The 57,671-nt window shown below is 39.2% G+C and carries 39 protein-coding genes, 1 rRNA gene and 1 other RNA gene (1 of these 41 running past the window's edge); 22 read left to right on the top strand and 19 right to left on the bottom strand.

Annotated features, from left to right (window positions below):
* Window positions 1-1,400: the 5' portion of a mechanosensitive ion channel family protein gene (locus H6G75_RS13800; RefSeq protein ID WP_190980623.1), read on the bottom strand. The gene continues 223 nt to the left of window position 1, outside the view; the window shows 1,400 of its 1,623 coding nt (coding positions 1-1,400); the start codon lies at window positions 1,398-1,400; its stop codon lies beyond the left edge, outside the window.
* Between the two features lie 766 nt (window positions 1,401-2,166).
* On the opposite strand from H6G75_RS13800, the gene H6G75_RS13795 reads away from it, so the two are divergent.
* From H6G75_RS13795 to H6G75_RS13780, 4 genes are all read left to right on the top strand, one after another.
* Window positions 2,167-3,234: a sulfate ABC transporter substrate-binding protein gene (locus tag H6G75_RS13795; protein ID WP_190980622.1), complete on the top strand. Its 1,068-nt coding sequence runs from the start codon at window positions 2,167-2,169 to the stop codon at window positions 3,232-3,234.
* 5 nt (window positions 3,235-3,239) lie between these two features.
* Window positions 3,240-4,112, top strand: a complete 873-nt coding sequence (cysT, locus tag H6G75_RS13790; protein ID WP_190980621.1) for a sulfate ABC transporter permease subunit CysT — start codon at window positions 3,240-3,242, stop codon at window positions 4,110-4,112.
* The gene (gene cysW / locus H6G75_RS13785; RefSeq protein WP_190980620.1) at window positions 4,102-4,956 is read left to right on the top strand and encodes a sulfate ABC transporter permease subunit CysW; all 855 of its coding nucleotides are present in this window, start codon (window positions 4,102-4,104) and stop codon (window positions 4,954-4,956) included. Before cysT ends, cysW begins: the two co-directional genes overlap by 11 nt.
* Before the next feature lie 123 nt (window positions 4,957-5,079).
* A complete protein-coding gene (locus H6G75_RS13780; protein WP_190980619.1) occupies window positions 5,080-7,422 on the top strand; it encodes a hypothetical protein in 2,343 nt (780 codons plus the stop codon).
* A gap of 321 nt (window positions 7,423-7,743) precedes the next feature.
* Here H6G75_RS13780 and H6G75_RS13775 read toward each other — a convergent pair whose 3' ends face one another.
* Window positions 7,744-8,205, bottom strand: coding sequence for a cupin domain-containing protein (locus tag H6G75_RS13775; protein WP_190980618.1), 462 nt, complete (start codon window positions 8,203-8,205; stop codon window positions 7,744-7,746).
* Window positions 8,206-8,682: 477 nt separating this feature from the next.
* On the opposite strand from H6G75_RS13775, the gene H6G75_RS13770 reads away from it, so the two are divergent.
* Complete coding sequence (locus tag H6G75_RS13770) at window positions 8,683-9,225, top strand: dual specificity protein phosphatase family protein (protein ID WP_190980698.1); 543 nt, start codon at window positions 8,683-8,685, stop codon at window positions 9,223-9,225.
* Window positions 9,226-9,699: 474 nt separating this feature from the next.
* Here the strand turns inward: H6G75_RS13770 and H6G75_RS13765 are convergent, their stop codons facing one another.
* Together H6G75_RS13765 and H6G75_RS13760 are read right to left on the bottom strand one after the other, a co-directional pair.
* On the bottom strand, window positions 9,700-9,957 hold the full coding sequence (locus tag H6G75_RS13765) for a beta/gamma crystallin-related protein (protein WP_190980617.1): 258 nt from the start codon (window positions 9,955-9,957) through the stop codon (window positions 9,700-9,702).
* Window positions 9,958-10,152: 195 nt separating this feature from the next.
* Window positions 10,153-10,539, bottom strand: a complete 387-nt coding sequence (locus H6G75_RS13760) for a CAP domain-containing protein (protein ID WP_190980616.1) — start codon at window positions 10,537-10,539, stop codon at window positions 10,153-10,155.
* Between the two features lie 1,076 nt (window positions 10,540-11,615).
* Here H6G75_RS13760 and H6G75_RS33770 point away from each other — a divergent pair.
* The 4 genes from H6G75_RS33770 to H6G75_RS13740 all read left to right on the top strand — a co-directional run bounded on the left by H6G75_RS33770 (window position 11,616) and on the right by H6G75_RS13740 (window position 23,771).
* On the top strand, window positions 11,616-14,837 hold the full coding sequence (locus tag H6G75_RS33770; RefSeq protein WP_313934842.1) for an AAA-like domain-containing protein: 3,222 nt from the start codon (window positions 11,616-11,618) through the stop codon (window positions 14,835-14,837).
* Between the two features lie 134 nt (window positions 14,838-14,971).
* Entirely contained in the window at window positions 14,972-18,466 is a 3,495-nt protein-coding gene (locus H6G75_RS13750) for an AAA-like domain-containing protein (RefSeq protein WP_190980615.1), read from the top strand.
* A gap of 64 nt (window positions 18,467-18,530) precedes the next feature.
* Window positions 18,531-21,164, top strand: a complete 2,634-nt coding sequence (locus tag H6G75_RS32685; protein WP_199337869.1) for a C1 family peptidase — start codon at window positions 18,531-18,533, stop codon at window positions 21,162-21,164.
* Between the two features lie 225 nt (window positions 21,165-21,389).
* On the top strand, window positions 21,390-23,771 hold the full coding sequence (locus tag H6G75_RS13740; RefSeq protein WP_190980614.1) for a tetratricopeptide repeat protein: 2,382 nt from the start codon (window positions 21,390-21,392) through the stop codon (window positions 23,769-23,771).
* A 131-nt stretch (window positions 23,772-23,902) separates the two neighbouring features.
* Here H6G75_RS13740 and acsF read toward each other — a convergent pair whose 3' ends face one another.
* The 6 genes from acsF to ssrA form a co-directional block, all read right to left on the bottom strand.
* The gene (acsF, locus tag H6G75_RS13735) at window positions 23,903-24,979 is read right to left on the bottom strand and encodes a magnesium-protoporphyrin IX monomethyl ester (oxidative) cyclase (protein WP_190980613.1); all 1,077 of its coding nucleotides are present in this window, start codon (window positions 24,977-24,979) and stop codon (window positions 23,903-23,905) included.
* 248 nt (window positions 24,980-25,227) lie between these two features.
* Entirely contained in the window at window positions 25,228-28,005 is a 2,778-nt protein-coding gene (locus tag H6G75_RS13730) for a filamentous hemagglutinin N-terminal domain-containing protein (RefSeq protein WP_190980612.1), read from the bottom strand.
* Window positions 28,006-28,353: 348 nt separating this feature from the next.
* A complete protein-coding gene (locus H6G75_RS13725; RefSeq protein ID WP_190980611.1) occupies window positions 28,354-28,821 on the bottom strand; it encodes a hypothetical protein in 468 nt (155 codons plus the stop codon).
* Between the two features lie 394 nt (window positions 28,822-29,215).
* Window positions 29,216-29,836: a DUF2996 domain-containing protein gene (locus H6G75_RS13720; RefSeq protein ID WP_190980610.1), complete on the bottom strand. Its 621-nt coding sequence runs from the start codon at window positions 29,834-29,836 to the stop codon at window positions 29,216-29,218.
* A gap of 266 nt (window positions 29,837-30,102) precedes the next feature.
* Complete coding sequence (locus H6G75_RS13715) at window positions 30,103-31,140, bottom strand: low specificity L-threonine aldolase (protein WP_190980609.1); 1,038 nt, start codon at window positions 31,138-31,140, stop codon at window positions 30,103-30,105.
* 195 nt (window positions 31,141-31,335) lie between these two features.
* Window positions 31,336-31,723, bottom strand: a transfer-messenger RNA (tmRNA) gene (gene ssrA, locus H6G75_RS13710).
* A 131-nt stretch (window positions 31,724-31,854) separates the two neighbouring features.
* Here ssrA and H6G75_RS13705 point away from each other — a divergent pair.
* Window positions 31,855-32,448 (top strand): MarC family protein, encoded by a 594-nt coding sequence (locus H6G75_RS13705; RefSeq protein WP_190980608.1) that lies wholly within the window; start codon window positions 31,855-31,857, stop codon window positions 32,446-32,448.
* Between the two features lie 33 nt (window positions 32,449-32,481).
* Here the strand turns inward: H6G75_RS13705 and H6G75_RS13700 are convergent, their stop codons facing one another.
* The gene (locus tag H6G75_RS13700; RefSeq protein WP_190980607.1) at window positions 32,482-33,612 is read right to left on the bottom strand and encodes an aldo/keto reductase; all 1,131 of its coding nucleotides are present in this window, start codon (window positions 33,610-33,612) and stop codon (window positions 32,482-32,484) included.
* A gap of 202 nt (window positions 33,613-33,814) precedes the next feature.
* Window positions 33,815-34,312, bottom strand: coding sequence for a bifunctional nuclease family protein (locus tag H6G75_RS13695; RefSeq protein ID WP_190980606.1), 498 nt, complete (start codon window positions 34,310-34,312; stop codon window positions 33,815-33,817).
* Between the two features lie 337 nt (window positions 34,313-34,649).
* On the opposite strand from H6G75_RS13695, the gene H6G75_RS13690 reads away from it, so the two are divergent.
* Window positions 34,650-35,330: a riboflavin synthase gene (locus tag H6G75_RS13690; RefSeq protein ID WP_190980605.1), complete on the top strand. Its 681-nt coding sequence runs from the start codon at window positions 34,650-34,652 to the stop codon at window positions 35,328-35,330.
* A 61-nt stretch (window positions 35,331-35,391) separates the two neighbouring features.
* Here the strand turns inward: H6G75_RS13690 and H6G75_RS13685 are convergent, their stop codons facing one another.
* Window positions 35,392-37,002 (bottom strand): M23 family metallopeptidase, encoded by a 1,611-nt coding sequence (locus H6G75_RS13685; RefSeq protein ID WP_190980604.1) that lies wholly within the window; start codon window positions 37,000-37,002, stop codon window positions 35,392-35,394.
* Window positions 37,003-37,085: 83 nt separating this feature from the next.
* Window positions 37,086-37,910, bottom strand: coding sequence for a biotin--[acetyl-CoA-carboxylase] ligase (locus H6G75_RS13680; protein ID WP_190980603.1), 825 nt, complete (start codon window positions 37,908-37,910; stop codon window positions 37,086-37,088).
* Window positions 37,911-38,196: 286 nt separating this feature from the next.
* On the opposite strand from H6G75_RS13680, the gene pgeF reads away from it, so the two are divergent.
* The gene (pgeF, locus tag H6G75_RS13675; protein ID WP_190980602.1) at window positions 38,197-38,988 is read left to right on the top strand and encodes a peptidoglycan editing factor PgeF; all 792 of its coding nucleotides are present in this window, start codon (window positions 38,197-38,199) and stop codon (window positions 38,986-38,988) included.
* A gap of 110 nt (window positions 38,989-39,098) precedes the next feature.
* Here pgeF and H6G75_RS13670 read toward each other — a convergent pair whose 3' ends face one another.
* Window positions 39,099-40,013: a helix-turn-helix domain-containing protein gene (locus H6G75_RS13670; RefSeq protein ID WP_397332011.1), complete on the bottom strand. Its 915-nt coding sequence runs from the start codon at window positions 40,011-40,013 to the stop codon at window positions 39,099-39,101.
* A 73-nt stretch (window positions 40,014-40,086) separates the two neighbouring features.
* On the opposite strand from H6G75_RS13670, the gene H6G75_RS13665 reads away from it, so the two are divergent.
* A complete protein-coding gene (locus H6G75_RS13665; RefSeq protein WP_190980601.1) occupies window positions 40,087-40,500 on the top strand; it encodes a thiol-disulfide oxidoreductase DCC family protein in 414 nt (137 codons plus the stop codon).
* A 40-nt stretch (window positions 40,501-40,540) separates the two neighbouring features.
* A complete protein-coding gene (locus H6G75_RS13660) occupies window positions 40,541-41,335 on the top strand; it encodes a Uma2 family endonuclease (RefSeq protein ID WP_190980600.1) in 795 nt (264 codons plus the stop codon).
* A gap of 46 nt (window positions 41,336-41,381) precedes the next feature.
* On the opposite strand, the gene H6G75_RS13655 is transcribed toward H6G75_RS13660, so the two are convergent.
* On the bottom strand, window positions 41,382-41,813 hold the full coding sequence (locus H6G75_RS13655; RefSeq protein WP_190980599.1) for a hypothetical protein: 432 nt from the start codon (window positions 41,811-41,813) through the stop codon (window positions 41,382-41,384).
* Between the two features lie 340 nt (window positions 41,814-42,153).
* Here H6G75_RS13655 and psbQ point away from each other — a divergent pair, with 340 nt between their 5' ends.
* The 5 genes from psbQ to H6G75_RS13630 all read left to right on the top strand — a co-directional run bounded on the left by psbQ (window position 42,154) and on the right by H6G75_RS13630 (window position 46,070).
* Window positions 42,154-42,618, top strand: coding sequence for a photosystem II protein PsbQ (psbQ, locus tag H6G75_RS13650; protein WP_190980598.1), 465 nt, complete (start codon window positions 42,154-42,156; stop codon window positions 42,616-42,618).
* A 149-nt stretch (window positions 42,619-42,767) separates the two neighbouring features.
* The gene (locus H6G75_RS13645) at window positions 42,768-43,832 is read left to right on the top strand and encodes an FAD-binding oxidoreductase (RefSeq protein ID WP_190980597.1); all 1,065 of its coding nucleotides are present in this window, start codon (window positions 42,768-42,770) and stop codon (window positions 43,830-43,832) included.
* Window positions 43,833-43,892: 60 nt separating this feature from the next.
* Window positions 43,893-44,741, top strand: coding sequence for an alpha/beta fold hydrolase (locus H6G75_RS13640; RefSeq protein WP_190980596.1), 849 nt, complete (start codon window positions 43,893-43,895; stop codon window positions 44,739-44,741).
* 191 nt (window positions 44,742-44,932) lie between these two features.
* On the top strand, window positions 44,933-45,517 hold the full coding sequence (gene hemJ / locus H6G75_RS13635) for a protoporphyrinogen oxidase HemJ (protein ID WP_190980595.1): 585 nt from the start codon (window positions 44,933-44,935) through the stop codon (window positions 45,515-45,517).
* A 70-nt stretch (window positions 45,518-45,587) separates the two neighbouring features.
* Window positions 45,588-46,070: a hypothetical protein gene (locus H6G75_RS13630; RefSeq protein ID WP_190980594.1), complete on the top strand. Its 483-nt coding sequence runs from the start codon at window positions 45,588-45,590 to the stop codon at window positions 46,068-46,070.
* Between the two features lie 145 nt (window positions 46,071-46,215).
* Here the strand turns inward: H6G75_RS13630 and H6G75_RS13625 are convergent, their stop codons facing one another.
* On the bottom strand, window positions 46,216-51,645 hold the full coding sequence (locus H6G75_RS13625) for an ATP-binding sensor histidine kinase (protein WP_190980593.1): 5,430 nt from the start codon (window positions 51,643-51,645) through the stop codon (window positions 46,216-46,218).
* A 546-nt stretch (window positions 51,646-52,191) separates the two neighbouring features.
* On the opposite strand from H6G75_RS13625, the gene purB reads away from it, so the two are divergent.
* On the top strand, window positions 52,192-53,487 hold the full coding sequence (gene purB, locus H6G75_RS13620) for an adenylosuccinate lyase (RefSeq protein WP_190980592.1): 1,296 nt from the start codon (window positions 52,192-52,194) through the stop codon (window positions 53,485-53,487).
* Between the two features lie 244 nt (window positions 53,488-53,731).
* Window positions 53,732-54,280 (top strand): DUF4126 domain-containing protein, encoded by a 549-nt coding sequence (locus tag H6G75_RS13615; RefSeq protein ID WP_190980591.1) that lies wholly within the window; start codon window positions 53,732-53,734, stop codon window positions 54,278-54,280.
* 197 nt (window positions 54,281-54,477) lie between these two features.
* Here the strand turns inward: H6G75_RS13615 and H6G75_RS13610 are convergent, their stop codons facing one another.
* Window positions 54,478-54,945 carry a DUF2808 domain-containing protein gene (locus tag H6G75_RS13610; protein WP_190980590.1) on the bottom strand — a complete coding sequence of 156 codons (468 nt, stop codon included), beginning with the start codon at window positions 54,943-54,945 and terminating at the stop codon, window positions 54,478-54,480.
* A gap of 891 nt (window positions 54,946-55,836) precedes the next feature.
* Between H6G75_RS13610 and H6G75_RS13605 the strand changes: the two genes are divergently transcribed.
* Window positions 55,837-57,420, top strand: a complete 1,584-nt coding sequence (locus tag H6G75_RS13605) for a mechanosensitive ion channel family protein (protein WP_190980589.1) — start codon at window positions 55,837-55,839, stop codon at window positions 57,418-57,420.
* Window positions 57,421-57,546: 126 nt separating this feature from the next.
* Here the strand turns inward: H6G75_RS13605 and rrf are convergent.
* Window positions 57,547-57,663: ribosomal RNA gene (rrf, locus tag H6G75_RS13600) — 5S ribosomal RNA — on the bottom strand.
* Window positions 57,664-57,671: the final 8 nt, after the last annotated feature.

Raw genomic sequence — 57,671 nt, 5'->3', positions numbered from 1 at the left:
TGCGGAGTTTCGATAATTTGATGTTTCCATTGCAGGTCTTGATCCATTTCTAAGGCGACTTTTTTAATCAAGTTCAAAGCATGGTCAATATCAGCTTCATAGGCGATGGGAACAGTTAAATCGGCGCGTGACCAACGGCTAGAAAGGTTAGCGACAATTTTAATTTCACTATTGGGAATGGTGATTAAGCGTCCTTCCGAATCACGCAGTTGTGTCATCCGCAAGTTGAGATTTTCCACTAAGCCGCCTACATTGCCCACATTAATCACATCGCCCAACGCATACTGGTCTTCCAGGATAATCAAGAAGCCGTTAATTGCATCTTTAATCAGGTTTTGGGAAGCCAAAGATACAGCCACACCAACTAAACCTGCACCTGCAAGTAAAGGAACAATATCTACCCCCAAAGAAACAAGGGCGAATAAAATCCCAACTCCTACCCAGATAATAGTGACAATACTTTTAGTCACGCCTGAAAAGGTAGAGACTCGTAAACGCAGACGTTCAGAAGTATCGGAGGTTAATAAAACCCCACTACTGATGAGTGTCGTTGTGAAGCGATCGATTAAAGCATAGCTGAAACGGGTAGCGACATAAGTCCCCAAGGCCACAACAGCAAGTTTTAAAGGAATTTGAACCGCCGAAAGTATGGCTACTTGCAACGGTCGAGTGTAGGGAAATAACCCCAAAATCAGAAAATTACCCCCTCCCCAAATTCCGGCTTGGGTTAACTGAAACAAACGCTTCTTTACTTCTTGAACATGACGATGTTGCTGTTGATTGAGTTGAGTCGTAATTGGTTGCGCTGTTGAAGAAATTGATGGAACTGGCTGTGCTGTTTCTTTGCGAGAGCGACGCTGCCAATAATATACACCCCAACTTGTGACCACCATCACCAGCCCAATGCCAGCAGCAATTTTACCTTGATTGAGCAGATATTGAGTTTGTCGTTCTTGCTTTGCCCGTTGTAAATCTTCTTGTAAAGCATCAGCAATTTGATTTGCCGAGATTAGCTGATCTTCTTGTCTGAGTTCTGCATCCTCATAGGTGACAGTCATCAGATATTCACCATTTACCTGAATGACTGGTATTTCGTTAACTTTCCGCACCTCTACTTTGATTTCTGTTGCTGAGGATTGAAAGTAATTCTGGCTAATTTGATTCAAGTTTCGCTGAATGTTCTGTAAACGCTCTGGCAAATTAGTTTTAGTGGCGCTGATTTGAAATAAACGACGACCATCTAGATAAATCCAGCCAGAAACATTTCTATTCTCAGAGTCATTACTCAGACTGCTGGGAGTTTGCAACAGTGGTAACAAGGGAATCTGCGCGTTTACTGGTGTTACAGCAATAGCCGAAACCGTTATTGAACCAAAAAATGCCAAAAAATGCCAACGCACTCCAACACCTCCTTGAAGAAAATCTATTTTTGATTACTTACTTAGCCATACTCCAAAATTGACTTTAGTAATTGTACCTATCTAAAGTTGAGTTTTCTGGTTAAAGATTGCAAATTATGACATTTACGGATGTTTAACTCTTTAGATAGATGACAAATAGATTCATCAACTTTTAGGGATAACTAAGCAGAATCTGTGATTATACTCTCACAAAAAATAAATTAAACCAAAATCCAAATAGCTCGGTATTGTTGGGTTCGGTTTCGTTTCACTTACTACATCTCAACTAATACAAGCAGATAAAGCAGCTGTAGTTAATGCCCAAGCAAAACCGTTATTGAGCAATATTTATGCTTTAAAAATCAGAGCTTTAGTTTAAAATATTTAACTTAAAGGGCTAATAGTACTTCATGCGTCGAGATTCAACATTTTACAAACTTACCGTTCGCGCAATCGAGTATGAGTTTGGTGAAGTAGATGAAATAAGGGAGAGTATCTAAGCAAGCGATCGTTTTTGGCATCCAATGTTTTGAGGTTCCCATTTCAGGAGAAATTAGTCGGTAGCTTAATTATGGGCGATTTACCGGACATCATATTACTTTTTCCACATAGGGCGATCGCGCTTTATGTACTGCGATCGCTTTTTTCTGTCTTATTGAGTCAATACAATGATTTTTCATTAGTATTTTTTATTAAATACAGTTATTCAATCGACTTTTAATAGTATTATCTAAATCAAGCCAAAAGTAATAACTAGGAGCAATTTATGAAGAGGCGTAAGACCTTACACGCCTTGCTGTTTGCTTCGGGATTTTTTATCCCAGCTTGCACTCAAACCAAAAATTCTACACAAAACCAAACATCAACAAATCAAGCCCAAGTTATCACAGATCAAAAATCAAACTCGGTTGAACTGACGTTAGTTTCTTATGGAGTAGCCAGATCCTTATTTTCCAAAATGATTCCAGCGTTCCAAGCACAATGGAAGGCAAAGACTGGACAAGATGTCACATTCAAAGAATCTTATGGCGGATCGGGAGCGCAAACCAGAGCAATTCTTGGGGGATTACAAGCTGACATAGCAGCGCAGAACATCCAGAGTAATATAGATGCGTTGGTAGAAAAGGGTTTTGTCAGTCCAGAATGGAGGCAAAGATTACCCAATCAAGCCTCCCCTGCTAATACAGTGATGGTTGTAGTGACAAGGACTGGAAATCCTAAAAACATTCAAACTTGGAAGGATCTAACTCGTGACAATGTAGCCATTGTGGGCATTAATCCCCAAACAGGTGGGAATGCGCGATGGGGGATTTTGGCAGGGTATGGTTCTTTTCTCAAATCACAAGGAGAACAAGCTGCCCAAGATTATCTCAGAAGCTTTGTGAGAAACACTAAAACCCTAGTCAGTAGTGGACGAGAAGCATCAGATGCCTTCATCAAAAACAAAATTGGTGATGCACTACTCACCTTTGAAAACGAGATTATTTTTACCAATAAAGCCGTTGCAGAGGATTTGCCCTACATCGTACCAGCAACTAATATCCAGGTTGATTTTCCCGTGACTGTAGTTGACAAAATTGTAGACAGCAGAGGAACACGCGAAGTAGCTGAAGCATTTACTAAGTTTTTGTTTTCTCCCAAAGGACAGGAAATTTACGCCCAACAAGGATATCGCCCAATTGATCAGACGGTATATCAAAAATATGCCAGTCAATATAAACCAGTTAGCAGCCTCTATAAAATTGCTGATTTTGGTGATTGGAAAGTTGTAGATCAGAAACTGTTTGCCGATGGCGCATTATTCGACTCTGCTCAAGCAGCCAGAAATAGGTAATTACAATGTCAGCTATCTCTGTCGCAGTTTCCCATCAACGCTTTCACCGTTCACTTCTACAAGGTTTAGCTTTAACCTACATCAGTTTTATCGTTCTGTTGCCGTTAGGGGTAATCTTTCTGGAAGCTGCCAAAAGTTCCTGGACAGAATTATGGCAAGTTATTACTGCTCCCCCTGCTGTAGCAGCCTATAAACTTTGTTTCTCTGCGGCTTTTTTAGCTGCTTTGATTAACAGTGTCTTTGGTGTAATCCTAGCTTGGATATTAGTCCGATATGAATTTCCAGGAAAGAGGTTAGTAGATGGATTAGTAGACTTGCCATTTGCGATGCCTGCGGTAGTGGCGGGGATTGCTTTGTTATCTGTTTACGGTTCTGGGGGAGTCATCGGACAGTATTTAGATCCGGGAACAATCTTAGGTGACACCTTGAGATTGTTGGGTATCGAACAGGTAAACTTAACCTCATCTGTAATTGGTGTAGTCTTCGCTAAGGTATTTGTCACACTGCCCTTTGTAGTTCGGACTGTACAACCTGTGTTGATGGAGATAGGATCAGAAATTGAAGAAGCAGCACATATTCTTGGTGCGGATTCTTGGCAGACATTTTGGCGCGTGATTTTTCCGCAAATACTACCTGCAATCATCACAGGATTTACTTTGGCTTTTGCCCGTGCTATCGGTGAATACGGGGTTGTGGTGATCATTTCCGGTAATATTCCCTATGAAACAATGATTACTTCCGTCTATATCTATCGCAGATTAGAACAGTATGACTATAGTGGGGCAACAGCTGTAGCAATTGTGTTGTTAATGATTTCTATGGTGATTCTCATCTGTACCAACTTATTACAGTTGTGGAGTCGCAGATATGAAGCTTAAGTTACAACCAATACCTTGGGGACGCTATGTGTTGATGACTTTAGGGTTATCATTTTTAGCGATCGCTGTTCTTTTTCCCCTACTGAATATCTTCTATCAAGCCTTTGCTAGTGGAATTGAGGCTTATTTAGAGAGTGTAACCACGCCTGAAGCTCGCCATGCCATATTCTTGACTGTATTGATTACACTTATAGCTGTTCCCATTAATACAGCTTTTGGCATTTTAGCAGCCTGGATTTTAGCAAGATACTCGTTTCCTGGTAAGGTAATGCTGTTATTAATTTTAGACTTGCCATTAGCAATCTCACCTACTATTGTCGGTTTGATGTTTATCTTGCTCTATAGCCCTACCGTCGGTTTATTTGGTTCGTGGTTGCAAGCAATCAATATAAGAGTAATTTTTGCTCTACCAGGAATGATTTTGACAACTTTATTCGTGACTATTCCTTTTGTAGTGCGAGAAGTTTTACCTGTACTGCAAAGTATGGGATGGGAAGAGGAAGAAGCAGCGCAAACATTAGGAGCAAATTCTTGGCAAACTTTTTGGCGTGTAACATTTCCGACAATTCGCTGGGCGTTGTTTTACGGTGTGATTCTTTGTACTTCTAGAGCGATTGGGGAATTTGGGGCGGTTTCTGTGGTTTCGGGGAAGTTGATTAATGAAACCAACACTCTGACTTTACATATTGAGCAGGTGTATGCAGAGTATCAAACTATATCTGCTTTTGCTTGTGCTTCTTTGTTGGCTATTTTGGCGTTGTTGACTTTGGTGGTTCAAGAGTTTTTGCGAAGTTTGGATGTCTCACGCAAAGACGCAGCGAAAATTACAAGCTTCCGGCGTTAGAGTAGCGGTAGCGATACAGGAGCGTCTCTGAACTTTTCAAGGCAGAGATGCAAAGAAAGAGGGCGAAAGAGTTATTTATTGGCATACTAGTCAAATTGAAGGTTGATTTTTGAGATAAATTCTATGTCAGACGAGATACTCAATTTATTGGGAGAATATACACATCCCCAAGGATATTTAGAATACATCAATACATTACCTTTTCTCGGTCGTTTACACTGTTCTACGCGACAAGTTGAGGCGGGAAGTTGGCAAGAAATTTTGCTTGATTATGAAGTTGGTGCTTCGGGAATTGCTGATGGTGCTTGGTTTAAGGTAACTTTCAAATTCTACTCGGATTGGGCTTTGTTTCAGACAGAAGACCCAACAGCAGCTAATTATGTTTCGGCAGAATACCAAGTTCGTCCACCGCTTCCTGGCGAAAGTCAGTCAACGGTACAGTCGTTAAAGGTAAGGTTCGATCAAAAAGGTCATGAACGTCCTTATCAAAAGGCGATTATTGTCGATATTGTTGATGGCTATTTAAAACCAGGCGATCGCATTTTAATTCGATTAGGCGATCGCCGAGGTGGTGGCGCAGGTACAAGGGTACAAACTTTTGTTGAACAAGGTTTCCGGTTTCGGGCTTACATCGATCCGGTGGGGACTTCCCGCTTTGCTGAAGTTCCGGGTGATGTGGTGATTGATGTTGTAAACGCACCACCAGCTAAAATCACTATTGTGGCTCCTAGACTTGTAAAAACAGGTGTTTCTTTTCCTGTGCGGGTAAGAGTAGAAGATGTTTGGGGAAATACTTGTTGGGGTTTGGGCGGAAAGTTGCAGTTAATTGGTTTGCAGGAGCAGTTACTTGATTTACCGACGCAAGGATGGGCAGTAGTTAAAACTAATTTGACCTTAGAGAATAATCAAGAAGCCTTGCTGCAAGCTAATTTGGTGGGTACTGAATTGCAAAGTCAGTTAACGCCGATTACAGCAGATAGTAACTTGACTTATCCCCGTGCTTTTTTTGCTGACCTTCATGTACATTCCAACAATACTGTAGGAACGAATAGTACAGAGTATAATTTCGCCTACGGTCGAGATGTGGCGGGGTTGGATGTTTTGGGATATACAGCGAATGATTTCAATATTACTGAAGAACGCTGGCAGAATGATGTCAAACTGTGTCAGGAAGTAACGCAGGAAGGTGAGTTTATTTGCTACCCTGGCACAGAATGGTGTGGTAATTCTGCCGTCGGGGGCGATCGCAATGTGATTTTCTTGGGTAATGAAGTGTTATTTCCTTATGACCTCCAAGGAAAACAAGTGCGCTCTTTTGAGTGGAATGAAGACATGAAAGGCAAGCAATTATTACCCGGAGCTTGGCCTGTAGATCGACTTTACGCTGCTTATATTCACAATCCAGAGCAGCATTTAATGATTCCTCATGTAGGTGGACGGCGGGCTATTTTGGACTGGCATCATTCTAAATTAGAACGTCTGATTGAAGTCGGTTCGGCTTGGGGACACTTTCCCTGGTTTTACCAGGATGCCATTAGTAGAGGTTATAAAGTAGGTGTGTCAGCTAATGGTGATGAACATCGCGGACGTTGTGGCGGTGGAGTTCCGGGGACTGCTGTATTTGGGGTGAATGGCGGATTGACGGGAATTATTGCTCCAACGTTGACGAAATTTGATATTAATCAGGCTTTGCGTTCTCGTCATACTTGGGCGACAACAGGCGATCGCATAGTGGCTTTGTTGTGGTCTGATTCGCATATTCAGGGAGATGAATTTACTGCATCAGATGCTGTGACTATTAACTATCGATTATTGGGTACAAGTGGCTGGGACGAGATTACCGCATATACCCATAATGGTTTGTTGTGGCATCGTAATCTGCAATCAGAAGCGGGTTACGCTACTAACAAGATTCGTCTGCGTTGGGGTGGAGCGCGGATTAAAGACCGCTATCGTTGGGCACAGTGGCGCGGAACTCTGGAATATTCAAGTACTATCGTGCAAAGTTATCAAGTTTATGGTCTAGAACATCCAGAAGAGTATGTCAGACGAGCCGGAGCATTAAAACTAGAGTTCCGTTCTGATACCTATGGAGATGCTGATGCAATTGAACTGAATTTATCTGATTTACTTCATGCCCAATTCCGTCTACAGGTTCAAATCGATAGTTACACAAAAGTCGGAAGTCCACTACAACGTAATCCTTATATCCATTGTCCTGAATTTATCTGGGAATTTAGCGGACAAGACATCCTCAACCAAGGAATACTGCGGCAAGAACTTGGAGGAACAGAACTTTTTTTGGCGGTTGAACGGCTAAGTGCAACTCCCATATCTAGAGATATTAGCGGCAGTTTTATTCTAGAGCCTGAATCTAGCGCCTACGGTTTTGTCCCAGTTTATATTTCCGGTCGTCAGATTGATGACTCTAAGGTTTGGACAAGTCCTTTGTTTATTAGTTTCTAGCGGCATTATCAAAACTCCAGTCCGAGAGTTCAGCCTCATATATTTCTATAATTGGCTGCTGAGGTTATTTCCGGACGGATTACCGGATTCATTCACAACGAATCGCACTTGAGTTGTTGTTTCTCACAACAACAACTCTACTACGAAACGCCCTACCTCTTCATGCTCTTATTTTGCCAACGGTATTGATCTAAACCAATCAAATTGCGGAGTTTTGGTGCAGCGACTTGTTAAGCGACACTTTGGTAGACTACTAGAGAGAACATTGTCAGGTGTTTCTACATAGCAGCACATTGCGCTCCCAAAAAGCTGCAATTATTGCTAGTAGGGGTTCAAAGCAGGTTCTCCGGCACTGTTAGTCCAGATGTCGTCCGGCAAAGCTCGATCTCGGTGACACACCAGATCAAGGTCAGGATACGTGATTGTGTCTACTGCTGATCGGGTGCCGACTACTAGGCATCGCGTTGCCTGGGAGCTACGATTCTCAAGACAGTGACCTACTGGCACTCCTGCTAGAAACGTTGTGGCATCGCCAGGACGTAGTATAGTCTCTGCGTCTCCTTCAATGAGAACGATCTCCCCTTCGAGGACATAGACCATTTCATCCTCAGCACTATGCCAATGCTTGAGTGATGAACGAGAGCCAGGTTGCAGGATTTCGATGAACGCACCGAACTGGGTAAGTCCTCCTGCTTCGCTAATCCAGAGCCGGCGATCTGGTTCCTGCGCGGTGTAAGAAGGGTTTTCCTCTACGACGAGATGATTGGGAGTGATAACAGTCATACTGACACCTCTAGGAATTTTGGGGCAATATCTATTCAATTATGTCTTTAGCTTGTATTGACAAGAACTTACGCATTATCTGACTTTAAGAATATTTTGGAAGAAGCTGCAAAAGCTATACTGATACCAAGTTGCAATCAAAGATAGTAATTTGGGCTGGGTGTAGGGAGTAGGAATACTATTTCTGAACGCAACTTAGTATGAAGTGTTTGGGGGAATTGAAGCGACCGTATTTGACTTCGTTTGAGGATGAGCTTATATGCTTTCTGGAGGAAAAATATTCAATTTAGGTTAATCAAAGGTTATGTGACTTGGGCAATTATCTTATAATACCTCTTAATTACAGTAAGTTGCTCAGTTTACCGAATTTAGGAAGGGAAACTTTCGAGAAATAAACACAGTTTTGTTTCAAGCTCATTAATAAATAGCAATAAATTTTTTACCTATTTTTAATAGTGAAAATAGATGATTAAGAATATTTACAGGTTTGCTGCTGCTGGAGAACAGGAATTAATTGTGTTTGGTGCTTGTAGACCTGGTTATTCCAACAAACAAGTATCCCATTGGATTAATTTTATGAAGGCTCAAAATATTCAACGAGTATGTTGTCTTCTTCCTGAAAAACAACTGGCTCTCTACTCAAATCTTTTAGATAGATATCAACAAGAATTTGGTAGTGAGCAAGTCTGCTCGGCACCAATTATAGATTTTCAATTTGCTGAAGTAGAAATGATGACGCAGACAATACTTCCTTTTTTAATAGCAGCAGATAAACAAAACCAAAAAGTAGTTGTACATTGTTCAGGGGGCATTGGTCGCACTGGTCATGTACTAGCTGCATGGTTGGTAAGTATTCGGGGATTCTCTAATAAAGACGCGATCGCTGCTGTTAAAAGAACCGGCAGAAATCCTCATGAAGCCGTAATTGCATCTGTATTTATAGGGAAAAATCCCTTTCGAGTTGTTAAGCAACTTGATGAACTTTTAAATAATTGTCGTATAGCAATGTGTAGTTATTAGAGATATGAATAAGTAGGTAGACACAATTATTTAGAAGACGCATTTCGACTTCTCCCCAAGGGAGACGCTACGCGAACGCTCAATGCTCGATCCTTGAAAATAAGAGGGTTGAGCGCAGTCGAAACCCGGTAATTTTAAGTTAGGTTTAATTTAGTCCTACTATTTAATAATGTTGTCTTTAGTTTATCAAGAAAAGCAATTCACTAATACAAAAAAAGACTGAAAAACTGTATTTTTAGTTTATTGATAAATAAATGTTATTTGTCAATACGAAAAAAGATAACTACTGACGAATTATTACTAGACACAGCAAGGATTACTGCTGCCATAGTATCAATAAGAAAGGCCAAATTAAATAAACCGAAAACGCAAGATAATTGTTGTGCGGGCATCTTGCCCGCACATTATAGACAAATTAGATGCGTTGCAGCTTAACCGCTATTGAAAGCAGCTATTTCTACATTTGTTTGCTTGCTAAACAGGTCTCAAAGAGGACATATCATCATTTGGAATGCCGATATCCTCTACCCAAGAATATTCCCCAGGGCCTAAAACCACACCATAAGAGTTTTGAAAATCGACATCTCTATAAAATTCCCAACTTCCGTCCAAAATTTTAAGAGATGAAACTGTGTCGTTGAGGTTGAAATTTACCAGATTTGATACTGAAGTCGTGAATGTTCCAGAGCCTCCCTGAAAGTCTCTATCTGTAAATAAAACAATAGCTGCCATAGTCTTCTCCTTGATTTTAGATAAGTATTTGAACAGAAGATTTTGCTCTAATTGAGAACCAAGTACGTCTTTTCTACTAGCTTAAAGAAGCTCATTACAAGTATGAGACAGTTAATATCTCATATTGCTTCTATGCTGACTTAACTCTGATATCAGAACGATTCATCTTTAAATCGTTTGTGCGCCGATTTTGGGTTAGCGTTTTCCAAAGATTTGCGTCCAGTAATGTTTGTAATTAAACTTACCTCCATCATTCTCTAAGTAGTAGTGACCAACACCAATCTCTGTATAATCTGGATTAAGAATATTGTTACGATGTCCAGGGCTATTCATCCAGTCTCCTACAACCTCTTGTGCTGTAGAACGGCCTGCCGCAATATTCTCTCCAACAAAAGAAGATGGATAGCCTTCTTCTCTAGCACGTTCAACCAACTCACGATGATCGAAGAAATCACCGTGAGCCATACTTTGAGAATGTTCTTGTGCTGCTTTGAATAGTTGCTCATTCCATTGCAAGGCTCGTAAGCCATGTTTAGCACGTTCAGTATTTGTGAGTGCAATAACTGTTTGTACAAGATCCATTTGACATTTTTCCTTAATTTTCAATAGTTTACTGAGCAAAAGTTAGGTCGATAACTGATTGAATGGCCTCTGGCAAATCGCTATCTTTCTTACATTACATTAGTCATAATTTTCTCCGTGGGTATTCATTGATTTAATCTTAAATAAAGACTGTTTAAAATTAAATCTATAAATCTCATATAATTTCATCAATCTAGACTAGAAAACCTATATCAAAACTCATTCCTAAATCCGAAAATTAACGTAACTTAAGTGAGTTGGAAGACAGGGAAAATTGCTCATATTCTTTGCTAAGTCGGTGACACCCTTCAGGTTCATCAGTCGCTACAACAGAGAAAATCCCCGCAATGCGCTGGCTCACCAGTTGAGCCAACCAAAAGTACGCTCAACCACCCAGCATTTGGGAAATAAAAACAGGAGCAACACGATTTTGCGATGTAGTAAAGCTGGAGAAGCTGTCAAATGCTCACTTTTCAAACATCCTCTAAAAGCCTAATCACCTTTTAAAAAAGCTAAATTGTGAAAATATATTTCTCTTTTTTTGTAGATAAATATTTATGCAAAATTCAAGACTTAAGCCTAATCAAAGATAGCAGTAAGGTAATCCTCATTTAAATGACAGGCACTATGTTCATACTAGTGTCTTCCTCTCTGTTTCCTGCCCTCTCAAGTACGGATTCAATGTGCTTTCTTATATGATTACTAGCTTATTAAGTAAAAAAATTGGAAATTTTTGCTTAAAGACTATCGTAAATTGGTCGAGCCTGCTAATATATGCTTAAGTACTATTCACTTAGCTATATTTATTTTATTAGTAAATAAATAAAATCTATACAACTAGCACCTATGCAAGCATTATCTACAGTTCTGTAAACATAAACATTCTCTGGGAGCATTCTGGATAAGTTGCGTTGCCAAGCCGGCATTAAATATGAGTTTTTATATGAGCTTTTAACTTTTGCAAATATCAAATATCGGTTAATATTGTTAAGTTAATTCTATCAATCTGTTTATTTATTTTTTTAAATTTAGTTCTGATTTTAAAGAAAAAGCTATTCCAATTATAAAAAATATAAATGACTGAACAAATTTTATATTTTAATGGAATTAATGGTGCAACAGGAGAATACTTACCATCTCCAAGTACTCCTAATCAAATTACCAAAATTGCCCAAGGTGAAACTCTCACTAAACCATCTGATTCAATCCAAATACAACAGCTTTACCAAAAATCTCCAGAGAACGCCAGAGGTCTAATAGAAGGTAAAGACCCAAAGACTTTAGCACAGGCTGGCTGGGGGGTTATTTTTGCATATAAATATCAAGATAGTTCTGGTTATCAAGCTCAAGATATTAAAGAAGCACTAGGCGAGTTACTAGAACATCGCCGCCGACAAGTAACACAACAAGACTCACGCTATTACCAAGAGTACATTGGGCAGAAAGCATACCGACCAGGGGAATCGAAACAACGGTTTTTGGAACGGCAAGGAGTAGCGCCAGGGCCTGTTAATCCAGAAAAAATGCCCTACTACTTAATAATTGTTGGCGACCCCCTGAGTATTCCTTATCAATTTCAGTATCAGTTAGATGTGCAGTATGCAGTCGGCAGAATTTACTTTGATACTTTAGAAGAATATGCCCAATATGCACACAATGTCGTCAAAGCTGAAACTGGTGAAATCGCTTTACCGCGCCAGATTTACCTGTTTGGCACACACAATCAAGATGACAAAGCCACACAACTGAGCGCCGAGCATCTGGTCAAACCGTTATCACAATGGATAGCCCATGATCAGCCCAATTGGTCAGTGCAGACAGTTGTGGGCGAATCAGCTACTAAAGCCAGATTTAGCCAAATTCTAAGTGAAGCGCAAACACCTGCACTGTTGTTCACCGCAACTCATGGTGTCCGCTTTCCCAACAATCATCCACTCCAGTTACAACATCAAGGCGCACTTGTGTGCCAAGACTGGCCAGGGCCATCGCAATGGAAAGGAGAACTAGATCCGCAGACACATTACTTTTGTGCAGATGATGTCGGTAATAATGCCAACCTACTAGGATTAATCGCATTTCACTTTGCTTGTTATAGTGCAGGAACACCACAGGTGGATGACTTTAGTGTGCGAAGTGGGGCGCAAAACGCTGCTGATATTGCTCCTCATGCTTTCGTAGCTCAATTGCCTAAACGTCTACTGAGTCGAGGAGCTTTAGCTGTAGTTGGGCATATTGAACGAGCTTGGGGTTGTTCTTTTGTCTGGAAAGAGTTAGGGCAGCAACTAGAAACTTTTGAGTCGGCTTTCAAGCGGCTGATGGAAGGTCATCCAGTCGGGTCAGCCCTCGAATTTTTTAATCAGCGTTATGCAGAACTCACTTGTGATCTTAGTGTTGAGTTAGAGGAAATAAAGTACAACCAATCTGTTGATGATTGGAAGGTCGCTAGTTTGTGGACAGCTAAAAATGATGCCCGCAATTACACCATTATTGGCGATCCGGCTGTACGCCTGATGGTGGCAACTAATCCCGTTACCAATGCCCAACAGCCCACTATACGTAAAAAGATTAGGCTTGATTCACTCCAGTTAGTCAACTCCAAAAGTTCCACTAATACAGAGTTAACGGTACCCTACAGTCGTCAGAAATTTTTCAGCCAACAGCCTCAGAATAATTTCAAGAAGATGAAGAAAAAGATTTTGATTGTGTCTGCCAATCCAAAAAATACTGATAGGTTAAGGCTGGATGAGGAGGTGCGAGAAATTCAGGCTGGATTGGAGCGTTCCAAAAATCGAGATGAGTTTGAAATAATTCCTAAATTTGCAGTGCGTCCTCAAGATTTGCGACGGGCATTATTAGATTATGAGCCGGAGATTGTACATTTTTCGGGACACGGTGCAAGCACTCAAGGATTAGTTTTAGAAAATGATGCTGGACAAGCCCAATTAATCACTACAGAGGCGTTAAGTAGGTTATTTAGGTTATTTCAAAATAAAGTTGAATGTGTATTGATGAATGCCTGTTATAGCGAAGTACAAGCTCAAGCAATTCATCAGCATATTGACTATGTAGTAGGGATGAACCAAGAAATTGGGGATGAAGCAGCTATAGATTTCGCCGTGGGTTTTTATGATGCGTTAGGTGCTGATAAATCTTATGAAGATGCTTATGAGTTTGGTTGTACTTCTATTGACATAGAAAGTATTCCTGAGTCTTCCACTCCAGTTCTTAAAACTCGCAAAAATACTCTTAAAGAAATACAATTTACATCAGCTTTATCTTTAGAAAACCCAGAAGGGCAAGTTCCTTTGGAATCCGCATTTTATATTGAGCGATCGCCAATCGAACGGGACTGCTACGAAGAAATACTTAAAGCAGGAAGTTTAATCCGAATTAAAGCGCCCCGTCAAATGGGTAAAAGTTCGCTTATGTCCCGCGTTCTTGACCATACCAGCAAACAAAGTTATCAAACTGCATATTTAAATTTTCAATCAGCCGATGCAGAATTCCTCGACAGTATAGATATGTTTTTGCAGTGGTTCTGCGCTAGTGTCACTGATAGCCTGGGTTTGACAGACAAATTAGGTGATTTTTGGAAAGGGATTTTGGGTAGTAAAAATAAATGTACGAATTATTTTCAAAAGTATTTACTAAAAGAAATAAACTTGCCTATCGTTTTAGGTTTAGATGAAGTTGATGAAGTTTTTAAACACCCTACAATTGCTACAGATTTTTTTGGCTTGCTACGTGCATGGCATGAGCGTGCTAAAAATGATGCAATTTGGAAAAATTTGCGATTAGTAATTGTTCACTCTAAGGAAGTATATATTCCCTTAAATATAAACCAGTCTCCTTTTAATGTGGGTTTACCTGTAGAGTTACCTGAATTAAATCAAGCGCAGGTGCAAGATTTGGTGCAGCGTCATGGGTTGATTTGGACTAACTCACAAGTTGAGGATTTAATCGACTTAGTGGGTGGGCATCCTTATTTAGTCAGAGTTGCATTATATGAGATTGCACGGGGTAGGATGACGTGGAAACAATTACAAGAAATTGCACCCACAGAAGCAGGCCCCTACGGCGACCATTTACGTCGTCATTTGCTGAATGTACAAGGAGATCAAAATTTATTGGCAGCATTAAAGCAAGTAATGATCACCGATGAGGCTGTGGATATAGGTACAGTCGAAGCATTTAAACTTCGCAGTATGGGATTAGTAAAATTTCGAGGAAATGATGTGATGCCTTTGTGTAAGTTATACCAAATATATTTTTGCGATCGCCTGAAACTAGAAAATTAAAAAATTACCTTGAGAAGTTGTAAGCCTGTTGTTTTTCCAGCACTATTCATTATGTTCTCACCTATAGTCAGCCTCTTCTGCTCTCTGCTTTCCCTGTTTGCTCAAACAAATAAACTTCATAACTCAACTGATTTATGAGTCAATACCAGTATCAAGTCGGGGGTAGTTTACCCCAAGATGCACCAACTTACGTCACGCGACAAGCTGACGAGGATTTGTATACAAGCTTGAAAGCTGGAGAATTTTGCTATGTTCTCAATTCACGGCAGATGGGAAAATCTAGCTTGCGGGTACAGGTGATGCAACGATTAAAACAGGAGGGGTTTGTTTGTGCATCTGTAGATATTACCACTATTGGGACAGCAGATATTACACCTGAACAATGGTACGCCGGAATCATAGATACTTTAGTAGGATATTTTAATCTTTATACTGACTTTGATTTAGAAATTTGGTGGAGTGAGAACGGTTTACTGTCACCTATACAGCGTTTTAGTAAGTTTATTGAAATCGTTTTACTGCCAAAGATTAAAGAAAATATTATTATTTTTATCGACGAAATTGATAGTATTCTCAGCTTGGATTTCAACCTGGATGATTTTTTTGCTGTAATTCGAGAGTGTTTTAATCGCCGGGCAGATAAACCTGAATATAAACGCATCACTTTTGCATTAATTGGTGTGTCTACTCCTTCAGATTTGATCCAAGATCCAAGACGCACACCTTTTAATATTGGTCACGCAATTGATTTAACTGGTTTTAAATTAGATGAGGCGAAACCTTTAGCACAAGGTTTGTCAGTAGTAGGAGATTCCCAGGAATTGATGGCAGAAGTGTTGGCATGGACTGGAGGACAGCCGTTTTTGACGCAGAAAGTTTGTAAGTTGGTAGTGCAGTATGGTGAACAGATAAGCAAAGAAGAATACTCTAATATTAAGGAGTGGGTAGACCATTTGGTGCGTTCGTACATCATTACACACTGGGAAATAAATGATGAGCCGGAGCATTTGAAAACTATCCGCGATCGCATTTTATATAGTAAGCAAAATAATAGCGGACGATTATTAGGTTTGTGTCAGCAAATTTTGCATCAGGGGGAAATTTTAGCTGATGACAGTCCTGAACAGGTTGAACTGCGACTAACAGGATTAGTGGTAAGACGTGATAGTAAATTGCGAATTTATAACAGCCTGTATGCAGAGGTATTTAACCAGAAATGGTGCGAGGGAGAACTAGCAAAACTGCGTCCTTATGCAGAAGGATTAAATACCTGGGTAGACAGTGAACGTAAGGATGAGTCGCGTTTGTTGCGAGGACAAGCACTACAGGATGCTCAAGCTTGGGCTATTGGTAAAAGCTTAAGCGATGTAGATTATCAATTTTTAGCAGCCAGCCAAGAGCTAGAAACACGCGAGATTCAAAAACAATTAGAAGTCGAAAAAGCAAAGGCTATTGCTGCTAAAGCAGAAGTAGAAGCGTCACAGGCTATACAACAAGCCAAACAAAAGGTTGAAAAGCAAAAGCAAATAACTAGAAATGCAGTTGCGATCACTTCTTTAGTGTTTATCACAGGAATTACTATCTTTGCTGGAATTAAATGGAGAGAAGCAGAGAAAAGCCAAATTCACACACTGGCAGCATTCTCAAGTTTAAAATACACCGGAACTCGAAACACTTTTGATGCCTTAATAGATGCTCTCAAAGCAGGAAAACAGCTACAACAATCTATTTGGTATAGGAATGACAGTGAACTGCAAAATCAAGTCATAACAGCAGTTGCTAATTCTGTTTACAGCGTCAGAGAGAGTAATCGGCTAGAAGGACATGAAGGTTATGTTATGCAAGTTAGGTTTAGTCCTGATGGTAAGACCATTGCTACTGCCAGCTATGACACTACAGCTAAACTCTGGAATTTAGATGATCAACAAAGATTAAATTTACCTCATCCCGACTCAGTTACAGATGTAAGCTTCAGCCCTGATGGTCAGATAATTGCTACTGCCAGTCGGGATGGAATTGCAAGACTTTGGAATCAGCAAGGTAAGCTTCTTGCAATTCTAAAAGGACACAAAGCTGATGTTTGGAGTGTAAGTTTTAGCCCCAATGGTCAGACAATTGCTACGGCCAGTGCAGACAATACAGTTAAGCTTTGGTCGCAAGATGGTCGTCTGATAAAGACTTTAAAAGGTCATACTGGAGAAGTTTACAAAGTTACTTTTAGTCCTGATGGTAAGATTGCTACAGCTAGTGACGACAACACAGTAAAGCTCTGGGATGCTCAGGGCAATTTGATTAATACTTTGATTGACCATACAGCTGATGTGTTAAGTGTACGTTTTAGCCCTGATGGCCAAACTCTTGCCTCTGCCAGTAACGATAAAACAGTTATTATTTGGGATGTTAAAAAAGGTAAGCAAGTCACATCACCTTTAATACATACAGATATAGTTAGAGATGTTGTTTTTAGCCCCGATGGTCAAATAATTGCTACTGGCAGCAACGATAAAACTGTGAAACTGTGGAGTAGTCGAGATTATACACTGCTAGAAACTTTAAATGGTCATCAAGGTGCAGTCAGTAGTTTAAGTTTTAACCCCCAAGGCAACATCCTTGCATCTAGCAGTTATGACAAAACAGTGAAATTTTGGCAACCAAATGACTGGTTGACTACTTTGAGAGGTCATAGTCAAGCAATCTATAGTGTTGACATTAACCCCAAAGGCAACATGATTGCAACTGCCAGCAGGGACAAGACAGTGAAATTGTGGGACTTGCAAGGAAAACAACTTAACACCCTTAATGGACATACTCTACCCATTGCTAGTGTCAATTTCAGCCCAGATAACAAGTTGATTGTGAGTGTTAGCAATGACAAAACTGTAAGGCGATGGAATTTACAAGGACAAGAACTTAAACCACCTTTTACAGGACATACTCAACCCATCACTAGTGTGGCTTTGAGTCCAAATAATAATACAATTGCCTCTGCGAGTTTTGACGGCACTGTTAAACTTTGGAGTCACAAAGGAGAACTTTTAAATACTCTAAAAGGCAATATTACAAAAACTTCTAGTGTCAGTTTTAGCCCGAATGGTAAGATAATCGCCGCAGCCAGTCGAGATACTGGAACGGTACAACTCTGGAACAGTGATGGAAATGCCTTGCGTAGTTGGAAGGCTCACAATACCTCAATTTACAACATTCGTTTTAGCCCTAATGGTCAAGTTATTGCCACTGCCAGTGAAGATAACACTGTGAAGTTGTGGAATTTAGATGGTGTTTACTTAAATTCCTTAAAAGGACATAGTGCCTCAATTTGGGGCTTGGATTTTAGTCCCGATGGTCGAATGATTGCTACTGCCAGTGATGATAGTACAGTAAAAATATGGTCTACAAAAGGTGTATTAATTCTAACAGTTGTTGGTCATCGTGGCGCTGTTAACTCACTTAGATTTAGCCCTGATAGCAAAATGCTTGCTACTGCTAGTTCAGACAATACTGCAATGCTATGGAAAATAGAAAATCTCAGCTTGGATACATTTATGGCTCGTGGATGTAACTGGTTAAGCGACTATTTAAAGAATAATCGCAATGCCCCAAAGGATATTTGTGACGAAATTAAAAGGTAAATGATTCGTTACCTTGACCACCTTAAATAATTTGATACTCAATGATAAATATTAAAGGGAAATCATGGAAAATCACAGTAATCAACAACAAAAAGAGGATTGGAAGAAAAAAGGATTGGGTTGGATACCAGACTATCCAGACTTACGCGATTATAGCTTAGACGATAAGGAAAATATCAAGAAACAACTCAGCAGGTTCAAGATAGAAGGCAGAACTGGCGATGTTGAAAAGCTAATAGGAAATTTAATTGATTTAATTTCAGATGTAATTCCTCAACAAAAAGAAAGAATACAAGAATTTAAAAACCTGATATTTGGTAACATCTTATTTGCCGAGGTGAAAGTTCATAAGTTTTTAAGAGAGAGTCTTGAAATAGAAACAAGAATAAATGATCAATATCCCTGTCCTGACATTAAATATGAAAGTATACTTTCAAGTCAGATAGTAGATTTAAAGAAGTGGCTTGGAATTTTAGTAATGAAAGACTACTTGCCATCAAATGTAAATTTTGATCACCCAAGAAAAATAGCGGATTGGATGAGAACAGCAGAGTACGATTCAACTACTAAATTGCTTGTACAAATTTTTCAGGCTCTTACCGAGATTCTAGTTGATGGAATAGTAGGAATTGAAACTTATATGACTTTCAACGAATACTTTTCTGATTCTGACGATAAAAAATTGCCTGAACTTAAAGAAAATTTTCTTAAACTTAAAGAACAATTGCCTGAACTTAAAGAAAAATTGCCTCAATGTCCAAAAGAATTGTCTCAACTTCAAGAAAAATTGTTGGCAACAAATAACTATAAAAAAGGTTTCTCAAAAATTAGATTTTTTACAGTTACTTCCTTGATCTCAAGGACAGAATTTGAAATAATCTTAGGCATTTTAAAACCCAAAGTAATTCAACAAATATGTAAGGAATTCACAGAATATATAGACAGAAATTACTACAAAAACACTGAATTTCAAGCCAAAGAGCTTAAAGATAAAATTCTTGAATGTGAATTTTTAGAAACTATTGTAGATGTAAATACAACTAATCGCAATTTGTTTGAGAAAATAGAAATATTTCAAAAATCAGTTGACAATAAAAATACTTGCAAGAAAAACATAAAAGATTTTTTCATTAAAAATGGAAATGATCCCAGCAAAATTGTAGACATACTGGAATCAGAAAAATATGAACAAATGTCCTCAGTTTTAATGAAAATTATTTCACCTTTATTAGACCGATTAGATGATGCCAACAATGATAATATCAACAATATTGTAGAAGTATTACAGAATTCATCTGTAACTGAACCGATATTTTCAGTTATCATCCGAATTATTTCTCCTTTATCTCAATGGAGCAATTTGAATTGGGAAGAAATGATTAAAAAAGGTTTTGATAAATTTGAAAAAATTGCCAGTGGTCAAATTATTCTTAATAATTCAAATCCAGAACCTGGGTATCCTACGGAGTATTTAATAAAAAGTGCAATTTCTCAAGTTCTTTCTCTGATGAAATTAGAAATTTCCTCTTTTAGAGAACAAGAATTTAAAGAAAGTGAAAATTATCTATTTGTATATTTTTTGTTGAAGAAATACTTAAATCGATTTACAAGTTATACACCAGATGCTGAAAAAGAGATAAAAGATAAAAAGCATAAAACTAATATTTTTGACAAGCAAGAAGTGTTTGAAATTGAATTACCGTTGAATTATGGTAATAACTCTTCTACTCAAAAAGATGAGAAAAAACAACTGTCTCAAGAGTTATTTAAAACTATAAATTTACAGATTCCTGTAATAATTAGTAACAGTTATTTTAAGAAGTTGACAAAATTTTATGAGGAAAATAAGCCCCAGAAAAAACTATATTTTATTCTTCCTGCTGTAATAGATTTAAGCTTTTGGTTTTCTCCGGTGAGAGATCAAGGCTCACTGAATTCTTGTACTGCATTTGCTGCGATCGCACTGTTAGAGTATTTTCAAAATAGAAACTTTGGTAAGTCAGTAGATGCTTCTCCCCTTTTCCTTTATAAAACTGCACGTCGAAAAATGAATGTTGAAGGAGATGTAGGAACGTCTATCAGAGAAACGATAAAAGTACTTGCACTATTTGGTGTTCCGCCTGAAGAATCTTGGCCTTATGAAGAAGATAAAGTAGATGACGAACCACCTCCTTATTGTTACGCCTATGCTCAAAATTACAAAACACTTAAATACTTTCTTCTAGATTATGCTGGCATTACTACAGAGAGTCTTTTATTTCAGGTTAAAGCAGTTTTAGCTGCGGGTTTTCCTTGTATTTTTGGGTTAACGCTTTATACCTCTGCATACGAAGAAACTAATTCTAAAAAGGGTTACATTCCGTATCCCGACCCCCATAAGGATAAAGTTGTTGGTGGACATACTGCTGTTGTGGTTGGATATGATGATTACAAATTTATCCAATGTGCTGATCGTACGCACTATTCTAGAGGTGCATTCTTAATCAGAAACTCTTGGGGTACTGAATGGGGAAGGAACGGTTATGGATGGCTTCCCTATGACTACGTTTTAGCCGGACTCACATCTGCTTGGTGGTCATTACTCAAAGCAGAGTGGTTTGATGAAAGTAACTTTGGCTCGGCTAGAAAAGGTGGCGAGGGCGCTTATTCGGATAAACCAGGCAAAAACGGGGAAGGGGACAAATCAAGCTCAACATAACAAATCCCACAGTAGTCAAAAAACCTCGTTCTAAGTTTCTGTCAAGAAAACCAATCCACTCAGGAGCGGGTACTAAACATCAACCACTCACTTTTTTTATTCTCAATACTGCTTAATTCTTAACCGAGAAGTATTGGGATTTATCGAATCTTATCGGAAAAATGAGGTGGGGGAATTGTAGAGTAATCTATAGTTCTAGAATCTAACTACCCTCATCGTTACATAATGAACGCTGAAGCAGCATTAGCATGGTTAGAAACCATTATTCCTGCTCAAACTGGGGAACGGTTGAGCGAATTGCAAAAAGTTATTCTTCAGCAGGTTTGGTTGGGTAGAAAATATTTAGATATTGCCCATGCTTACGGCTGTACGGAAGGACATGTTAAGGATGTTGGCTCACAGTTATGGAAGTTGCTGTCTCAGGTGTTGCGACAGAAGATTACTAAAAGTAATTGTCGCGCTACTTTGGAACGAGTTCTGAGAAAAACTTCTGCAATATCAGGGTTGATTAATGAGTCATCACTGCCACAAACTGTCCCCAGATTAGAAGATACTAATTTTATTGGGCGACAAGATGCGATCGCTCATTTGAATACTCTGGTAAACCAAGGCGCGAAAATAATTGTCATCCAAGGTGAGGGAGGTTTAGGTAAAACGACTCTCGCCCAGCAATATCTACAAACCCAGGGTTTTGACTTGGTTTTAGAATTATTAATGGCGAAGGAAAGCCAAAATATCACTGCTGCGGAACGGGTGGTAGAGGAATGGTTAAAACAAGACTTTGGGGAAGAACCAGGGATAGAGTTTGGCGTAACGTTAGGAAGACTGAAGCGCCAACTGCATAATCGGCGCATTGGAATTTTAATTGATAATTTAGAACCCGCATTAGATCAGCAGGGAAAGTTAATTACACCTCACCGCAGCTATTTAGAACTATTGCGGGTTTTGGCTGATGTGCGGGTACAATCTGTCACCTTAATTACTAGCCGCGATCGCTTGTGCGAACCAGGGTTGAATATACATCATTATCGTCTTCCTGGGTTAGATCAAAGCACCTGGTTAAAGTTTTTTAGCAACCGTGGGTTAACGATTAATCTTTCTACCTTGCAACAAATACATCATACTTACGGCGGGAATGCCAAAGCTATGGGTATTTTGTGCGGTGCAATGCAGGAGGATTTTGGCGGTGATATGAGTTTATATTGGCAAGCAAATCATGATGATCCTTTAGCCGCCACCGATTTAAAAAATTTAGCCGTTAGTCAAATTAATCGTTTACAAGTTCTTGATGCTCAAGCTTATCGTTTGTTGTGTCGTTTGGGTTGTTATCGCTACCAAGATATACCCACGATTCCATCTTCAGGACTGTTTTGTTTACTTTGGGATGTTCCCCCAACTGAACATCGTCAAATTATTGCTTCTTTAAGAAATCGCTCGTTAATAGAGTGCAATCAAGGTGAATATTGGTTACACCCGGTAATTCGCGCCGAAGCGATCGCCCGGTTACGCACTAGTGATGAGTGGGAAATTACAAATCACAAAGCCGCCGAATTTTGGACAGCTAGTGTTACACAAATCGCTACATTTCAAGATGCTTTACAAGCTTTAGAGGCATACTATCATTACATCGAAATTTATGAGTTTGAGTTAGCTGGTAAAGTTATTCTCAAAAGTCGCAATAATCAATGGCAACAGTTTTTACCTCTGGGGAGTACGTTATATCGGATGGGATTAATTCAGCCTATTTTGACGGCAATTAATCAAGTAATTAATAATGTTGAATCAGAAGAAAATATTATTGAATTATACAATATTTTGGGTGATTTATATTGGATAAATGGGAAAATCAATCAAGCGATCGCCTGTCAAGAAAAAACTATCAATTTAGCCAAACAAGCACTAAAATCACTTGTACCGCAGTTAGAGAATAAACATCAAGTCTATTATCTACGAATGTTAGAAGTCGATTCACTGTTAAGCATTGGTCTTTACAAAATAGACTTATGGGAACTAGAATCAGCCCTCAAGTTATTTCAACAAGTAATTTATCTAGCGCAAAATACAGCACATCATCGCTGGGCAGAAAAAGCCTCTGTATGTTTAGCATTAGTTAATTCCTATTTAGGATTTTGTAATGCGGCTGATGAATTAGCAAATGCAGCTTATGAAAATATTGCCAATGAAAAATTACTCAAGACAGGAAGATTTGCTTATTTCATCCAAATTTTAGGGCAAACATATCTCAATTTAGGTAATTTATCTCAAGCCAACCAAATTTTCCAGCAAGCGTTGACCTTTGCCGAAGCAGGTCATTATATGCAAGTCAAAGCAAAAACATTAAACAGTTTAGCAGAAATTAATCGCCAACAAACAGATTATCAATTAGCCCTTGTGCATCATACAGAAGCCATCGAACTCTTAGAGCAAATAGGCGCTAAATGTGACTTAGCAGAAGCGTATTTTCAGTTAGGTTTAACTTATCAACAACTCGCCAAGACTGAAGTCAGCCAAAGGTATTTTCAGCAAGCAATTCAGTTATTTACAGAAATCCAAGCGCCAAAGCAAGTTGAGAAGATAGATAAAAGGTTGTCTGTTGAGAATAGATAAAGATGACAAGGAAGACAAGGAGGACAAGGTAGATATTTATTTTTTGGAATTTTGGAATACCTTAAGCATGAAACATAAAAAAGCATGGTATTAATTAACTAATACCATGCCCATCAAATTATCCAGTAAATCTAGCGTGCCATACCATGAGCCGAAGCAGCATCAATAGGCTTCATTAAGTACAACTTCAAGAACTGCCAACCATTGGAGATGTATAATGGCAACTTCTGGAAGAATTGTAAGAATTTAGGTGTTTTGGAGTTAGCGATCGCGCTCAATTTTTCGTTATTCTGAACACATAAATCTAGGCGATCGTAAAACTCTGGATTTTCCACATCCAACATTACCGGGAAGACTCTACCTGCGGTTTCATTGGTTTTCTTGATGACGTAGATATCATAGTCCCGTGCATCTAAACCAATGGAAGCGTAAAAGTCTTTGCGCTGTAAATCATTGAGATACATTGTCACAAATACAGACAACAAGAAAAAGCGACTCCACAGTTTGGCTTTCCAGTCGTTCAGCATTTGTGGCTGCGCTCTCATAATGGCATCAAAGAAATCACCGTGACGGTTTTCGTCTTGACACCAGTTTTCAAAGAACCGGAAAATTGGATAAATTCTGTCTTCGGGATGCGATTCTAGATGGCGGTAAATGGTGATATAACGCCAATAACCGATTTTTTCAGAAAGGTAAGTGGCGTAGAAAATGAATTTTGGTTTAAAGAAGGTATAATTGCGGCTCTTGGTCAAAAACCCTAAGTCAAGAGACAAATTAAAGTCTGACATCGCTTTGTTCAAAAAGCCAGCGTGACGTGCTTCATCCCGTGACATCAGGTTGAAACACTCTGCTAGGACGGGGCTTTTATCTTTTAAGCGACGGCCTAATTCTTTGTACAGCAAGAAGCCAGAAAATTCTGCTGTACAAGAACGCTCTAGAAATTCAATGAACAACTGGCGAGTTTCCCCGTCGATATGATCCCAGGATTGTTCAAACTCGGCATCCCGAACGAAGTGATGGCGGTTATAGTCAGCGCGGAACTCTTCTAAGATGGCGATTAACTCATCTTCGTTTACAGAGATGTCCATCCGCGCCATCTCATCAAAATCGGTAGTATAAAACCGTGGTGTTAATAAGGTTTCTTTTGCCGGGACTTTAATCCCTGGCCGTATTTCTTCAAAGCCTGGTTTTTTGAGGGAATCTACCATGTCTTGATTGCCACGAGTGTCTTTATTATCTTGATTACGCCCTTCGGGTTCCGCAGTTTAGACTGCTTAACCTGAAAGTCAATAGTAATACTTTCATTGGGCGCAGCAAAGGACAATAATTAATTTGTATAAAATTCAGTCTACCAAGGTGTAGAGGAAAACTGGTATGTGAAACGTTAAGAGTTGCAACAACTCTACATAAATCCTCCAAGCTTTTTAAAAGCGACTCTGAACAATTGGCAGTTATTTCATCGTTCTTGCTTTGGACAAGCATAAGGATTGGACTTTAAAAGATTTTCTTCAGCCCCAGATACGCGAGAAATCAGGGTAACTTCACCCGCACCATTGAAACGCCAACCATTAGCAGGTGCGATCGCCACAGTTTTTTCCATAGCAGGTAATTTAATATTTGTGGGTTGATTTCGCCTAGCTGTCACTTCTCGTGTCCGAGTATCTGACCACAGCACATCTCCACCCAAAAGTTCATAAGGGTTAGCTGGTAAACCACCACGTCCTGTCACCACAAATTGACTGTTGTTATTTTCATCTTCTTTTGAACAATCAGCAGCGAGTAACGTTGAACTGTCAACAACACTAGTAGATAATTCACTTAACCCCTGAATCGGATCAACTTGTAGTGTATTAATAGTTACATCTCCATTGATCCCCAGTTGAGAACTAGCAGTAATATCGCTAAATTGCGTATCTCGGAAGCGTGACGCAATCCCAAAAATGCTTTGTGCGGTAATATCTACTCTTCCACCCCTACCATTAAAAGCATTGGCGCTAATATCGCTATTTTCACCAGGAATAGCAATTAAAAATTTGGTGTTGATATTGATGTTTCCGCCATTACCCCCTGCATTCGCCACACCAGCATTGGCAGAAATACTACTATTCTTTCGCAGCAGCACAACATCTCTCACATTGAGATTAATATTTCCCCCTTCACCAGCAGTTGTCCCTGTTGTAATTGTTCCCTGATTATTCAGCCGTAAAGAACGAGCATTAACTGTGATATTGCCAGCATTGGCGCGTTCAGTTCCGCGCACACGAGCAAACAAACCACTGTTAGCACCATCATTATCAACTGATTCACTCCCAAATTGTTTCACACGCGCTGCAAACGTTGGGTCACTACCACTAATGCTCACTCTGTTTTTTGCTTCGATGGTAATGTTACCTGCATTCCCACTATTGAAAGCACTAGTCAAAATTTGACCACCACCAGCTAAATCAACGGTGTTAGCAACAATATTAATGTTACCTCCGTTACCAATACTTCTACTACGGGCGCTGATTACTGCTCCATCTGTTACCTGCAAACTCCTAGTTTTAATATCAATACTTCCTGCATTTCCAGATGCTGTTAGACCCCTTTCATTCTCAGTGCTAGTAAATAAGCCTGAAATCAATAATCCTGATTGTGAATTTGGAGAAAATCCTATTAGTTTGATTGACTCAGAAGCATTAATTTGAATATTTCCTCCATTTTTTGAACCAGTAGTTCTGGATAAAATTGCAGCACCATTCGCTACAGTTAAAGTCCTCGCTTTGATATCAATTAATCCAGGGTTAGCAATGCCATTGGTTTCACTTCTAATCGAACTTCTATTATCCAAAGAAATTCCTTGAGTATTAATTACTATATTACCAGCAGAGCCATTACTGGATGAAGATGTGTCCAAAGAAGAGCCATTAATTAAAAATATGTCTCTAGCTTGGATATCAATATTGCTGGCATTACCAGTGCTACTATTATTAGAACGCGTGTTAATGAAACTATTATTTAATACAAGAGAATTGTTTAATTTTATAAATACTCCATTTGTAGTTCCAAGTCCTGAAGTGATAGCACTTAATCCAGTCGGGCTATTTGATAGGTTGCTATTTATATAAACCGAATCAGCCGCAATGTTAATACCGCCTGTGTTGCCTCTTGAACCATCATTAACATCACTACTAATAGTACTGTTATTAAGTGACAGCGACTCTGCCTGAATATGAACTCCCTTTGTATTACCTATCGCTGAAGATAAAAATGCTCCAATATCACTTCTAATAAAACTATCACTTAAGGAAAATGACTTAGTATTGATATAAATACCACCAGTATTGCCGACAGCTGAAAGAAAAAGTTCTCCAAGATTATTGCTAATGGTACTATTCTGCGTAATACTTATTCTTTCCGTTGCATTCAGGGTAATATCTCCCGCCTGCGTTCCATCATCGACAATACCATTTGTTAGCTGACTTCCCGCTATTTCTAAATTTCTGGCGTTGATAGTCAAACTACTGCCACCATTAGATTCTACACTGGCAGATCCATTAATAATCGAAATATCACCTCGTGCTAAGTTTTGGGGATAGGCCAAACTGAAATTATGATTATTGATATTTAATCCTACAGTTCCTTGTCCTGCTACTGCTCCTAATTCAATTCTTCCACCTGGAGCAGATAAACTTCCGCCATCTATATAGATATTCCCACCTAATAACAATAAGCTTTGACCATGCTCAACTGAAAGATTTGCCTGTTTGTTAGTAATAGAAGAATTATTAATTTGATTGAATAAAAAAGCTGAGGGATTAACGGTGAGTAATGCTGGATTATTTGGCACAGAAGCACTAAATAAACCTTGATTACCAAATGCGATCGCATTTGCTGTGGTAGCGACAAATGAGCCACCAACATTTAAACTAGCATTAGGGCCAAATAATATTCCATTAGGATTAAGCAAAAATAAGTTTGGACTACCAACTCCAGAAGTTTTGAGAGTTCCGAAAATATCAGAACGGCTACCACCAGTTACCCGCACTAAAATATTTTGAATATTTGCACTAGGATTAACAAAATCTGCTATGTGCATCTCAGGAATGCTAAATTGCTGAAAACTATGGAAAAGGTTATTACCTGCTACAGTACCCTCTGTAATCTTCCATCGATTCATACTATCTAGAGGTGCAACAGCAGAATTTTTAGGTAAGCTTGTATCAGTAACAATCTGAGCTTGGGATAAGTCCATAAAAATAAGACAGCACCAGATTGTGGCACTAATGATGCAAGATTTATATATGTAATTTTTCATAATTATTGGTGTCTAAGATAATTATTTAAGCTGAACATAATTATAAATTTTTTGTAACCATTTGCTTAATCTTGTTTCCAGAAACTGATCGGCAAAAGCTCATAGCATAATAAATTGCAAAATTGCAAACATTGTTCAAATAGCCGCACCTTCTAAGGTAACGGCTACATTTACTGAACTGTATTGAATTTTTTCTGAGCTAGATATTGCTTGGGTTATTCTTGAAGAATTCGTTATGATACTTACCCAGCTTCATCAATATACTCAAATATGGAATTTATATAATTATGGGCAGCCTACTATATCAAGTTCATAATTCATCCTGTAAGCTCCATAATCAAGTGGTGGCAAAGGTGGAATTATAGAATTAGCAACAGAGACTGTTTTCTGCCCTTGGTATTTTGTCGTAGCTTCAACAAATTTTATTGTTGCTATATTACTAAAACAGGCATTAAGATTAACTGGTAATTCTTGTCCTGGAGCAATTGCTATTGGCCCAACAGTTTGTCCAGTTTCTTGAACATTGATATATACTTTACCAGTTTGAGTACTAGAATTCTTGATAGTTTTTAATCGCAAGTAACTACTTGTAGGAAGTGCCAACACTATAGGTTGTTGCATACCAATTTTGGATATAATACCCACTTGTTTTGTCATTAAAGCTAAAGCATTATCTCCTGGAACAAGCATAGTTATAGATAACGTAACTACGATAAATAATTTCCATAGCCAATTTTGCCAAATCTTAATCATATCAATAACTCCTGTGTAAGCGTAGTGAATTTAGCCTATCAGTTATACAATAATGAATGTGCATATTTTTATATCTTGATAACTAAATATGATATTTAGCTAATTTGACATCACTCTGTAGAACTGATTTTTTTGAGAACTGAGGCTTGAATTAATCCTACGTCCAAAACAGGATATTTGCTGGTTAAATTTTGTATTTTTTCTATATAAAAATAATTTAAAACAGATGAACCCTCGTAAATTTTTGGTAGCAAAAGATTAATTAAAAAAGCTCAGGGAGTAGAAGAAACGCTGAAATTGATGTATTCCTCATCCTGCCTGAGCAATTATTTTTTTACCAAAGCAAAGTATTGGTTTGTAACAATAGTTTACTTAGTGGATGTTTGTACAATATCTAGTTTCTGCCAAGCCATTTTTGACTGTTTAAACGCCGCACTAAACCAAATACCAACAAGTCAAGGGTAGTTTTGCGTTCGTCAATTAAGAATGACTCAAGAGTGCTGGGTCTTTTGCCTTCGTTGCAGGAAAATCCTTTTTTCCCTTGAATATCTTCTTCGGGAAAATACACGTTAAATTGGCGTTGACCATTTTGCCAACTGCCGATAACTTGCCAGTATTCTTCATCTGAAGGTAAGCCAGCGATGGGCAGCTTTTGTTTAGCAAAAGCTAATTGTAAATCTTGTACGCCTTCCTCCGCGATCGCCTTTTGCAAAGCTGGTATGTATTCTTGCTGGATAAACTCTGCAAACGGCTTATCTTCAACGGCTGGGGCTTTCTCTTTTTTGGCGGCTTTAGCGGCGGCTGGTTTTTCTGCACCATCGGCGGCTGGTTTAGCAGCGTTAGGGTTAACTTTTGGGTTAGCTGCTTTGGGGTCTGGTGTGTTGGCAGTAGGTATATCTGTGGCTACTGGTTCGCTGGTGCTGGGGGCTTTTGCTTCGGCGACAGTCGGAGCTTGTTTGTCAACAGTGCTGGGAGCTACTTCTCCCGCTTGATTGTGATTGGTTTCGTCTGCCATTGCTCAGGTCAATCCTTTATCTAGCTTTGAAAGCGATCGCTCACCTTTGTGTACTAATTTATCTTGATTTTGACATATCAGAGCTAGTTGATAATCAAGAGTTAATAGTCCATAGTCAAAAGTCAATGGATAGTATAAGAAGACTAAAGGCTGAAGTCTGAAGTCTGAAATAAACTGGTGTAGTAAACTTGAAAGTGATTAATCATGATACTGTATTAGCCGTTAAATTCCCTATATTTCTCGTGATTAATTTGGCTTTGAGTAGTTTAGGCGATCACTTCCTGAATATCTCTAATTAATTCATCCATTCTGGCTTGAGTTGTATTCCAAGAACACATAAAACGCACGCCACCTACACCAATAAATGTATAAAATTGCCAATTTTTCTCTTTCAACTTTTGAATAACTGGCTGTGGTAATTTAACAAATACAGCGTTAGCTTCCCTCGGAAACATAATTTCTACACCATCTATTTGTAACAGTTGATTTTCTAAATATTCTGCACATTGGTTAGCGTGTCGCGCATTTTTCAGCCACGCACCTGTTTCGAGTAAACCCAACCAAGGTGCAGAAATAAACCGCATTTTAGAAGCTAACTGTCCTGCTTGTTTACAACGATAATCAAAATCTTCCGCTAAGGCTCGATTAAAGAAAATAATTGCTTCGCCCAAAGCCATACCATTTTTTGTCCCACAAAAACACAACACATCTACACCACTTTTCCAGGTGATTTCTGCGGGGCTTTTATTCATCGCCGCAACAGCATTAGCAAAGCGAGCGCCATCCATGTGAACTTTTAATTGATATTTCTGAGCAACTTCTTTAATATGCCAAAGTTCTTCAATAGTATAGACTGTGCCTAATTCTGTTGATTGCGTAATACTAATGACTTTAGGTTTAGGGAAGTGAATGTCTGTACGTTTAGTAACAATTGCTTCGATACTTTGTGCGGTTAATTTGCCATTTTCTCCTGGAGCTATTAGCAGTTTAGAACCGTTGGAAGCAAACTCCGGCGCACCACATTCATCTGTTTCTATATGGGCTGTTTCATGACAAATTACACTATGATATGACTGACATAATGCTGCTAAAGATAAAGAATTAGCGGCTGTGCCATTAAAGGTAAAAAATACCTCGCAATCAATTTCAAATAATTCCCGAAAATAGTCAGTCGCTTTTTGAGTCCATTCATCATTCCCATAAGCCGGCGCACTACCAAGGTTAGCTTGAAGCATATACTCTAGTGCTTCTGGACAAATTCCAGAGTAATTATCACTAGCAAACTGTTCGGCGTTATTATTCATATTTTTTGGAATAGAAAATCACAGCATTCATTAACTAAACATCAAATGAATTTGACTTGACAAGGGCGAGAGGGTATAGGGGTGTACTTATTCAAAACCCTTACACCCAATCTTTGTGCATAAGTCATAGCTATATTCCTTAGTCACAAAACAAAATCCACCTAAACAATTGTTTGGTGGATTAATTAGTATTTTTAGTGGATCCGAGCAGAGTCGAACTGCTGTCCAAATTGGGTATTGACCCCCCGCTCATTCACAGGTTTAGCCTTTCTGACCCTCAAGGCGGGAATCGTTCATTATCCCGAACGTAGGATGCTCTGATTAAGTCTTAGCCAGCAAGCCAACCAGAGAACACCTGCTGGAGCATCCGTTGGGGTTGGTCTCTAGCCCTTAACGGAGTCGGACTAAAGACGCTCGAACCTATAAGAGGCTATTAGGCAGCTACTAGAGCATCCTTACGAGCAAATTTTACGATGTTATTCGCATTTACTTTTTTTTGAGCCTGATATTTGCGAGAGAAGACTCACTCTCGACCTGAGTCACAGAGTAGCGTTCGCCAACCTGTCGAAACCGTTACGGACCCGTGTACTTGATATCTTTATTATAATTCGTGGTGAGGAAAATGTGTTACAAGATTAGTTCTTTCTTTAGGTGCTAGAAAAAAAGCCAAATTCAAGGTAAGTTGTGAGTAAACCTTGATAAAATCGCGCTACTGTGGATACTTCCATTTTTGTGCAAACATTTATTGCGGTGTTTGTCCTAGCAGATGCTGTCGGCAATATACCAATAGTTTTAGCTTTAACCAAGGGTATGGAACCAGAAGACAGAAATAAAGTGATTGATAAAGGAAGTATTGTAGCGATCGCAGTTTTGTTGTTGTTTGCCTTTTCTGGTCAATATATTTTAAGCTATCTCGAAATTAGTATGGCATCTTTGCGGGTAGCAGGCGGGTTATTGCTGCTGCTGATTGCTTTACAAATGCTGCGGGGAGAACTAGACACACCCATTCACGAGGAAGGACGAGATGTGGCCATTACACCACTGGCTTTGCCATTATTAGCCGGGCCTGGTACGCTAACAACTGTGATGTTATTAATGTCAAAATCCCAAAGTCCCCATTTGGGTGTAGTGCTGGGTATTGTTGTGGCGATGTTTGTCACCTGGTTGATTTTGCGCTTGGCAAACCAAATTGATAAATTAATTGGGGTTGAAGGTACAGTAATTGTCACCCAGCTATTAGGTTTTTTATTAGCAGCCTTGGCAATAGAAATTGGCAGTATAGGAATTAAAGAGTTATTTCTGCACTAAAATCTAGAGTGATTGGCTGTATATAAATTTTATTTATCCCCATAGCCTTCTACCAGCTTTACCTTGTAATTTTTCATGAGCATCATTTAATAAAGCCGGAATATCTAAGTTTTCAGGACATCTCGGTAAACAATCACCACATTCTGTACAACGATTAGCTTTCATACCGGGGAACCAATGACCAGCATGTTCAAACATTCCATAACGATACTGCCCATAATCTGCCATATTGTATGCCACTGCTAAATTACGTAACCGCAGTACTTCTGGAATGTTGATGTTTTCTGGACAAGGTAAACAAGCATAGCATTGACTACAGTGATCAGTCCCTAAAATATTTTTTTGATGATTTTCTAAACCTTGAAAAATCGAAATTTCTGCTGGTGTTAATTCATTATTTCTATCAGCAATTCGTAAAGGTTCAATTAATTCTTCTGGCTTGGCTGCGCCAACACTCAAAGTAGTAATTCGGCTATCACTCAGCAAAAATCGATAATTTAATTCTAAGGGTGAATAAGGCTGACATAAATCTTTGAGGGTTTGGGGTGGTGTGTAGAGTTTTCCTCCTTTGTCAGCCGGGGAAATGATAAATACACCCATATCTTTTTTTGCAGCTAACTCAATTGCTGGAGCGTGACGTTGAAAAAAATAGTAATAATGGAGGTTGACAAATTCAAATAAATCTGAATTGATTGCTGCTTGAATGAGTTCTAAAGCTGCGTGGGTGGAAAAGCCAACGTGTCGCACTCGACCATCTGCAATTGCTTCTTGGACAGCTTGCATACAACCACCTTTGGCTTGCACCCACTGTAAATGCTCCCAAGTATTTAAACCGTGGATTCCTAAACAATCTACATAATCTAGATGTAATCGCGCTAAAGATTCATCAATGTACCGCCGCATACTATCAGCGTCGGCTGTTGGGGGAATTTTTGTGGTGATGTACAGTTGGGAACGCGGTAAAGACAACCCATTTTGAATCGCTTGGCCAAGATACTCCTCACTTTTGCCATAACCTCTGGCTGTTTCTATATGATTAATTCCTAGAGCTAAGGCTTGAGCGATCGTTTTCTGAGCATTTTCAGCATCAGCCAAATAGCGCATTGTCCCTAAAGAAAAAACCGAGAGGTAGAGATTTGTTTTACCAAAGCGTCGGTATTGCATGATTTCCAGTAACCAAATTTGAGTGCTAAATTCTGAGTATAAATACAATTAAGAGCAGTTACACTGAGAATGAAGTGTGAAAAAGAAAGCAGGAAAATTATCAGAATAAAATTCAGGATTCAGAATCAAACTTTCTGGATTCTTCTTTAATTCTTGAACTCTTTCTTTTCCAGCACTCCGCACTCATTAATTAGCACTTTCTTTAGCTCTCGCCATTACCGAAACGCTTAATCAAATCTTCAGGACGGAGATTGGAGATAAATTCACGAAACGCTTCTTGTTCTGCTTCATCAGCATCACGATCTACGGGAATTGAGGCATCAGCAACTACTTCTTCCATCACCCAAATTGGCGTATTTGTACGGAGGGCTATGGCGATCGCATCACTGGGACGTGCATCAATTTCTTTTTTGACTTCGCCTTGCTGCACAATCAAAGCTGCATAAAATGTGTCCTTCTGCAAGGAATGAATAATTACCTTTTCTAGAGTCATATTCCACGTCTCTAGAATATTTACCATTAAGTCATGAGTTAATGGTCTGGGCGGCTTTTGATTCTCCAGCGCCCCCATAATTGCCCTAGCCTGTTCTTGACCAATATAAATTGGTAAAGCACGCCGATCTGACGCATCTTTTAACAGTACAATGGGGCTGCGAGTTATGGCATCTAATGCTATGCCAGCGACTTTCATTTCAATCATTGGCGAAGCCTCTACAATTCTGGGAGAGCTTGAGATATTGGTAACATTTTATACCTTTTTGGGGTATGTAAAGAGAATAAATAAACATAGGCAGGTTTTCTATAATTGCTTCTATTAAACTCCTAACTTGGTGTGAACACCAGAGTAAGTTAAAGGAGCCTACCTAGACAATAACCTTCTTAACCAAGTATGCCTTGAGAAAGAGGTGAATGTGTTATCAACCTTATAATAAAAACAGTCAGAAATTATACTTAAAATGTCTTGCATTCTTGTAAGAAATACCAGTTGATTTTCGGCAAAATTAGGCAATAAATAGAGTTAGTTTCACAGAACAGCCGTGTTTACAGGATTAGTCCAAAGTTTAGGAACAATCAAACCTCTAGGGGGCGATTCTTGGCAAATTACTTGTGTGAGTCAGTCATCTAATGTAATTATGCAGGATTTAGCTTACGGTGACAGCGTTGCCGTAGATGGGGTTTGCTTGACTGTTGAAGAAATTTTAAAAGATGGGTTTATAGCCACAGCTTCCCCAGAAACGCTGCGTCGCACTACATTAGGTTTAGAAGAAACAAAACAAGGATATGTGAATTTAGAAGCTTCACTGCGCGTGGGTAGTAAAGTCGGCGGTCATTTTGTCATGGGTCATGTAGACGGTGTCGGTCGATTACTTACAGCCCAACAGACGGCGACTTCTTGGGAAATGACATTTACTGCACCTGAAGCGATCGCGCGTTATATTGTCCCTAAAGGCAGCATTGCGGTCAATGGCATCAGTCTCACAGTAGCCGCCTACGAACCAGAACTGTCGCAATTTACTGTGGCTGTTATTCCCCTTACCTACGCTGACACCAATCTCCGCTATCTTGTCTCTGGCAGCTGGGTAAATTTAGAAGGGGATATTCTCGGCAAGTACGTGGAAAAATTTCTTTACCCTGGCAAGAAACAGTCAACATCATCCGATGAGACTGGATTTAATGAAATTACCCCAACATTTTTAGCAGAACACGGATATTTGTAAAAAGTAAAAATCAAAAGGCAAAAGTAAAAAGAAAAATCTTTTGCCTTTTACCTTTGAACTTTTAACTTCCTGAATCGCTACCTACTTGGGCTGTGCGAATGGAGTTTAACAACTGACTCAGACCTGCTTGTAATTCTCCATTGGGGTCAACAGCTACCCATCCATCCTGGGTCAATTGACGCGCTTCAAAGTGCAGGTGCGGCCCTGTAGAGTTGCCTGTACTACCGACTCGTCCAATCACCATTCCTGCTTCTACCTGTTGACCAGGTTGGACAAAGATTTCGGACATGTGACCGTAAAGGGTTTGTTGAGCAGAATTATGATTCAAAATTACAGTTAAACCATAACCACCAACCCAACCAGCTGTCTCTACCTGACCTTTAGCGGCGGCGAGAATTGGTGTACCCATCGGCGCACCTAAATCTGTACCCGCATGGAAACGACGATTACCCGTAATTGGGTGAATTCGCCAGCCAAACAACGATGTAATTGTGGCTGGAATAGACAGGGGATAGCTGATACCTGTACCGCCACCACGATAGGCAATGGTATTTGTAAAGGGAATTTGAGGCAGAACTGAGGCGAGAGGAATATCGTAAGCCACTGTACTGACACGGGGTGCTAAGTTCCCTTCGATTGTTGGTGGGGGTAAAGCACCGGCGCTGGGTGCAACGGGTGTGGCACTGACTTTGGTTGCACCAAACTCGCTGGGATTGGGGATAAACCGATTAGGACTAAAGGCTGTCTTAACTTCCCCACCATAAGCAACACGGGTTGTAGGGGTGTTGCCAGTACTATTGATAGGCCGCGCCAAGGGAACAGTTGCTAACTGAGAATTTTGACTTTTTTTCAGCCAAGTGGGGGCAGGTTTGCTCTCAGAAGCGACACGCTGATTACCAACAGGTTGGGCTTGGTTACAAAAACCGAGGGATATAGCTTGTCCTGATGGCAAGATTGTGCGACAACCACTAGAACGTTCTGTGATGATTACAGAATTGGGTGCTTGATAAGTATTGGTTGCCTCAGTGCCGTAATTGTTGGAGTCAATGTAGGCGTTGTTAGAATCTTTAACTTTTCCAGTTGCAGCTTCAACTGTGCTGTGAGAGTTATTCACCGGTTGAGCAACTGCGGGGAGTTTTTCTGGTATGGTGCGCGGTGCTACTGGTTTAACTACCTCTTCTCTAGCACTGGCACTTGGTTGAGTAACTTCCAGCTTGGGTTTAGCGGTGCGGACACTGGATGGTTTCGGCTGTGCAGTTGGTGTTGGGGTGCGTTCCTGCCGAGTTGTAAAAACTGGCTCAACGACTGCTTCAGCTTGCGGTTTCGATTGTCTAACAGGCTCTTTGGATTGTGCAACCTCTGGTGTGCGGAGTCTTTGGTTGAGGTTAGCTCGTCTTTGGGAAAATTCCGCCTGCGCCTTGGGGGCTGCTGGGATAACAATATCTTTTTTAACGAAATTTGTTTTAGCTGTTGGTTGGGAATTTTCTACAGGAACAATGTTATCGATGGATGTTTCTGTTTGGGCAAAAACGAAGCCACCACTAAGCAGGCTAAAACTACTTAGTAAACAGAGACTCTGGGCTGGCAGGGTAGATACAAAACGTTTTTTGGTCATACCTTGCTGGTTCGAGCCTTGGGAGGGATTATGGGCAGATGTATTGCGCTGCGTCATTGGTTCTCTCAGTTATTTTAAATTTGCCTCAAGAGATGATGCCAGTGGTTTGTCTTGCCCAAAGAGCTAAATTCATAACAAACCTATAATGGTACAGAAGATTTACGGTACCCTAGCGTGATTGTACCGGGTTCAATATAAAGTTCTGTTGTTTTTATGTCAGTTGTATCATAAGTTTCCACAGAAACACGTAATTCACCCTGAGAAGTAACGCCGACTACAGTGCCTGCCAAATCATTAATATATACTTTGTCACCTACATTGGTGAGTAATTCCAAATAGCGAGACAAGAGTATATTTATTCCTTCTTTAACAAGGCACTCCATACCGGACTCTATCCCCCGTAAAACGACGGAAGTGAGAGTTTCCAGACAAGAAATCGGTTTGGTAGCGTAGCAGGCTTGCCACATTTCGAGGTTAATTCCCGTGTCGGGTACTGGGTTTGTCCAGTTAATGCCAACTCCAATTACTGCTTGATGAATATAGCCATGATTGATTTTGGTTTCTGTTAAAATGCCGCCTAATTTACGCCCATTTAAAACTAGGTCATTAGGCCATTTAATTCCCACATCTACGCCATAACAGCGCAGTTGGTTGGCTATACCCCAAGCACTAGCTAAAGTTAGTTGATAACTGGCACTAGCTTCTAGTTTAGGGGCGATCGCAACGGAAAGGTATAGCCCACCAGGGTGAGAAATCCATTGTCTTCCCCATTGTCCTCTACCTGCGGTTTGTTGTTGGGCAATCACCACAGACCAAGATTCTGCCCCCTGCGCTAACAAATTCCACAAGGTTTGATTAGTGGAAGCAAGATGATCAAAAATATATAGCGAAAATGGTGAATTTTCCCCGTTTCTTCCTGAATGCAACGCTAATTCTAACTTTTGTCGATCAAATTCCACAGACATGAACCGCAAATACCGTTGTTCAAGTTAACATTAATTGGCTGATTTTGATAAAAGGGAATAGGGAGTAGGAAGGAAAACATCAGGACTTACGCACGCAGTTTATCTGTGGAGATTGGGTGAAGGGGTGAAAGGGTAGGAGTGTAAGGGTTTTGAATACATACACCCCTATACCCTTTCACCCTTACCAAACCATTGATTTTTTGTCTCACTGTGTAAGTCCTGTAATTTTTCATCCTGCATACCAAAACCTCATATTCAATACCCTCTATTTTTGGTTAGGTTCAAGATGCACACTTGGCACTGGCGCAATTGGGAAGGACTGCCATACCTTACCTGTAGTATTTTAGGAAATTGGCAACACGGCTTTTTTACTCATCAGTTTTGGCCGCGATCGCCCCAAGATTTAACTCCCGTTCTGCACCCAGAAGCATCGGTGTATCGCTTAAAACAGGTACATGGTAATACTGTTCTCACGCCTCAAGAAGTTGATTCCCAAGTTGGGGAAACTACAGGCGATGAGGAATCTGCTTTTGCCTTGGCGGATGGTTTAATTAGCGAACAACCTTTACAAGCAGTTTGGGTAGCCAGTGCAGATTGTACACCTGTATTAATTGGGGATGTGCAAACTGGACAGGTAGCTGCATTACATGCGGGTTGGCGAGGCACTGCTGCCAAGATTGTCCCCCAAGCGATCGCCCGATTACAAGCCCAAGGCAGTAAATTAATAGACTTAAGAGTTGCTCTCGGCCCGGCGATCGCTGGTGAAGTTTATCAAGTCTCGGTAGAGGTAGCTGCGGAAATTGGAGCCAGTATTATATCACATAATGACACCCAAAAAATTGTTCAGGCGTTACATGAATTACCCAATTCTCCCTTATTAGCTGATCCAGAACCAGGAAGGGTAAGAGTTGATGTACGACGGGTAAATACTTTGCAGTTAGAAAATTTAGGCATTAGTGCCGAACAAATTGCGATCGCCCCTTATTGTACATACCAAACTCCTGAACATTTCTTTTCTTACCGTCGTGAACAACAGAAAAAAGTTCAATGGTCAGGAATTGTTAGCGGGAAGATTTGAAAAGAAATCAGGAGTCAACACAATATAGAGCGATATTTAGTTAACTGAAAAATAATATTTTCAATCTAAAATCTACAATCTAAAATTCTCTGGCTCCTGTATTTTTTTACTTAAATTTTCACATGCTCTCTGTATGCTTTTGGTGTTATTCCCATGAATTTGCGAAAGACATTGGTAAAATGACTTTGACTTTGAAAACCAACTTCTTCTGAAATTTGTTCAATAGTTCTTTCAGTTCCAGTTAAGAGTTTTTTTGCTTTAGCAATTCGGCAATTAATCACATATTGATGGGGTGCCAGACCTGTAGATTGTTTAAATAAGCGGGAAAAATGATACATACTCATACCCACAACCGCCGCAATTTCTGTTAATGTCAAATCCCGTTCGAGGTTGTCATGGATGTATGAAAGGGCTTGGCGTAATTTCCTGGGCGAAAGACCTTTATGATTTGCCAATTGCAAGACTTTATTACTGGCGACCGAATGGTGTTTTAGCAGGTGAACACAGAGTGTAGTTTTGAGAGACTCAATATAAAGTCGGCTACCGACACCACCTGATTCTAACTCTGACTTCAGTGCTAAAGCTATTTGCTGAATTAAAGGTTCCGGTGCAGCAAAGTAAGGTGTTAACTCCACACCATGTAAATCAACCGACTCTAAAATAATTTGATTGAAAAAAGTAGGGTCTAAACTAAGAAGTAGAAAATCAGTTTCCGATGCCCAACGACATACATGGGGGGTATTGGCGGGAATAATGGCGACATCACCATTAAAAATATTTTCTTGCTGAAAACGTCCGTCTAAAACTCGTTCTGTTTGGAGAAGATGATAGTCTAAGTTAATTGAAATTATATGTTGTTGGGGTGAATGTTCTGGGGTTTCATGGGCAGGCTGGTGATGAATGTCTAGACGAATACCATCCCATTTGGCATTGTAACTAGAATTTATATGCGATCGCGGCAGAACTTCTGCACAAGCATCTTCTTGAGTAAAATCAACTTTTAGGATTGTCTCTTCCAGCATCATCCTCACCGCAGAGATAAAAAATATATGTGTAACGCTATACTTAAACCGTAAACCGAACAAAAGTGCTATTTAAATGAATTATTACGTAATATATGACGGAAATTGCAATCTCTGCGTTACCTTAGTCCAATTTTTAGAAACTTTAGACCAAGGTAAACTGTTTCTTTATGCTGCGATGCAAGACGAGCAGACACTTACACAATGGGGCATTACATCGCAAGATTGTCAACAAGGAATGATATTGATTGATGCTAATGCCCCTGAGCGACGTTGGCAAGGTAGTGATGCAGCCGAAGAAATTGGCAAGTTATTACCACTGGGCAGTTTGTTTGTGGATGCTTACCGCGCTATACCGGGGATGAAATGGGCAGGCGATCGCTTTTACGAACAAATCCGCGACAATCGTTATACTCTGTTTGGCAGACGTGATACTACTTATAAATCAACATACTGCGTGGATGGTGGCTGCAAAATTGGTAATGATTAGTGTATGCACAAGTTTTGACAGTCTACTTTAGGGGGTTGATATGACAATAAGTAAGCCAGATTTAGAAATCACATCCCAAACGACTGATATCGTAGATGATATTGCGGACTGGCAACCCCCTATGCCACCCACAGATTTAATATTTGATGATGGAGAACCTTTGGAGTCAAATCGCCACCGTATTGCCATGAATGTCTTAATTCGGTCATTGCAGCAAGCTTGGGCTGACCGAAACGACTTTTACACAGGTGGTAATATGTTCATCTACTACAGCAGTACCCAAGCGCGTAACAATGATTTTCGCGGCCCAGATTTTTTTGCAGTGTTGAATGTTGATGGTACTATCCCCAGACAAGGTTGGGTGGTTTGGGAAGAAAACGGCCGTTACCCAGATGTGATTGTCGAATTAATGTCACCATCTACGGCGCGGGTTGATAAAGTGACCAAAAAAGCAATTTATCAACAAACCTTCCGCACCCCAGATTACTTTGTCTATGACCCCTTTGACCCAAATTCCTTACAAGGCTGGCATTTAGATGCCAATCAAAATTATCAGCCCCTAACAGCAAATGAACAAGGCTGGCTATGGTGTCAGCGTTTAGGCTTATGGCTAGGAACTTGGGAAGGTGCAGTAGACAGAGAAACAGCTATTTGGCTGCGATTTTACGATACTGATGGTAATCTTGTCCCTTTACCAGAAGAAGCAGCCCAAGCTGAAGCAGCCCAAGCTCAGACTCAAGCTGAAACTGCCCAAGCTCAAGCCCAAGCAGCCCAAGCACGCGCTGAACGTTTAGCCGCCCGCTTACGAGAATTAGGCGAAGACCCTGATGCTTAGTTATAAGTGCTGACAGTTATGAGTCTGAAGGTTAAAGAAGAGAATTTCACACTTCAGACTTCTCATTAAACAGTTCTAAAATTTGCCGACAAAATTGTTTGAGTTGTTCGCTAATTTGTGCAGAAGGAAGAGACTCACCCACAAAATTCCAGTTTTCCACTGTCGAAAGTCGCCAAGCTTCGCCACGATGATCAAATCCAGCTACTTCTATGCCAATTGCGCGACGTAAGTTTGTTATCGGATCTTGATGAAACCGAATTTGAATCAAAACACTCCGACTCCGCCAGGATTTGCTGATTCCAGGAAAGTGAAAGCCAATGTCTATAGAATCTGGATCAACTAATTCTCTGGTTTCTGGGTCATTCTGCCAAGGTTTTAAATCCGATTTTGCATCTGGAAACTGGAGTTTGAATAAATTAACTACCGTAGCAATCTTGCTGGCGAGTTCAAGGTTAGTTGCCTGTTCAGCTGCGTTCACGAAAAAACACTCCTAAATAGTTGAGTCAGCTAAGGGGAATGCGACGACAGAAAACCGCCAGAAGGCCTTATCTTGTTAGTGTTTCAGCTTATCAAGACGTTTTAAATTTCGCAACTATAAAATTACCTTTTCTTAACAATTGATTTAAGGTTAAGTCTGAAATTTTTTCTATATGAGCAATTATACTTAAAAACTTAGGAAAGTGTTTGACGTTAGATTCGTCGGACAAAAATCTGATAATTTTCCGCAAAATCATCTACTGGCTAGAACGAGAAATTACCTTGGCGATCTAAAATTACACTGTTAGCTGGCAAACGTTAAAAAAAGTTAAGTTCAGTTTATGGCGCGTCAACGCTCGATTTTCTCAATCATTCTGGTATTATTGGCTACATTTCTCATTAGTTGTGGTGGCCCTGGGGTCGCAGTTGCACCTCCAACTTATACAGCAGATCAAATTGCCCAAATTCAGGAATATGTGCCTGAAGTTCAGACTGTACGCGATCGCGCAGCAGAACTCAAAAACCTCATCGACAAAAATGAGTGGATTAAGGTGGGTAACTTTATTCATGGCCCAATGGCAGAAGCTAGGCTGACCATGACTTACATCACTCCCCATCTTTTACCCAAAGACCAAACTACAGCTCGTCAAATCACCAAAGATTTACTGAACCACTTGGTTAAAGTTGATCAAGCTGCTAGTAATGGTAATAGTCTAGTTGCCTTGAGTAACTACAAAGCTGCCTTTACAGATGTTGACAAATTCCTGCAACTGTTACCCGAAGGTAGCAAACAAGCTGAGTCCTAAACAGTGATTGCTGAATGATAAGTTATGAGTTAGAAGAAAAAAGCTGAAGTTTGAAGTCTAAAGTCTGAAATGAAGAAACCTTTTGATTTTTGACTTTTAACTTTTGACTTCACGGCGGTTCTAACTCATAACTCCTCAATATCCCAGCAATGAGTCATGTAATTATTATCGGTTGTGGTGTCATTGGAGCCGCGATCGCCTATGAACTGAGTCAAGTAACAGGGTTGCAAATTACCGTTATTGACCAAAACCAACCCGCACAAGCTTCTACAGGTGCAGCTCTTGGTGTTTTGATGGGCGCTATTAGTCAAAAAATCAAGGGTAAAGCTTGGCGGCTAAGACAAACTAGCATTGAACGCTATGAAACCTTAATCCCCGAACTAGAAGCATTAACCGGGCGGAAAATCCCCTTCAACCGTCAAGGTATTCTTCATTTGTCTTGGGAAGAGGAAAATTTTGAGAATTGGGAAAAACTAGTAGAAATTCGCGCCTCCCAAGGTTGGAATCTGGAAATTTGGGACAGGGCGAAACTCAAAAGTATGTGTCCCCAAGTCAATAATGACAAAATTACTGGCGCAGTTTATTCACCTCAAGACCGTCAACTCGACCCCACAGCTTTAACCTTAGCCTTAGTAGAAGCCGCCCAAAAAAAAGGCGTAACTTGCCAATTTGGTGTGAATGTTGTCAATATCTCACCAACATCAGTCGAGACGACAGCAGGAAAATTCGATGCTGATTGGGTGATAGTGTCGGCTGGACTTGGTTCTACACTTCTAACCGACCAGTTAAACCAAAAAGTTGATATCCGCCCCGTTCTTGGACAAGCATTACAAGTACATTTAGCAAATCCCATTGGGAATGCTGAGTTTCAGCCGATGATTACCTGTAATGATGTGCATATCGTCCCTGTAGGTGGTGGAGATTATTGGATAGGCGCAACGGTGGAATTTCCCACTGATGGCGATGAAATCCCGCCTAATCATGAATTATTAGAAGATGTAAGGCAACAAGCGATCGCCTTTTGTCCAGAACTCACCGCAGCCACTATCACTCGCACCTGGTCAGGATTACGCCCCCGCCCGGAAGGTCGCCCAGCACCCATCATTGAAAAATTAGCAGGATTTAACAATATCCTCCTCGCCACCGGACATTATCGTAACGGTGTGTTACTAGCCCCTGCAACAGCTTATGCGATTCGTGAGATGATTATTTGAGAATTCAGAATTAACATTCCTTCTGTATTCTGAATTCTCAGTTTTTATTAGGAAAGTAGCGTGGCTGTAACAGAAAATAAAGTAAAAATTGATTCTTTAGAGTGGTTTTATCGGGAAGCTGAACCGATTGGACAAAGTGATTTATTACCTGTAATCTTGCTGCATGGAATAGTATCGCAAAGTTACAGTTGGCGTAATATTCTACCTGCTTTAGCTAGTCAAGGAACAAGAGCGATCGCCCCTGACTGGATTGGTTATGGCTTTTCATCAATGCCAGAGAAACGCGATTTTGCCTACACACCCGACGCATTTATTACAGCTTTAGAAAAATTTATTCAAACTCTAAAAATCGAAAGATTTTCTTTAGTTGTTCAAGGATTTTTAGGTTCTGTTGGCTTACAATATGCCGTGCGTCATCCCGAACAAATTGCCAACATTGCTATTTTAAATGCCCCCATTTCCACCGATGCTAAATTACCTTGGAAAATTCAACAAATGGGTTTTCCACTAGCAGGTGAAATAATGACTCAAGACCCTTTATTAGTTGACCGTACCCTAGAAGGTGGTAGCCGTTATCGCATCGAAGATAAAGATTTAGATGTGTATCGCCGACCTTTTTTGAAAACATCTGCGGCTGGTAGAGCATTATTATCAACTATTCGTAATTTACAACTCACTCAAGCAACGACAGAAATTGCATCTGGCTTTCAAAAATGGGAACAGCCAATTTTAATTCAATGGGGGGTGATTGACCCTTGGTTATCTGTAGACATAGCACAAAAATTTAGTGATTCCTTGCCCAATGCAGAATTAATAAAACTTAATAACGTTGGTCATTACGCCCAAGAACATTATCACCAAACAATTTTAGAAGATTTATTGCCTTTCGTCAGACGTGTAGATAATTAGGCAGAAATAAATTTTGTCAAAATCGATATTATAAAAAGTGAAATCATAGATAAACACGGGTAATTTATCTGTGTTTAATAAATAGCTCATTAGATGATTCAGCCCAGTTTCTAATGCTATCGTAAGCAAATGTAGAAATTTTTCTGATAACTTACGATCTCATCAAAGCCACTTAATGGAGATGATAATTCATGGCTTATTCTTGGTTTAAAGCATTTCATATTATTGGCATTGTAGTTTGGTTTGCCGGACTATTTTATCTGGTGCGTTTGTTTATTTACCACGTTGAAGCCGAACAAGAACCAGAACCAGCACGCACGATACTGAAAAAGCAGTATCAAATTATGGAATTACGTCTTTATCGCATTATCACTACTCCAGGAATGTTAGTTACAGTAGCGATGGCGATCGGTTTAGTGAGTACCGAACCAGAAGTGTTAAAACAGGGTTGGCTACACTTCAAGCTACTATTTGTCGCAATTTTATTGGCTTATCATCATTACTGCGGTCGTTTAATGAAGAAGTTAGCTAATGATGAATGTCGTTGGACTGGTCAACAGTTACGTGCTTTAAACGAAGCACCTACAGTTATGTTGGTGGTGATTGTCTTATTAGCTGTATTCAAAAACAATCTACCCACAGACATCACAGCTTGGGGAATTTTAGGCTTGATTATTTTTATGGCGGTGACTATTCAGCTATACGCCAAAAAACGCAAACGTGATAAAGAACAATTAATGGCGCAAATCAACCAAGTTCCTCAAGAACAAAGTTAGACAAAAACGCCTGGGATATCTTACATTAAGAAATGTTAAGAAATGTATTTGATATCTCAGGCGTAAATCAATGTCAGCAAAAGATTTAGGTAAACCCCGTCCGTTGTGGCGAGTAATTTTCTTGTCTGTGATTACCGGGATGCTGTATTACGGCTGGTACAAATGGATTATCCAAGAAGAACTAAGGCGTTATAACGGGTTTGGTTGGTCAGGAACCCTGAGTTTAGCACCCTTTGTTTTCGGAGTTGCAATTCCCCAAGCTTTACGTATCTTTGATCCTGATGTACCTGGATGGTTTGGTTGGTTTTCGCTGCTGGGTATTGTGTGGATTTATATTGTGCAGTTTAAGTTATATAAAACTGTGAATGAACTGTACCGCCAAGCAGGTTTAAAAGAACCCTTAGTAGTTTGGTGGCTATTTATCCCTGGATTAAATTTAATTGTTGGTTTACGACAAATCCATTTTTTAAGCCAATTTTGGGCGAAACAACAAGGTGTGACTGTTCCTGATTATCTTGCTGAAAATATTTCTTTCCTTTCTGCTAACACCTAATTATAGAACCCATTTGGGATCTTTGAGGGCGAGCTAAGATCACAAGTAAATGCCATATTCGAGTAGCGATTAGCGATAAAGAATGGCTAATTTAGGTTTGAGTAAGTTTGATGTAACGGATCACTCAATTTGGGATTTGAGCAATTTAACCGACAGGAAGAACAATTTCAAATTCTGTTCCTTGTATGGGATGAGAATGTACAGTTAAATTGCCATCATGTTGTTGAACAATTGAATAACTGACAGATAAACCTAAGCCTTTACCACGTCCCACTGGCTTTGTAGTGAAAAACGGTTCAAAAATCCGCTCATACAGGCTTTCAGGAATGTTACTATCTGTATTAAAAATTGCGATTCGTAAGCGTTTAGTGTCAATTACTTCGGTACTAATACGGATTTGAGGATTTTCGCTACATAAGCGATTATCTCGAATCGCATCAATTGCATTATTGATGATATTCAAAAAAACTTGATTCAACTGGCTAGGATAACAAGTCACTAGAGGTAGATCACCGTACTCCTTGATCACACAAATTTCAGGTTGGTTTACAGATTTTTTCAAGCGATGTTGGACAATTAATAATGTGCTGTCAATGCCACTATGTAAATCTACAGCCTTAATTTCGGCTTCATCCAAACGGGAAAAGTTACGTAAACTCAAAACAATTTGGCTGATCCGTTCACTGCCGGCTTTCATAGATTCTAGAGTTTGATGGGCATCCTGAAACAGAAAATCAAGCTCAATCTCTTCCTCTAAAGCTTGAATAACCGGATTAGCTTGAGGGTATTCCTGCTGATAAAGTGTGAGTAACCGCATCATATCTTGAATGTAATTTTCTGTATGGGTGAGATTGCCCCTGATAAAAGTAACTGGATTATTAATTTCATGAGCAATACCAGCCACCATTTGACCTAGAGATGACATTTTTTCGCTATGAATTAATTGCGCTTGAGTTTGTTGCAATTTTTGCAGGGTTTGCTCTAAATCTTGAGCTTTTTGGTTGAGAGCTTGAGCTTTTTGGTTGAGAGATTGGGTTTTACGTTCTACCTCTAGTTCTAGAGTTTGGGCATAGTTTTGGGTTTGTTGATACAGCCGGGCATTTTCTACTGAAATGGCAGCTTGGCTTGCCAAAAGTTGTAAAATTTCGATGCGATCGCTCGTAAAAGCGCCTACAGCTAAATTGTTTTCTAAATACAAAATACCAACAAGTTTTCCTTGACGAGTAATTGGAGTACACAAAACTGATTTGGGCTGATGGGTAATTATATAGAGATCGCCTGCAAATTGTGGTACATTGCTCAAGTTTTCAAACACAACCGTCTGTTGAGTTCGTACTACTGTATAAATCAAATTTTGGGGAATCTCTAGATATTTATCTAAGGAAATTTCTAAAGTTTTTACCTGTGTAGTATTAGCTTGAGCAACTACTAATAATTTTTCCTCCTGATGAAGAACTAAATGACCAATCTGTGCGCCAGCATTGGCTGTAGCAATCTGCATTAAAGTTGCTAAAAGTTTGTCTAATTCAACTTCTTGAGATATGGCTTGTGCCGCTTTCATGACAGATGGCAAATCTAAACTTAAATTTTGGCTGCTATTGCCAGTGGCATTTTTAATAAATGTTTGGGCGATAGTCGTTTCCGGTGTGATGGTAATATCAGTAGGTTGGTTGATAGCTATTAATAATTGAGGATATTGTTGTTCTAAATGAGCAATTTTCGCTTTTGCACCCCAACGGCTGTAGCAGTCGTAAGCTTGCTGCATATAAAAGGAGGCAAATTTTTCTTTACCCCAGTTCAAGTAGAATTTAGCCGCTAGTTCGTTAGCTAGGGCTTCTTCTTGAATGTAACCGTTTGCTTTGGCTCCCGAAATAGCGTGGTCATAATAATCCATTGCCACTATTTTGTCATCCATCACCCGATAGCGTTCTGCTTCCACAAGGTAATATTTATGCAAGAAATTCATCGGAGCATGATTTGCCCAATGTTGAATTTTCTCCTGATTTGCATATACTTTTTCTAAAAAATTATGCTGCTCTAGTGGTATAACTTCATAATATGTCGCTAATCGAATAAGAGAATCATAGAAATAGAAAGCCGGGAAAATTAACAAACCTGTTAAAGCAGGTAAATATTTTTCTCCCTCAACAGCATAGTTTAAGGCAAGTAATACGTCACCAAATAAATAACTTAGGGTCAATTTATTGAAATATACCGTAGCTATTGCTGTTATATCACTCATCTCATGATGAATTGATAACATATTTTGCTCGTTATATACATCACCAACTAAAATGGTTGTTGCTTTACTTTTGCCAAGTAGATTTAAAACCGTTTGTCGCCAAATTTGAACATAACCAAGTCCAGTTATTTGCTTTAATCGCTGCAATACTTCGCAATAACCAGACATTTCTTGTTCCAGTCCAATTAGTTCTTCACCTATTAAATAGCAACCAAAGGAGTAATTATGTAAGGAATAACTGGCAAACTCTAAATCACCAGTTTTTAAGGCAATTTGATAAACTTCCTGCAACGGCTGGCAAGATTGACTTGCATGATTTTTCCAATGTCTAACAAGGCTATTGTAAATCATTAAAACTTTAGCTTGTAGTAAAGAAGCATTAGTTTTAGACAATACATTTAAAGATAATTTGCCAAATTCGTAACCAGAATCTATATCACCAACTACAGCACACAAGAGGAACGCATAAGTACAATAGCCATAAGATGATATACCTGTGTTGCCATAATCGATTGATAAGTCAACCATTTTTATGCTGATTAAAGGTAAAAATTCGGGATTACCAAGATAGGCGGCAGCAAATATACTTGATAAAATACGCATAGCTGCTAAAATTTCTAAATCGCCCATTTCTGGTAAGTCAATTAAATCTGCTATTTGCCGATCGCCTAATTTGACTGCTGTAGTCTGGAAAGCTTGTTGAATATCTGACTGTGATGGTTTGTTTGGAAATTCAACATTCAGGAGTTTGAGAATATCTAAACCTATCTTGAAAGCTTCTGTCAGTCTATTTTGAGTAATGTATGCTTGAATTTCGATTTCGTAGACTTTAATGGTTTCTAAAATATTTTTGGCTGAATGAATTACTATAGCAGCTAATTCTTCCATCTTTTCAATATCACCACTGAGGTAAGCGGCTTCACAGGCTTCTTCATGCAGCGATAAACAGAAAACATATTGTTTTTCCCAGCTATCTTTGGCAATTATTTCCAATCCTAAATTTAAATACTTAATCGCTGCTGCGTAAGCTGTAGAAGCTTTTGCTTTACGTCCTGCCTTTAAATTTAATTTTGCTATCTCATTTAATTCTGCTGAATTTTGAATTAGCTCTACACCATAATTTAACTGGTTTACAATATCAAATATTTTTTGCTCTTGTTCTGAAGCTGGGATATTCTGGAGCAAAAGTTGACCAATTTTTAGATGCGTTGCTTGTTTTTGTTCCAGAGGAATTAAGGAATAGGCAGCTTGTTGGATGCGATCATGCAGAAAGCGATACACTACATTTTCGATGTTGCCAGTATTCTCTTCTGTAGCATTATATTTCAGGTAAAATTTATACATTTGGTTTTGCGGCACAATCAATCCTTCTTGTAAAGCTTTCCACAAAACCATTGCAGTATGTGCTTGTGATTTTTCACAAATAATTGCTAAAGTTGCTAAATCGAATTGATTGCCAATACAAGCTGCTAACTTAAGTAATTCTTGGGTTTCAGTAGGCAATTTCTGCAACTGAGCAGCCAGAAAATTTACTACATCATCAGTTAAAGATAGCTCATTGATTTGATCAATATTACATTCCCAATAGCCTTGTTCAGAATTAAATGTAATCTGTTCTGCTTCGTGTAAAGCTTTGAGAAACTGGGTGATAAAAAACGGATTTCCCTGGGTTTTGCGAACAATTAATTCTGTGAAGGGGTATGCTCGCTCGGTTATACAATTCAATGTATCAGCAATTAACTGATTGGCATCAATTAAACCCAGAGGCGAAAGAATAATCGTATTCACAGTTTTTTGCGCTTGCCTCAGTTCTGCTACCATCAATATGAAAGGATGTGTAGCTTTGACTTCATTATCTCGATAAGCCCCTAATATCAGTAAATAATTATTATCCTGCATCAAAAGTTTAATTAACAGTAAAGAAGCGGAATCTGCCCACTGTAAGTCATCCAGAAACATAACTAACGGATGTTCTTTGGTGGTAAAGACAGCAATAAATTTTGAGAATAATAAGTTAAAGCGATTTTGTACCGCAGTTCCTGATAATTCCGGTGCTGGAGGTTGTTTACCAATAATTAGTTCTAGTTCAGGAATCACTTCAATTAAGACTTGTCCATTATCGCCTACAGCTTCCAGAATTTTAGCTTTCCATGTTTGCAATTGCATTTCTGATTCTGACAATAATTGAACCATCAAATCTCTTAAGGTTTGGACAAAGGCGAATAGGGGAATATTGCGATTAAATTGGTCAAATTTGCCTTTGATAAAATATCCTTTTTGACGGGTAATTGGTTTATGGACTTCATTGACTACCGCTGTTTTACCGACTCCGGAAAATCCAGCCACCAACATCATTTCCGAACTACCATTAGCTACACGCTCAAAAGCTTCGAGTAAGATTTTAACTTCTGTCTCTCGACCGTAGAGTTTTTCAGGAATTAAGAAACGATTGCTCACATCTCTTCGACCAACCTGAAAATTATCGATACTACCTATTTCTTTTAATTGATATAAACAACTTTCTAAATCATATTTTAGCCCCAAAGCACTCTGATATCTATCTTCAGCATTTTTTGCCATCAATTTCATGACAATATCTGAAAGTACTTGGGGAATCTGTTCATTTTTGATTTCATTTGGTATTTTCGCCAAATGACAATGCACTAATTCCATTGGATCATCAGATTTAAATGGCAATTTTTTTGTTAACAATTCATAAAATGTTACTCCTAGAGAATAAAAATCGCTGCGGTAGTCTATTCCTCGATTCATCCTACCTGTTTGCTCTGGAGAAATATAAGCCAGTGTTCCTTCTAAAATATTAGGACTTTTTATTTCTTGGTTTTCTTTAGGCAATAGAGAGGCGATACTAAAATCAATCAGTTGAACTTGCTTTGTTTGCGGATGAATCAGAATGTTTGCAGGTTTAATGTCTTTATGAATTACACGGTTTTGATTTAACCCATGAAGAGTATCAGTTAATTGAATTGCAATCTCTAAAAATTCAGATAGGCAGATGGTAGTAGTTTTAATATATTCTCTTAAAGAAATTTCTCCCCTATCTTCCATCACCAAAATATAGCCATTACCATAGGTTTCTAACGATAAGGGATGAATAATACCAGGAATATTAAGATTTTTACTAATTGTATACTGGTTACGAAATAGCAGTATTTCGTTAAAGCTGGGATGTTCTGATGTCAGAATCTTGATCGCTACTGGAAGTTTTTCTGGCTCTCGAATTGCTCGATATACCCTAGTTTTAGAACTGGAATACAATTGTGTGATTATTTGATATCCAGGAATCACTATAGTAGAGCTTACGTCTGCCATTTCTACTTACCCTATTGTGTAATTTTGTTTGACGAAGCTAGTATTCCCAATTAGCATTTTCGTTTTATAAGCAGGCCAAGACTCGTCACTATTTGTTACAATTAGTCAAATACTTTAAAAATATGTAAAAATCATAATTAGCTATTTAAATTGCGCCGAATTCTTACTTTGTATTGGTATACAAACAAATCGGTGCTAACTGTGACGCTAAACAAGCCACATTATAGGCGGAGTCAGAGGATAATCCGATTTGGAAGCCTGACTTTAACAAGGCGGAAATGTTTTCGTTGGTGCTGTTGCTCAAAAAGCTGAATCTGTTGTAATTGATGACTTCTAGGGACTGCGGGTTAGGATGAGCAGATGCAAGCCTTTAAGGCGATCGCACTACAGCATCGATACTTGATCAAGAATTACCTGAACGTGACTATTTCGGATAAACGGACAACGAACGCTAACACAAGCTGTCACCTGTTACCTCTTACCTTCTTATTGTCTATCAATGCTGATTAGCATGTAAAATATGACAGTTGTATTCTGCCGCGAACGTTGATTGAGCGTTATACCTTGCCCGAAATGGGCAACCTGTGGACTGAATTTTATAAGTTCAAAACCTGGCTTCAGGTAGAGATTGCAGCTTGCGAAGCCCAAGCTGAATTAGGTTATATTCCCTCTGGTGCAGTTGAAGAAATCAAAGCCAAAGCTAATTTTGAGCCGAAACGGATTCTAGAAATTGAAGCAGAAGTCCGTCATGATGTCATTGCTTTCTTGACAAATGTCAACGAATATGTTGGTGAGGCGGGACGTTATATTCACTTAGGACTGACTAGTTCTGATGTACTAGATACAGCTTTAGCATTGCAATTAGTCGCCAGCTTGGATGTGATATCCCACAGGCTGGCAGATTTGATTGAGGTAATTCGCCAAAAGGCAAGGGAACACAAAAATACCGTGATGATTGGCCGATCGCATGGTATCCACGCCGAACCGATTACCTTTGGTTTTAAGTTAGCTGGCTGGTTAGCAGAAGTATTGCGTCATCAAGAACGCCTCAACATTCTGCGGGAAACCATTGCTGTAGGTAAGATTTCCGGTGCAGTGGGAACTTACGCCAACATTGAACCCCGTGTAGAAGCGATCGCCTGTGAAAAACTGGGACTCAAACCAGATAAAGCTTCCACTCAAGTAATTTCCCGCGATCGCCACGCCGATTATGTGCAGCAATTAGCATTACTAGCTGCATCCATTGAACGTTTTGCCGTCGAAATTCGCAACCTGCAAAAAACAGACGTTCTGGAAGTCGAAGAATTTTTCGCCAAAGGGCAGAAAGGTTCTAGTGCTATGCCCCACAAACGCAACCCCATCCGTTCCGAACGATTAACCGGGATGGCGCGGTTGGTGAGAAGTCATGCTGGTGCAACTTTAGAAAACGTCGCTTTATGGCATGAACGGGATATTTCCCACAGTTCTGTAGAACGGGTAGTGTTACCAGACGCGTGTATTTTAACGCACTTCATGCTCATAGAAATCACTGACTTAGTGAAAAATCTGCTGGTGTATCCAGAGAACATGGCACGAAATCTTAATTGCTATGGCGGTGTAGTCTTCAGTCAAAGAGTACTACTTACCTTAGTAGACAAGGGTTTAAGCCGCGAAGAAGCTTATGCGATCGTGCAACAAAGCGCCCATACTGCTTGGAATAAGCCAGAAGGTAATTTTCACGATTTGATTAGCCAAGATCCGCGAGTCACAGCAAAACTCTCCCCCGCAGAAATAGAAAAGTGTTTTGATCCTCAACACCATCTCCAACATTTGGAAGAAATTTACCAACGTTTGGATATTTAGTTCCTTTCAAGAAACACAGGGGTGTAAAGCTATAAAAGTACCAATTAAGATTTAAGTGAATTGGTGTTAGTCCGCCCTGGCGGACTTTGTTTTTATAGCCGCGAATTCCATTCATCTGGCAATACTAGAGAGCAAAATTTAGTAATTTAAGTCACAACAATTACTAAATTATTTCTCTATGTGCTGTAATTTTGATCAACACTGGGTAATATAAGTAACAAATACTTATCTAGCACTTGCCCTCATGGTTGAAATACTTGCCATGCTTTCTGCTTCTGCGGCAGCAGGATTAAGAATAGGTATACCTCTATTAATTATCGGACTGTTGCAGGGCAGCAACTTGTGGTCGCAGACTCCGATTTTATCTCACATTTCCCCCAAGATTTTGTTGTGCTTACTTACCAGTTGGTCATTACTAGAATTTTTCGGCAGCAAAAAATTGTTGGGACAACGATTAATACAGGTAGTTGAACTATTGTTATCTCCAATAGTGGGGGCAATTATGGGTTTAGCCGTTGCTTCCGCTACAGATACACCAGACTGGTTGATTGCTTTAACGGGTGGATTATTAGCTTTAGTATTACAACTTGTGCAAATTGGTTGGTTTTATCGCTTACGTGGTTTACCTTTGTGGGCGGCTTTTCTGCAAGATACTCTCTGCATTGCCTTAGTGTTATTTGCATTTGATGCACCGTGGCAAGGGGGAATAATTGCTTTAGTATTGTTGTGGTTTGCTGTACGTAGTGCTAAACAATGGTATGACTGGCGTTATCAAAAGAACAAAATTTATTAATCGATTAGACTTTAAAAGTCAGAATTCTGAATAATATGAGTGCTATACCAAATTTTATATCCCCGACTTCTTAAAGGAGTCGGGGATATTGTTATTCACGCATGAATTAGAATTCCTATATCTAGCTTGAAAGATGGGAAAAGTAGAAAAATTATTGTGCAGTAATTCTACTTTTTAATTACCTTTTAACCCAAAAATTAATATACCTGAACTTGGGCTAAACCATAGGGAACTTCTCGCGATAAACCGATGTGTCCGCCGGAAATATCATAGTAAACAAAGCTTCTATTAGGAAAAGCATTGGCAAAGTCTATATTTCTAAAAGCAATATTGAGATTAGTTCCGGGGGGTACTGGTTGAGAGAAGTTAATTCTAATCATTCTCTCGCCGTCTCTAGAAATGTTAGCCTCAACGCGACGACCAGATTGATCAGTCACGTCAATATCATTGCTAACTTTTAGAGCCTCTGAAGGCCTAACTATCAGGTAAGATAAAGGCTGCATACCTGTGTAAACAGTAATTGTGTGAGTACTATCGTAACCACTGGTACTGCTAATTCGGGGAGCATTACTATTGTAAGACATATCTTGTCTTTGAGCCTGAGCCGGAAGACAGGTAGCTGCGATCGCTAAACTTAAACTAGACAACAAAATTAATCTCTTCATTACCAACCTCCAAATAATTCAATACAACAGCCAACATAAATAGATACTTAATTTGCAATCAAGTAACCTAAAATTTATTTCGGCGGAGAACAAATAAATCTTGTCTAATTACTTTTTAGATTAAAAATATTTAAATAAAATTGCTTCTCACTAACGAGATATTAATCGGCTCCTTCTGCGGTGGGAATTGTGGGTAACAAAATAATGCAATAAGGTTAGAGAAAAATTGAGTTCAAATAATACTATTAGAAGATGAGAAAATATATTTTTATTGATAGCAAAGTGCTGATGCCAATTCTATGAGAAGCTGCACTCTATGTGATCTTGGTTATCACGCCACCGACTAATCTGAGAAAAACTGCCTAGCGTAGCCATTGGTTCAGTAAGGTTTTAGCTAACGCACCGTTAAATCACTGAATTCTGTTTTCCGATTCCTTGGGATAAATAAATCATTTTTCAGTGAAAAATACTCATATTTAGTCTCTTTTTTCCCAATAAATTTATAACTGATAAGTAGAAAAACCCAAAAATAGATAAACAATTTGTTTTAATTATTTATTAATCTAGACTATCTTAAATGTCTTAACTGTCCTTGCATTTTTATACGAAGTCGGAGAAATTTAAGAGTATTCAAAGTATAATTACGTACTTTAAATGCTATCAAGTAACAATCATAACAATAAACTACATAAGCTATCCAAAAATCGTATCAGTTTATTATATAAGACTAAAAATGAATCACCACTCTGGCAAAAGCGCCTCAATTTTATATACCCTGAAAAAGCCTGTATCATTTATTTTTGAGGGCTGATTTATGAAAATACTACCAGCTTATTTAAAAGCTTAGTGAGATAAATGATTTGATGTTATTTTAAATAATCATATTAAAAAATGAATATAGCAAATATAGCAATTATTTTCGGTGAAGCCATATTTATATTTTTTATTTTTTGGCTATTAAACTGGCTAGTTGGAATTATCTTTAAACAGTTAACTAAAATTGCTTGGCTGCAAGGAAGAACTGCAAATCTCACCTTTTTACGTCATAGTATTGTCAGAATTTTAATGCTGATTTATGCGGTGATATGTTTGGCGTTGTTTGCTGTGAATTGGATGATAATTTATCGAGGTGAAAATGTTCAAGAATTTCAACTTAATTTGATTCGTAGCCTTCCTACACAATTTTGGGTTAATCTGGTTACTACAAGTTTAAAGACTCTCATTTTGCTATTGCTAGTTAAATTTAGCATACCACCTTTAAGCTGCGGCATAGACTGGATTTCTGAGTATGCCAAAAAAGTTGATCAAATCAAAGCTAATGATGAAAGTGTCGAGGCTTTTTTCCAGACTTTCAAAAGAATTATTATTCATAGTGCATGGCTAGCTACTGCTATTTTATGTGCTAATTTCTTGTATCTCCCCACAATTGTTACTAAATATCTGTTTATAGCTTTAAAAATTTATATCACTATTTCAGTTGGATTATTAATTGTCAAAGCGGTTGCAACCATTGTTGATACTCTTGATGCTCTCAGTCTCAAGTTTTCTCATTCTAACAATCTTCTGCGCTTATATGAACGGTTGCGTCACCTAATTCCACTATTTAAAAAATGTTTAGAATATGTGCTTTATGTTGGGATTGTAAATCTCGTTCTGCCAGAAATAGAACCTATTGCGTGGATAAGTACTTATACTCCCAGAGTTGTTCAAATTATAGGTGTTTTCTTTCTTAGCAATACTTTGATAGAAGTTGCTTACTTTTTACTGGATGAGTTCTATTTAAGAACCACAGATGTCAACGACTCACAGCGACAAAAACGGCTGACACTGATTCCCTTAATTCGGAGTTTCGCCAAATATTTTATTTATTTTACTGCCGGAGTGACTATCCTTAAACTGATTGGCATTGATCCTGCGCCAATATTAGCAGGTGCAGGAATTGTCGGTATAGCAGTTGGGCTGGGGGCGCAAAATCTAATTAATGATGTTGTTTGTGGATTTTTGATTTTATTTGAAAACTATTACTTGGTAGGTGATTATATTGAAGCTGGCAAAATGGAAGAAAGAAGTGTAGAAGGAATTGTCGAAGCCATTGAGCTACGAACTACTCATGTCCGCCATCCCGATGGACAACTACAAATTATTCGCAATGGAGATATAGGTTCAATTATCAACTTTTCTAAGCAATATATATATGCAAGAGTAGAATTTAGTGTTTCTTACGACTCTAATTTAGATTATGTATATCGAGTAGTGGAAAAGGTAGGACAGCAGTTAAAAGTGGAAGAAGCTGATGTTTTAGAACCAACGCGAGTAGCAGGAATAGAACATTTTGGAGAGGATAACTTATTGTTGCTGACGCTGACAAAAGTTAAGCCAGGAAAACACCTGCATATTCAACGTGTGTTGCGTAAGATATTGAAGGATAACTTTACTCAGGCAGAAATTGAAATTTGTGGTTATGCTAAAAATTGATAATAGTCACTAGGTACTGTTGCGTTCAAAATTTTTTATGTTCAAATCTGAAGAGTGAAGAGAATAAATACTAAAAAGCTCCTTAGTAATATCATTAGCACTAAGGAGCTTTCGGTAAATTAAAAGACCTGGCGCCGAGCAATTGTGGCAGGAGGCGACCCTCCAACTATCGTAGCCGCAGCAGCGTTTCACCTCTGAGTTCGGGATGTATCAGTGTGGTTCCACCGCGCCATAGGCACCAGGAAAACTTG

Source organism: Nostoc sp. FACHB-280 (genome assembly GCF_014697615.1).
In the GTDB taxonomy this organism is placed as follows: Bacteria; Cyanobacteriota; Cyanobacteriia; order Cyanobacteriales; family Nostocaceae; genus Nostoc_B.
Note: the sequence above shows the minus strand (reverse complement) of the source record. Positions and strands in the feature narration are given on the sequence as shown.

Excerpts from the sequence above, each read along its gene's own strand:
- H6G75_RS13780 (WP_190980619.1), top strand. The coding sequence starts at position 5,080 with ATGTCAGACGAGATACTCAATTTATTGGGAGAATATACACATCCCCAA.
- H6G75_RS13725 (WP_190980611.1), bottom strand. The coding sequence starts at position 28,821 with ATGATTAAGATTTGGCAAAATTGGCTATGGAAATTATTTATCGTAGTT.
- H6G75_RS13750 (WP_190980615.1), top strand. The coding sequence starts at position 14,972 with ATGAGTCAATACCAGTATCAAGTCGGGGGTAGTTTACCCCAAGATGCA.
- H6G75_RS13720 (WP_190980610.1), bottom strand. The coding sequence starts at position 29,836 with ATGGCAGACGAAACCAATCACAATCAAGCGGGAGAAGTAGCTCCCAGC.
- H6G75_RS13660 (WP_190980600.1), top strand. The coding sequence starts at position 40,541 with ATGACAATAAGTAAGCCAGATTTAGAAATCACATCCCAAACGACTGAT.
- H6G75_RS13730 (WP_190980612.1), bottom strand. The coding sequence starts at position 28,005 with ATGGACTTATCCCAAGCTCAGATTGTTACTGATACAAGCTTACCTAAA.
- H6G75_RS33770 (WP_313934842.1), top strand. The coding sequence starts at position 11,616 with ATGACTGAACAAATTTTATATTTTAATGGAATTAATGGTGCAACAGGA.
- cysW (WP_190980620.1), top strand. The coding sequence starts at position 4,102 with ATGAAGCTTAAGTTACAACCAATACCTTGGGGACGCTATGTGTTGATG.
- H6G75_RS13775 (WP_190980618.1), bottom strand. The coding sequence starts at position 8,205 with ATGACTGTTATCACTCCCAATCATCTCGTCGTAGAGGAAAACCCTTCT.
- H6G75_RS13685 (WP_190980604.1), bottom strand. The coding sequence starts at position 37,002 with ATGACGCAGCGCAATACATCTGCCCATAATCCCTCCCAAGGCTCGAAC.
- H6G75_RS13680 (WP_190980603.1), bottom strand. The coding sequence starts at position 37,910 with ATGTCTGTGGAATTTGATCGACAAAAGTTAGAATTAGCGTTGCATTCA.
- H6G75_RS13695 (WP_190980606.1), bottom strand. The coding sequence starts at position 34,312 with ATGATTGAAATGAAAGTCGCTGGCATAGCATTAGATGCCATAACTCGC.
- H6G75_RS13670 (WP_397332011.1), bottom strand. The coding sequence starts at position 40,013 with ATGATGCTGGAAGAGACAATCCTAAAAGTTGATTTTACTCAAGAAGAT.
- H6G75_RS13765 (WP_190980617.1), bottom strand. The coding sequence starts at position 9,957 with ATGGCAGCTATTGTTTTATTTACAGATAGAGACTTTCAGGGAGGCTCT.
- H6G75_RS13615 (WP_190980591.1), top strand. The coding sequence starts at position 53,732 with ATGGTTGAAATACTTGCCATGCTTTCTGCTTCTGCGGCAGCAGGATTA.
- H6G75_RS13645 (WP_190980597.1), top strand. The coding sequence starts at position 42,768 with ATGAGTCATGTAATTATTATCGGTTGTGGTGTCATTGGAGCCGCGATC.
- acsF (WP_190980613.1), bottom strand. The coding sequence starts at position 24,979 with ATGGTAGATTCCCTCAAAAAACCAGGCTTTGAAGAAATACGGCCAGGG.
- H6G75_RS13625 (WP_190980593.1), bottom strand. The coding sequence starts at position 51,645 with ATGGCAGACGTAAGCTCTACTATAGTGATTCCTGGATATCAAATAATC.
- H6G75_RS13610 (WP_190980590.1), bottom strand. The coding sequence starts at position 54,945 with ATGAAGAGATTAATTTTGTTGTCTAGTTTAAGTTTAGCGATCGCAGCT.
- H6G75_RS13700 (WP_190980607.1), bottom strand. The coding sequence starts at position 33,612 with ATGCAATACCGACGCTTTGGTAAAACAAATCTCTACCTCTCGGTTTTT.
- pgeF (WP_190980602.1), top strand. The coding sequence starts at position 38,197 with ATGCACACTTGGCACTGGCGCAATTGGGAAGGACTGCCATACCTTACC.
- psbQ (WP_190980598.1), top strand. The coding sequence starts at position 42,154 with ATGGCGCGTCAACGCTCGATTTTCTCAATCATTCTGGTATTATTGGCT.
- hemJ (WP_190980595.1), top strand. The coding sequence starts at position 44,933 with ATGGCTTATTCTTGGTTTAAAGCATTTCATATTATTGGCATTGTAGTT.
- H6G75_RS13605 (WP_190980589.1), top strand. The coding sequence starts at position 55,837 with ATGAATATAGCAAATATAGCAATTATTTTCGGTGAAGCCATATTTATA.
- H6G75_RS13760 (WP_190980616.1), bottom strand. The coding sequence starts at position 10,539 with ATGGATCTTGTACAAACAGTTATTGCACTCACAAATACTGAACGTGCT.
- H6G75_RS13715 (WP_190980609.1), bottom strand. The coding sequence starts at position 31,140 with ATGAATAATAACGCCGAACAGTTTGCTAGTGATAATTACTCTGGAATT.
- H6G75_RS13630 (WP_190980594.1), top strand. The coding sequence starts at position 45,588 with ATGTCAGCAAAAGATTTAGGTAAACCCCGTCCGTTGTGGCGAGTAATT.
- H6G75_RS13795 (WP_190980622.1), top strand. The coding sequence starts at position 2,167 with ATGAAGAGGCGTAAGACCTTACACGCCTTGCTGTTTGCTTCGGGATTT.
- H6G75_RS32685 (WP_199337869.1), top strand. The coding sequence starts at position 18,531 with ATGGAAAATCACAGTAATCAACAACAAAAAGAGGATTGGAAGAAAAAA.
- cysT (WP_190980621.1), top strand. The coding sequence starts at position 3,240 with ATGTCAGCTATCTCTGTCGCAGTTTCCCATCAACGCTTTCACCGTTCA.
- H6G75_RS13665 (WP_190980601.1), top strand. The coding sequence starts at position 40,087 with ATGAATTATTACGTAATATATGACGGAAATTGCAATCTCTGCGTTACC.
- H6G75_RS13740 (WP_190980614.1), top strand. The coding sequence starts at position 21,390 with ATGAACGCTGAAGCAGCATTAGCATGGTTAGAAACCATTATTCCTGCT.